The 51608-nt window shown below is 60.3% G+C and carries 42 protein-coding genes, 2 tRNA genes and 1 riboswitch (1 of these 45 only partly in view); of the genes, 17 read left to right on the plus strand and 27 right to left on the minus strand.

Annotation, left to right across the window (positions count from 1 at the left end):
• The 9 genes from AB5Y86_RS17360 to AB5Y86_RS17400 all read left to right on the plus strand — a co-directional run.
• On the plus strand, positions 1–645 hold the 3' portion of the coding sequence (locus tag AB5Y86_RS17360; protein WP_368193572.1) for a 4-phosphoerythronate dehydrogenase. It extends 477 nt beyond the left edge of the window; only the last 645 of its 1122 coding nucleotides appear in the window; its start codon lies off the left edge, out of view; it ends in the stop codon at positions 643–645.
• 194 nt (positions 646–839) lie between these two features.
• Positions 840–1856 carry an aspartate-semialdehyde dehydrogenase gene (locus tag AB5Y86_RS17365; RefSeq protein WP_005344937.1) on the plus strand — a complete coding sequence of 339 codons (1017 nt, stop codon included), beginning with the start codon at positions 840–842 and terminating at the stop codon, positions 1854–1856.
• A gap of 271 nt (positions 1857–2127) precedes the next feature.
• Positions 2128–4332, plus strand: a complete 2205-nt coding sequence (locus AB5Y86_RS17370) for a FimV/HubP family polar landmark protein (RefSeq protein ID WP_368193573.1) — start codon at positions 2128–2130, stop codon at positions 4330–4332.
• A gap of 200 nt (positions 4333–4532) precedes the next feature.
• Positions 4533–5342, plus strand: coding sequence for a tRNA pseudouridine(38-40) synthase TruA (gene truA / locus AB5Y86_RS17375; RefSeq protein ID WP_040066446.1), 810 nt, complete (start codon positions 4533–4535; stop codon positions 5340–5342).
• Between the two features lie 119 nt (positions 5343–5461).
• Positions 5462–6325 carry an acetyl-CoA carboxylase, carboxyltransferase subunit beta gene (gene accD / locus AB5Y86_RS17380; protein WP_042053089.1) on the plus strand — a complete coding sequence of 288 codons (864 nt, stop codon included), beginning with the start codon at positions 5462–5464 and terminating at the stop codon, positions 6323–6325.
• Positions 6326–6327: 2 nt separating this feature from the next.
• A complete protein-coding gene (gene folC, locus AB5Y86_RS17385; RefSeq protein ID WP_368193574.1) occupies positions 6328–7587 on the plus strand; it encodes a bifunctional tetrahydrofolate synthase/dihydrofolate synthase in 1260 nt (419 codons plus the stop codon).
• Between the two features lie 74 nt (positions 7588–7661).
• A complete protein-coding gene (dedD, locus tag AB5Y86_RS17390) occupies positions 7662–8456 on the plus strand; it encodes a cell division protein DedD (protein ID WP_368193576.1) in 795 nt (264 codons plus the stop codon).
• Positions 8457–8627: 171 nt separating this feature from the next.
• Complete coding sequence (locus AB5Y86_RS17395) at positions 8628–8945, plus strand: heavy metal-binding domain-containing protein (protein WP_005333757.1); 318 nt, start codon at positions 8628–8630, stop codon at positions 8943–8945.
• 252 nt (positions 8946–9197) lie between these two features.
• On the plus strand, positions 9198–9800 hold the full coding sequence (locus AB5Y86_RS17400; RefSeq protein ID WP_368193577.1) for a hypothetical protein: 603 nt from the start codon (positions 9198–9200) through the stop codon (positions 9798–9800).
• 100 nt (positions 9801–9900) lie between these two features.
• On the opposite strand, the gene cysG is transcribed toward AB5Y86_RS17400, so the two are convergent.
• The 5 genes from cysG to AB5Y86_RS17425 form a co-directional block, all read right to left on the minus strand.
• Entirely contained in the window at positions 9901–11292 is a 1392-nt protein-coding gene (gene cysG / locus AB5Y86_RS17405) for a siroheme synthase CysG (RefSeq protein ID WP_368193579.1), read from the minus strand.
• Positions 11293–11490: 198 nt separating this feature from the next.
• Positions 11491–12501, minus strand: a complete 1011-nt coding sequence (asrC, locus tag AB5Y86_RS17410) for a sulfite reductase subunit C (protein ID WP_040066440.1) — start codon at positions 12499–12501, stop codon at positions 11491–11493.
• Between the two features lie 11 nt (positions 12502–12512).
• Positions 12513–13352 (minus strand): anaerobic sulfite reductase subunit AsrB, encoded by an 840-nt coding sequence (gene asrB / locus AB5Y86_RS17415; RefSeq protein ID WP_019446166.1) that lies wholly within the window; start codon positions 13350–13352, stop codon positions 12513–12515.
• 1 nt (position 13353) lies between these two features.
• Positions 13354–14412 (minus strand): anaerobic sulfite reductase subunit AsrA, encoded by a 1059-nt coding sequence (gene asrA / locus AB5Y86_RS17420; RefSeq protein WP_043819574.1) that lies wholly within the window; start codon positions 14410–14412, stop codon positions 13354–13356.
• Between the two features lie 200 nt (positions 14413–14612).
• Positions 14613–15455 (minus strand): patatin family protein, encoded by an 843-nt coding sequence (locus AB5Y86_RS17425; protein WP_005333746.1) that lies wholly within the window; start codon positions 15453–15455, stop codon positions 14613–14615.
• 265 nt (positions 15456–15720) lie between these two features.
• Here AB5Y86_RS17425 and AB5Y86_RS17430 point away from each other — a divergent pair, with 265 nt between their 5' ends.
• Complete coding sequence (locus AB5Y86_RS17430; protein ID WP_368193581.1) at positions 15721–16737, plus strand: S66 peptidase family protein; 1017 nt, start codon at positions 15721–15723, stop codon at positions 16735–16737.
• A 64-nt stretch (positions 16738–16801) separates the two neighbouring features.
• Here the strand turns inward: AB5Y86_RS17430 and AB5Y86_RS17435 are convergent, their stop codons facing one another.
• A complete protein-coding gene (locus tag AB5Y86_RS17435; RefSeq protein ID WP_368193583.1) occupies positions 16802–19057 on the minus strand; it encodes an LTA synthase family protein in 2256 nt (751 codons plus the stop codon).
• Between the two features lie 255 nt (positions 19058–19312).
• Between AB5Y86_RS17435 and AB5Y86_RS17440 the strand changes: the two genes are divergently transcribed.
• Positions 19313–20398: a hypothetical protein gene (locus AB5Y86_RS17440; RefSeq protein WP_368193585.1), complete on the plus strand. Its 1086-nt coding sequence runs from the start codon at positions 19313–19315 to the stop codon at positions 20396–20398.
• An 82-nt stretch (positions 20399–20480) separates the two neighbouring features.
• Here the strand turns inward: AB5Y86_RS17440 and lysC are convergent, their stop codons facing one another.
• Together lysC and argA are read right to left on the minus strand one after the other, a co-directional pair.
• On the minus strand, positions 20481–21833 hold the full coding sequence (lysC, locus tag AB5Y86_RS17445) for a lysine-sensitive aspartokinase 3 (RefSeq protein ID WP_368193586.1): 1353 nt from the start codon (positions 21831–21833) through the stop codon (positions 20481–20483).
• Between the two features lie 90 nt (positions 21834–21923).
• A riboswitch (Lysine riboswitch) is annotated at positions 21924–22147 on the minus strand.
• A 107-nt stretch (positions 22148–22254) separates the two neighbouring features.
• Positions 22255–23583, minus strand: coding sequence for an amino-acid N-acetyltransferase (argA, locus tag AB5Y86_RS17450; RefSeq protein ID WP_005345063.1), 1329 nt, complete (start codon positions 23581–23583; stop codon positions 22255–22257).
• Positions 23584–23851: 268 nt separating this feature from the next.
• Between argA and msrA the strand changes: the two genes are divergently transcribed.
• Positions 23852–24484: a peptide-methionine (S)-S-oxide reductase MsrA gene (gene msrA, locus AB5Y86_RS17455; RefSeq protein ID WP_019446160.1), complete on the plus strand. Its 633-nt coding sequence runs from the start codon at positions 23852–23854 to the stop codon at positions 24482–24484.
• 261 nt (positions 24485–24745) lie between these two features.
• Here the strand turns inward: msrA and AB5Y86_RS17460 are convergent, their stop codons facing one another.
• Genes AB5Y86_RS17460 through AB5Y86_RS17470 form a run of 3 tightly spaced genes read right to left on the minus strand, consistent with a single transcriptional unit; the run spans position 24746 to position 26007 of the window.
• A complete protein-coding gene (locus tag AB5Y86_RS17460) occupies positions 24746–25081 on the minus strand; it encodes a DUF3802 family protein (RefSeq protein WP_005333735.1) in 336 nt (111 codons plus the stop codon).
• A 57-nt stretch (positions 25082–25138) separates the two neighbouring features.
• Entirely contained in the window at positions 25139–25627 is a 489-nt protein-coding gene (locus tag AB5Y86_RS17465) for a GNAT family N-acetyltransferase (protein WP_368193587.1), read from the minus strand.
• A complete protein-coding gene (locus tag AB5Y86_RS17470) occupies positions 25624–26007 on the minus strand; it encodes an MmcQ/YjbR family DNA-binding protein (protein WP_019446158.1) in 384 nt (127 codons plus the stop codon). The genes AB5Y86_RS17465 and AB5Y86_RS17470 overlap by 4 nt, the downstream gene beginning before the upstream one ends.
• Before the next feature lie 118 nt (positions 26008–26125).
• Here AB5Y86_RS17470 and AB5Y86_RS17475 point away from each other — a divergent pair, with 118 nt between their 5' ends.
• Entirely contained in the window at positions 26126–26917 is a 792-nt protein-coding gene (locus AB5Y86_RS17475; RefSeq protein WP_069527832.1) for an alpha/beta fold hydrolase, read from the plus strand.
• Positions 26918–27094: 177 nt separating this feature from the next.
• On the opposite strand, the gene AB5Y86_RS17480 is transcribed toward AB5Y86_RS17475, so the two are convergent.
• The 5 genes from AB5Y86_RS17480 to AB5Y86_RS17500 form a co-directional block, all read right to left on the minus strand.
• Complete coding sequence (locus AB5Y86_RS17480; RefSeq protein WP_120414474.1) at positions 27095–28066, minus strand: Kiwa anti-phage protein KwaB-like domain-containing protein; 972 nt, start codon at positions 28064–28066, stop codon at positions 27095–27097.
• Positions 28067–28687, minus strand: a complete 621-nt coding sequence (locus tag AB5Y86_RS17485) for a hypothetical protein (protein WP_368193589.1) — start codon at positions 28685–28687, stop codon at positions 28067–28069. It lies immediately after the preceding gene.
• A 510-nt stretch (positions 28688–29197) separates the two neighbouring features.
• Positions 29198–30250 carry a lipocalin-like domain-containing protein gene (locus AB5Y86_RS17490; protein WP_368193613.1) on the minus strand — a complete coding sequence of 351 codons (1053 nt, stop codon included), beginning with the start codon at positions 30248–30250 and terminating at the stop codon, positions 29198–29200.
• A gap of 185 nt (positions 30251–30435) precedes the next feature.
• The gene (locus AB5Y86_RS17495) at positions 30436–32865 is read right to left on the minus strand and encodes an FtsX-like permease family protein (protein ID WP_368193590.1); all 2430 of its coding nucleotides are present in this window, start codon (positions 32863–32865) and stop codon (positions 30436–30438) included.
• A 30-nt stretch (positions 32866–32895) separates the two neighbouring features.
• On the minus strand, positions 32896–33576 hold the full coding sequence (locus AB5Y86_RS17500; protein ID WP_368193592.1) for an ABC transporter ATP-binding protein: 681 nt from the start codon (positions 33574–33576) through the stop codon (positions 32896–32898).
• Between the two features lie 197 nt (positions 33577–33773).
• Here AB5Y86_RS17500 and AB5Y86_RS17505 point away from each other — a divergent pair, with 197 nt between their 5' ends.
• Together AB5Y86_RS17505 and nhaD are read left to right on the plus strand one after the other, a co-directional pair.
• Positions 33774–34241 (plus strand): DUF4357 domain-containing protein, encoded by a 468-nt coding sequence (locus AB5Y86_RS17505; RefSeq protein WP_005333716.1) that lies wholly within the window; start codon positions 33774–33776, stop codon positions 34239–34241.
• A 107-nt stretch (positions 34242–34348) separates the two neighbouring features.
• Positions 34349–35773 (plus strand): sodium:proton antiporter NhaD, encoded by a 1425-nt coding sequence (nhaD, locus tag AB5Y86_RS17510; RefSeq protein WP_368193594.1) that lies wholly within the window; start codon positions 34349–34351, stop codon positions 35771–35773.
• Positions 35774–35849: 76 nt separating this feature from the next.
• On the opposite strand, the gene AB5Y86_RS17515 is transcribed toward nhaD, so the two are convergent.
• From AB5Y86_RS17515 to AB5Y86_RS17555, 9 genes are all read right to left on the minus strand, one after another.
• Complete coding sequence (locus AB5Y86_RS17515) at positions 35850–37061, minus strand: Bcr/CflA family multidrug efflux MFS transporter (RefSeq protein ID WP_076491839.1); 1212 nt, start codon at positions 37059–37061, stop codon at positions 35850–35852.
• Between the two features lie 113 nt (positions 37062–37174).
• Positions 37175–38869: a hypothetical protein gene (locus AB5Y86_RS17520; RefSeq protein WP_368193596.1), complete on the minus strand. Its 1695-nt coding sequence runs from the start codon at positions 38867–38869 to the stop codon at positions 37175–37177.
• A gap of 58 nt (positions 38870–38927) precedes the next feature.
• On the minus strand, positions 38928–40256 hold the full coding sequence (locus AB5Y86_RS17525; RefSeq protein ID WP_368193615.1) for a hypothetical protein: 1329 nt from the start codon (positions 40254–40256) through the stop codon (positions 38928–38930).
• A gap of 200 nt (positions 40257–40456) precedes the next feature.
• Positions 40457–41017 carry a hypothetical protein gene (locus tag AB5Y86_RS17530; RefSeq protein WP_368193598.1) on the minus strand — a complete coding sequence of 187 codons (561 nt, stop codon included), beginning with the start codon at positions 41015–41017 and terminating at the stop codon, positions 40457–40459.
• A gap of 34 nt (positions 41018–41051) precedes the next feature.
• Positions 41052–42476: an NAD(P)/FAD-dependent oxidoreductase gene (locus AB5Y86_RS17535; protein WP_368193599.1), complete on the minus strand. Its 1425-nt coding sequence runs from the start codon at positions 42474–42476 to the stop codon at positions 41052–41054.
• Positions 42477–42578: 102 nt separating this feature from the next.
• Positions 42579–43418 carry an FTR1 family protein gene (locus tag AB5Y86_RS17540; protein ID WP_164536636.1) on the minus strand — a complete coding sequence of 280 codons (840 nt, stop codon included), beginning with the start codon at positions 43416–43418 and terminating at the stop codon, positions 42579–42581.
• Positions 43418–46408, minus strand: a complete 2991-nt coding sequence (locus AB5Y86_RS17545) for a YncE family protein (protein WP_368193601.1) — start codon at positions 46406–46408, stop codon at positions 43418–43420. Before AB5Y86_RS17545 ends, AB5Y86_RS17540 begins: the two co-directional genes overlap by 1 nt.
• Before the next feature lie 4 nt (positions 46409–46412).
• Positions 46413–46862: a hypothetical protein gene (locus AB5Y86_RS17550; protein WP_368193602.1), complete on the minus strand. Its 450-nt coding sequence runs from the start codon at positions 46860–46862 to the stop codon at positions 46413–46415.
• 127 nt (positions 46863–46989) lie between these two features.
• Positions 46990–47475 (minus strand): YqhA family protein, encoded by a 486-nt coding sequence (locus tag AB5Y86_RS17555; RefSeq protein ID WP_042657617.1) that lies wholly within the window; start codon positions 47473–47475, stop codon positions 46990–46992.
• A gap of 276 nt (positions 47476–47751) precedes the next feature.
• On the opposite strand from AB5Y86_RS17555, the gene AB5Y86_RS17560 reads away from it, so the two are divergent.
• Complete coding sequence (locus AB5Y86_RS17560; RefSeq protein ID WP_368193604.1) at positions 47752–48741, plus strand: DUF2860 family protein; 990 nt, start codon at positions 47752–47754, stop codon at positions 48739–48741.
• A 224-nt stretch (positions 48742–48965) separates the two neighbouring features.
• Here AB5Y86_RS17560 and AB5Y86_RS17565 read toward each other — a convergent pair.
• Positions 48966–49041: transfer RNA gene (locus AB5Y86_RS17565), tRNA-Asn, on the minus strand.
• A gap of 2 nt (positions 49042–49043) precedes the next feature.
• Positions 49044–49119 (minus strand) — tRNA-Asn (locus AB5Y86_RS17570).
• A gap of 487 nt (positions 49120–49606) precedes the next feature.
• Between AB5Y86_RS17570 and dauA the strand changes: the two genes are divergently transcribed.
• On the plus strand, positions 49607–51343 hold the full coding sequence (dauA, locus tag AB5Y86_RS17575) for a C4-dicarboxylic acid transporter DauA (protein WP_368193605.1): 1737 nt from the start codon (positions 49607–49609) through the stop codon (positions 51341–51343).
• The last annotated feature ends 265 nt before the right edge of the window (positions 51344–51608 follow it).

Genomic DNA, 51608 nt, shown 5'->3' on the forward strand with positions numbered 1-51608 from the left:
GTCGATTACCAGACCGCCCTTGGCGCCGATATCGTCAGTTTCCACGTGCCCATTACCCGTGAAGGAGTGGATGCCACCTACCATCTGCTCGATGCCGAACAGATTGCCGCCCGTCCTGCCGGGCAGATCCTCATTAACGCCTCACGCGGCGAGGTGTGGGATAACCGGGCCCTGCTGGCGCGCCAGTTGGGCGATGCGCCATTGCGACTGGTGATGGATGTGTGGGAGAACGAGCCCGAGCCACTGGCTGCGCTGGTGCCCCATACCGAGATTGCCACTCCCCATATCGCCGGTTACAGCCTGGAGGGGAAGGCCCGCGGTACCTGGATGCTCTATCAGGCGCTCTGCCAGCAGCTGGGACGCCAGCCTCGTCAGGATTTGAGTCGGCTGTTGCCCGCCCCCGATGTGCAGGCAGTGGTGCCGGGCCGCGCACCGGATCAGGCGCTGATCAAGCAGCTGGTGCATCTGGTCTATGACGTGCGCCGTGATGATGCCCGTTTCCGGGCCCGACTCGGCCTGCCCGGCAGCTTTGACGAGCAGCGCAAACACTATCCCGAACGCCGTGAACTATCCTCCCTGCAGGTGGAGGGGGCGTTTGCCGACCAGACGCTGGGCGAGCTGGGATTTGCGCTGTCACGCCCCTGAATCGGGGACCAAGAGTTGGAAGATAACAGAAAGGGGTGAGCCGTACTGGCTACCTCGCCCCCATTTTTTTACTGAGCTGGCGCAGATGCTACTGCGCCGGCTCAGCCATATCAGGCAGCGTTATCTCGCCGTGCGGGAGCCTGCCGACCATGGTGCCACCCGGCGCCATTGCAGCATTATCAGAGGAGAACAGAATGAGCCAGCAGTTTAACGTAGCGGTATTGGGTGCCAGCGGCGCCGTGGGTCAGGCGATGATCGAGATCCTGGAAGAGCGCGAATTTCCGGTAGCGACCCTCTATCCGCTGGCTTCCAGCCGCAGCGCCGGTGATACCGTGCGCTTTGGCGGCAAGAACCTCGAGATCCTCGATGTGGAGGAGTTTGACTGGAGCCAGGTGCAGATCGCACTCTTCTCCGCCGGTGCCGAGGTCTCTGCCAAGTGGGCGCCGATTGCTGCCGAACACGGCTGCATCGTCATCGACAACACCTCCTGCTTCCGTTACGACGAAGATATCCCGCTGGTGATCCCGGAAGTGAACCCGGATGCGCTGGCCGATTTTCGCAATCGCAACATCATCGCCAACCCCAACTGCTCCACTATCCAGATGCTGGTGGCTTTGAAGCCGCTGCACGACGAAGTGGGCATTGCCCGCATCAACGTGGCCACCTATCAATCCGTATCAGGCTCCGGCAAAGAGGGGGTCAGCGAGTTGGCGGGTCAGACCGCTCATCTGCTCAACGGTCGTCCGGTGGAACCGACCCTCTATCCGCAACAGATCGCCTTTAACCTGATCCCGCAGATCGACAGCTTCACTGACAACGGCTACACCCGTGAAGAGATGAAGATGGTATGGGAAACCCAGAAGATCCTAGGGGATGCCAGCATTGCCGTGAACCCCACCTGCGTGCGGGTGCCGGTCTTCTACGGCCACGCCGAGGCGGTACACGTCGAACTGCACCAGCCGCTCGATGCCGAACAGGTCAAGGACCTGCTGCGCAATGCGCCGGGTGTGACCCTGTTTGATGACGAAGGGGACTATCCGACCCCGGTGCGTGACGCAACCGGCAAGGATGAGGTGTTGGTGGGTCGGGTGCGCCAGGATATTTCTCATCCAAGTGGTATCAATATGTGGATCGTGGCCGATAACGTTCGTAAGGGCGCGGCAACCAACAGTGTACAGATTGCCGAGCTGCTGGTTCGCGACTATCTGTAAGGCTGGTCAGATGCCACAGATGCGCAGCAGGGAGTGCTGCGCATCCGGCCTGTGATCAAACCGGGGTGTGACCCATGCCGCACTCCGTCACTTCAAGATTCTGTTGCGATATCAACTGATTAAGTTTTTTCCTACACTCAGGGTCAAGTTGGGTGCTAAATGTGTCGGACTGCTGGCTTGCCAGGCGAGCCTGATTTATATTGAACCGACTGTTTTGGGGTAACTATCCAGATTTTTCAATGTGATAGGGCCGTCATACGAAGGAACGAATATGGGACATTCCCGCATAACATTGGCAACGCTACTCGCATTGGGTCTACTGGGCACCGTCCAGGCTGAAGACTCGGCGCGGGAGCCTTTTTTTGTCGAGCTAAAAGGCCCTGACGAACCCGCACCTCCCGCCGTCAATTCCCAGCCGCTGGCGCAGCCGGTCGCCAGACCCGCCGCGCAACCGGTGCGTACAACCGCCCAGCCGGTGGTGCGTCAGGTCACTGCCAATGCCGGTAGCTATGGCCCTGTTCGTCCGACCGATACCCTATGGAGCCTGGCGAGCAAATATCGCCCCTCCAATCGGGTCAGCGTCTACCAGACCATGGTGGCGATTTACGAGAAAAACCCCCGCAGTTTTGCCGATGGCAATATCAACCACATTCTGGTGGGTTCCCGCATTCTGCTGCCGACCGCGGCCGAGGCGAGCGTCATCACTGATGCTCAGGCCCGCGCCAAGTTCCGCAGCGACAACGCCAGCTGGAAGGGGTTAAGCCCCAAATATCTGGCTGACAAGCAGGCCCATACCGCCAAACCCGCTGCCGCCAAACCCGCGAAGGTGGAAGCCGCCAAGACCGAGTCGGTGAAGGCTGCGCCTGCGCCGCTACCAGTGGCGAAAGCCGCCCCCATTCCCGCTCCGGTGGTGGCACCGCAACCGGCTGCTGAAACCAAAGAAGTGGCCAAGGTGAGCGAGCCTGCGCCGAAAGAGGCGGTAGCACCTGCTCCGAGCGCTGCAGAAGGCACCACCCCGGCGCCTCTGCCTTCCGATCTGGATAAACCGGTGGGCAAACCGGCTACCGAGATGGCGCTGGCACTGGAAGATGCCAATGCCCAGCTCGGCCAGGTGACCGAGATGAACCACAGGCTCAAGCTGCGTCTGCAATCCCTGACCGAAGAGGTGGAGACCCTCAAGGCCCAGCTGCAGGATCAGACCGCGCTGCAAAAAGAGATTGCCGAGCTCAAGGCCCAACCGGTCCCGCCGGTGGCAGCCGAGCCTGAGCCTGAGAAAAACTGGTTGATGGATCTGCTCTCCTCACCGCTCAACCTCGCCATGATCATCCTGCTGCCTGTGCTGCTGGTATTGGCACTGGTGACCCTGTGGCTGCGTGCCCGTGCCCGCCGCGAACTGGAAGAGCAGGAGAAGAGCCTCTCCGAATCCACCGCCATGATGATGGATCAGGAGCAGAGCGAGTTTGATGATCTACTGAGCGTCGATGTGACCGACAACGAGCCGGTGCGCCCGGTGCCGGATCTCAACACCCCCGATGGCTTTATGCCGATGGAGCCTGACGAGCCGGCCGCCAAGCCGGATGTCGATCTGGTGTTCAGCGACGAGGGCGAGATGGAGCTGCAGGGCTTCGAGCCCGAGGGGATGGCGGCCCAGCCAGCCAGTCGTGACCCGGATCTGGTGCCGGATCTCGATCTCTCGCTGGATGAGCCCATTGCGCTGGCCAACGAGCCCGCCATGGATCTGGCCAGCGAGTTCAATCCCAAGCCCAAGGCCGCTGACGAGATCATGAGCGAAGAGGAGCTGCAGGCAGCCCTGTTTGCCGAGCTGGATGCGGATCTCTCAGCCGACCTCGAGCCCGATTTGAGCTCCATCGACGAAGTCGGTGCCGCTGACGACGATCTGGCTAGCTTCGATCTCGGCGATTTCGACAGTGCCCTCGACGAGCCTGCTGCTGGCAAAGATGATAACGCCATTGATCTCAGTGCCGCAGAGGACACCGACGAGAGTGCGGATGCCATGCTGGCCGAGCTCGGTCTTGAGCCTGTCAAGGCGAAGGAAGCTGAGCTGGATCTGGAGTGGGATCCCAACGAGCTGGCGCTCTCCGATTTCGAAGATGCGTTCGCCGAGGTGGAATCTCATCCGGCAGATCTCCAGCCCCGTGAGCAGGCGCAAGAGAGCGGCTACGTCGAGATCGACAAGCTGCTGGCCGAAGCGGATGCCACCGCGCCGGAGCAGGAGCCTTATCAGGGCTTCTCGCTGGATGTGGGGCTCGATGGCTTCCCCGAGGTGCTGCCGGAATCCACCGGATTTGACGTGGATGCCGATGACGGCGGTGTGGGTGCCAAGCTGGATCTGGCCCGTGCCTACCTCGAGATTGACGACAAGGATAGCGCCCGCGAGCTGCTGCAAGAGGCGGCGGAGCAGGGCAGCGATCACCAGCGTGCCGAAGCCGAGAAGTTGCTCAAGCGGTTGGGCTAAAGCATCTCCCATTACGGGATCAGCAAAACGGGGGCAGCCAGCAGGCTGCCCTCTTCTTTTGGCGATTTGCGATGGGGGGATCATGGCCGCGCAGGTTCGCAATCCAGGCCAATTGCGCGCGTGGTGGGACTTTTCGGGCTGAGCGCGTATAATCCGCCCCGTTTCTTTCACTGCGTTTTCACAACAAGACAAGTTTATCCATGCGAATTGCCCTAGGTATTGAATATGACGGCAGCCGGTATTTCGGCTGGCAGCGTCAGCGTGAAGTGATCAGCGTGCAGGCTGAACTGGAGACGGCGCTGAGCCGGATTGCCAACCATCCTGTCTCCATCCAGTGTGCCGGACGCACCGATGCCGGTGTCCATGCGACCGGTCAGGTGATCCACTTCGATACCGAGGCGAACCGTGCCGAAGGGGCCTGGACCCTGGGGCTCAATTCCAACCTGCCGCCGGATATCGCCGTGCGCTGGGTCAAGCAGGTGGACGAGAGCTTCCACGCCCGCTTCAGCGCTACCGCCCGTCGCTACCGCTATGTCATCTACAACCACAACTACCGGCCGGCGATCCTCGGCAGTGGCGTCAGCCACTACCACGAGACCATCGATGCGGAGTTGATGCACCAGGCGGGCCAGAGCCTGCTGGGGGAGCACGACTTCAGCACCTTCCGTGCCGTCGCCTGCCAATCCAACACCCCGTGGCGCAATGTGACCCATCTGTGTGTCAGCCGCTCCGGCCCCTACATCGTGCTCGACATCAAGGCCAACGCCTTCCTGCACCATATGGTGCGCAACATCACCGGCTCCCTGCTGCTGGTGGGGCAGGGGCTCAAACCGGTGGAGTGGATTGCCGAGGTGCTGGCTGCCAAGGATCGCAATCTGGCCGGGCCGACCGCCAAGGCCGGTGGCCTCTATTTGGTCGACGTGGATTACCCGGCCGAGTTTGCTCTGCCGCAGTTGCCGCTCGGCCCGCTGTGGCTGCCGGACTCGGCACCGGGTACGACCAGTTTTTAGTAACTGCGCCCGAAAAATTGTGGTTTAATGACCCGTCATTTGTTGCCATCGAGCTATTAAGTCATTGAACAATCTAGGCTCGATGCGTTTTGTCAGGCACAAAAGCATTAAGGAATTCCATGAGCTGGCTTGAGAAGATTCTTCCCAAGAGCAAGATCACTGCGCCCCGTCGTCACAACATTCCGGAAGGGGTGTGGACCAAGTGCAGTGCTTGTGAACAGGTGCTCTACCGGGCAGAGTTGGAGCGCAACCTCGAAGTGTGCCCCAAGTGTGATCATCATATGCGTATCAGCGCCCGCGCCCGTCTCGAGAGCTTCCTCGATGAGCAGGGTCGTACCGAGATCGGTGCCGAGCTGGAGCCGCAGGATGTACTGAAATTCAAGGATTCCAAGCGCTATAAGGATCGTTTGTCTGCTGCTCAGAAAGAGACGGCGGAGAAAGATGCGCTGGTGGTGATGAAAGGGACCCTCAAAGGGGTACCGGTTGTCGCCTGTTCGTTCGAATTCTCCTTCATGGGTGGCTCCATGGCCTCCGTGGTCGGTGCCCGATTTGTGCGCGCCGTTGAGGAGTGCATCAAGGAAGGCCGTGGCCTGGTTTGCTTCTCCGCCTCTGGTGGTGCTCGCATGCAGGAAGCGCTGTTCTCCCTGATGCAGATGGCCAAGACCAGTGCTGCTCTGGATCGTCTGTCCAAGGCGGGCCTGCCCTATATCTCCGTGCTGACCGACCCCACCATGGGTGGCGTCTCTGCCAGTCTGGCGATGCTGGGTGACATCAACGTGGGCGAGCCCAAGGCGCTGATCGGCTTTGCCGGCCCACGCGTTATCGAGCAGACCGTGCGCGAGAAACTGCCGGAAGGCTTCCAGCGCTCCGAGTTCCTGCTGGAAAAGGGTGCCATCGATATCATCATCGATCGCCGCGAAATGCGTAACCGTCTGGCCAGCCTGCTCGCCAAAATGCTGAATACTCACGTCATCGAAGAGTGAAGATGAGTTCAAACATGCAACAATCCCAAAGCCGGTCGCTTGTCGACTGGCTTTCTTATTTGGAGCAGATCCATCCGGTCAATATTGACATGGGGCTGGATCGGGTCGGTGCCGTTGCCCGGCGCATGGGTCTCACCCAGCTGCCGTTCAAGGTGATCACGGTGGCGGGTACCAACGGCAAGGGCTCCAGCTGTGCCATGGCGGCCAGCATTCTGATGGCCGCAGGCTACAAGGTCGGTGTCTACTCCTCACCCCATCTGCTGCGCTTTACCGAGCGGGTGCGGGTCAACGGGCAAGAGCTGCCCGACAGCGATCACTGCGCCGCCTTTGCCGAGGTGGAAGCTGCTCGCGGCGAGATTGCCCTTACCTTCTTCGAGTTCGCCACCCTGGCCGGCTTGTGGCTCTTCTGCCGCGCCGCCCCCGATGTGCTGCTGCTGGAAGTGGGGCTGGGTGGTCGGCTCGACGCCACCAACGTGGTGGAGTCCGATGTCGCCATGATCACCTCCATTGCCCTCGATCACTGCGACTGGCTGGGTGATACCCGCGAAGCAGTGGCGGTGGAGAAGGCGGGGGTCTATCGCGCTGGTAAGCCCGCCATCAGCGGTGAGCCTAATCCGCCCGCGACTATTGCCAGCGAAGCCCAACGTCTTGGCGCTAACCTGCGTCAGGTCGGTATCGATTTTCGTGGCGATGAGCACGAGAGCGGTTGGGATTATCATGGCCTCAACCAGTGGCGGGATCTGCCAAAACCGGCGTTGCCACTGATGAACGCGGTGACCGTGCTGGCGGCGCTGGAATCCCTTGGCTTGCCGCTGCCGGAGTCCGCCATTCATGACGGGCTTGCCAATGCCCGGCTGGCTGGCCGGATGCAGCAGTTGCAAAGTGCGCCGCTGGTGATCGTCGATGTAGCCCACAACCCCCATTCGGCGGCCTATCTGGCCGCGCAATTGCGCAAGATGCCCTGCTCGGGTGTACGCCGCGCCGTGGTCGGCATGCTCAAAGACAAGGACATGGCGGGCTCCCTTACCGAACTCGATGGCTTGATTGGCGAGTGGTATCTGGCCAGCCTCACCGGCCCGCGCGCCGCCACCTCTGCGCAACTGGCTGCGGCGTTGGGAGAGGGCAAGGGGCCTGCCAGGGAGTTTGATGATGTCAGCGCCGCTTATCAGGCAGCGTTGGCCGCATCGAGTCCGGACGATATGGTCATTGTGTTTGGTTCGTTTTACACTGTCGCCGACATTCTGGCGGGTGTCGCCGTCTAGGCCACACCCCGGCTCCCCAGCCCTTTGGCGGGGAGCCAAATCGCATATTGAGTTACGTAAAGGTAGGATTCAACTTGGCCTCGAAGTTTCAAAACCGTCTGGTGGGCACCGTCATCCTGGTGGCCCTGGTTGTTATTTTCCTGCCGGACTTGCTGGATGGTCACAAGCTGGCACAAAAGGAGGAGGCCTTTGCCAAGATCCCGCTGCGCCCCGAGCTGGAGCCTGCCAAGCCTGCGCTGCAGGTCTCGGCGGCCAGCAGCCTGCCAGCCGATCATCTGGCCAGCCAGCAACAGGCCTCTGCGGCCCAGCAGTGGCAAGTGGAAGAGGTGGCTGACCCCATGACCCTCGCCGGTCAGGGCAACGGTGCGCAGCCGGCGACAACCCCTGCCGCACCGGCACCGGTTCAGCCGCAACAGAATGCCCAACCCAAGCCACAGCCCAAGCCGGATGTGGTGGCCAAAAAGCCGGTCGAACCGCCCAAGCCAGCACCCAAGCCGACGCCAGCCAAACCGGTTGAAGTGGCCAAGGCGCCCGCACCGGCCAAGCCGCAGGCGGGTCAGATCAAGTCCCTCGACGATCTGATTGAAAGCAAGATGACCCAGCCGACCGCACCTGCTGCGGCACCGGCACAGGGTAGCTGGATCCTTCAGCTTGGCGCCTTCAAGAACGTCGACAGCGTCAACGCGCTGGTGAGCAAGCTGCGGGCGGCGGGCTACTCTGCCCACACCTCGCCGCGCACACCGGTGCAGGGTCAGCTCAACCGGGTCTTTATCGGACCGGATGTCTCCAAGGCCAAACTGCAGGGGATGCAGGGGCGGATCTCCCAGATGACCGGCCTCAGTGGCTCAGTGGTCTCTTACAATCCGTGACGGCTTGCCGTTGGCAATGGCCCTCTGAAACAAACACCGCGCCCCGTGCGCGGTGTTTTTTTATCTGGCCGTCGTGATTTTTAAGGACGGCGTCGTACAGGTCACCCCCCGGTTGGGATTTTCGGGCAGTTGGGGTAGTCTGAGCCCTTCTGCTACTCACAGGAGTTCAAGATGATCCTCTCGACGACCCCCACGCTGGAAGGCAAAACCATTCGTGAATACCGCGGCATAGTGGTAGGCGAAGCCATTCTCGGCGCCAACATTTTCAAGGATCTCTTTGCCGGGATCCGCGACATCATCGGCGGCCGCTCTGGCGCCTATGAAAAAGAGCTGGCCCGTGCCCGCGAGATCGCCTTCGATGAGCTGAAAGAGCGTGCCGCTGCCCTTGGCGCCAATGCGGTGGTCGGCATCGATATCGACTACGAAGTGGTGGGGCAAAATGGCAGCATGCTGATGGTCAGCATCAGTGGCACCGCCGTGGTGGTCTGATCGGGCACCCGCTTCTGCATGGGCAATGAGCCGATAACCGGGTTATCGGCTTTTTTATTGCCTGTCTGATACGTGGTGGCTGGCAGGGTTATCACTTAAATTATTGATTTTAAATATTTATATTTATTAATAATTCCACGGACCGGTTTTATTTTTTTTCACTGGGTGGCCCGAGAGGGTCAAGCTAGAGTGCCGCCATCAGGAACGACACCGCTCACGGACGATGTTCTCTTCTCTTGAAGGCGTATCACTATGAATCAAAAACCTGCTCTGCTGACCCTTGTCATGTTGGCCATGACCGCCCATGCCGGCAGTGCCCTCGCGGCGCGGCCCAATTTCAGCGCCACTTGTCCCACCGACATCCGGGTCAAGTCACAAGGGGGCAACGTCTTTATCAATGGCAAGAAGGCGACCCTGAAAACACTGGCGCCCGCCGCCTATTCGGCCACAAACGGCAAGGTAGTCATCGGGATCACCTTCGACCTGCCCGCGAGCGAACCCACCCTGGATTACGTCATCAAGCATGATCGCCGGGCCCACGGCTTTTGCACCGTGCACGCCTGGTCGGCGGGCAAGGCCGCCGCACTGCCGATGGCCAAGGGGGACTCGCCCTATCAGGGCAAGTGGATCGCCAAAAACCGCGAGACCGGCGCCACGGTGGCCAATATTCAGGTGGATGGCAAGGAGCAGGTGTGGGTCAACGGAGTCAAGGTGAAGGCGAAACGGGCCGATGGCGCGCTGCAGTTTCGTCAGGGCACCATCCTCTACACCTTGCAAGGGGATCCGCGTATTCGCGATGAGAGCGACTGGAATGACAGCGATGTTCAGAATACCGGCCCCATCCGGCTCGAGTAACAGACGTGCCGTGCCACGGCTTGGTCATTGATGCAAAAAGCAGAGAGCGGCATGGCCGCTCTCTGCTTTGTTGTCTCTATTGGTTGATAGCCGTGCGGGGTTAGATGCCGTGGATGGCGTTGGCTTCCCCATACCAGTCCAGCTTGTCGGCCAGAGTGACCACCGAGCCGATGATGATGAGGCTCGGGCTCTTCACCTGACGGGCCAGTTCGGCCAACTGCTGCAGCTCGCCGCGCACCACCCGCTGACTGAGCTGGGTGCCTTGTTCCACCAGCGCCACCGGGGTGTGACCGGGCATGCCGTGGGTTTGCAGCGCATCCTGAATGCGGGCGGCGTGGGCCAGCCCCATGTAGAAGACCAGGGTCTGGCGTGGGGCCGCCAGCGCCGGCCACTCCTGGGCGATATTGCCCTCCTTGTCATGCCCGGTGATGAACTGCACCCGTTGGGCGTGATCGCGGTGGGTGAGGGGAATGCCGCTGTAGGCAGCGCAGCCTGAGGCTGCCGTAATGCCCGGTACCACCGAGAAGGGGATGCCCGCCTCGGCCAGGGTTTCCAGCTCCTCGCCACCCCGGCCAAAGATAAAGGGATCGCCCCCCTTGAGCCGCACCACCTGTTTGCCGAGGCTGGCCTGCTCCAGCAACAGTTGGTTGATCGCCTGCTGGGACACACAGTGGCGGCCCGCCTCCTTGCCAACAAAGATCCGCTCGGCATCCCGGCGAACAAGCGCCAATACCTCCTGCGAGACCAGTCGGTCATAGACCACCACATCCGCCTGCTGCAACTGCCGTAGACCGCTTAGGGTAAGCAGTCCCGCATCGCCGGGGCCGGCGCCGACCAGAGTCACGCACCCCTTGCTCTGTGGTTGCTCATCGAGCAGCTCGGCGACGCTCTGCTCGGCAGCTTGCTGCTGGCCGCGGGCCAGTTGGCGGGCGAGGCGATCGTGGCTAAAGAGTCGCTCCCAGAAGCGGCGGCGGGCCAGCTTGTCCGGAATGAGTTTGACCCGCTCGCGCAGCTTGCCCGCCAGCGCCGCGAGCTGGCCGAGGTGTTGCGGCAGCATGGCTTCGAGTTTTTCCCGCAGCTGGCGGCTCAGTACCGGTGCCGCGCCTGCGCTGGAGATGGCCACCATCAGCGGCGAGCGGTCAATGATGGCGGGCATGATGGCGCTGCAGTGGGCCGGGGAGTCCACCACATTGCAGAAGATCTGGCGCAGGTTCGCCTCATGAAAGACCTGCTGGTTGACCTCTTGCTGGTTGGTGGCGGCGATCACCAGCCACTTGCCATCGAGCAGCTCTGGGTGAAAGTCGGCGGCGCAGACGGTCAGCAGTCCCTGCTCGGCCCAGCTCATCAGCTGGGGTTCCAGATGCGGGGCATTGATGGTGATCTTCGCCTTGGCATCGAGCAGCAGGCGCGCCTTGCGCACCGCCACCTCACCGCCGCCGACGATCAGGACCGGCTTGTTTTGCAGCTGACAGAAGAGAGGGAGAAAGTCCATAACAGGCTCCGGATGCTGGCCCGCTCGCAATGCCGCGCCGGGCGAGATAGCAGGGCGCGCCGTGACGCACCCCGGATGGTTGGGGGAAAGATCCCCCGACGGGAATAAAAAAAGGGGAAGGGTGATCTACGCCCGGGCCAACGACAGATCCCCACCGGTGTCGGCCACTTGATCACGCTTCCCCAAACGAGGTTTTTCCTATTGCACCGCTTTGACGTGCATGTTGGCGACGTACTGATCTTCGGCCCAGAAGATGCGGTCAGCGACCATGGCTTCCGGGTTGAGGGTGACGCCGCGCAGCACCCGCTCCTTGAACTTGTGATAACCGGCCCGGTCGATAAGGTGACCCATGTGCAGGTAGATGGGTTTGCCATCCAGCATCTCGGCCTCGAACTCGAACAGGTTCTTGATCACCGCATGCAGCACCTCTTCGGTCACCCAGTTGAGGAACAGCTTGCCGGTACGAGGGGTCTTCTTGCTGGTGCGTCCCCCCAGCTTGACCATGTAGAGCTGCTTGGGATCCCGTTGCCAGGCCAGGGTCGGGCAGGCCAGCACGCACTCGCCACAGCCGATGCACTTGCTCTCCTCCTTGACCGCCTTGCCATGCTTGATGGCGAGGCAATCCACTGCGTGGTGGCTGCATGCCTTGACACAGGCGCCGCAGCCGATGCAGCGCTCGGCATTGAAGTGGATTTTGGCGATGCCGAGGATGCCGAAGTCGGCCATGTTGGCCTTGGCGCAGTCGTTGGGACAGCCGGCGATCACCATCTTGAGGTGATATGGGTTGGGGTAGAGGTGTTTCTCCATCCGCTGGGCCAGCCCGGTGCAGTCGATATTGCCCTTCTGGCAGATGGTGTTGCCCTGACAAGCGACGATATTGCGCCCGCCGATGGTCTGGTAACCGGCTGTGGTGTCCTCTACCTCGATGCCGCAGGTCTCCACCTCGATCTCCTTGATAAAGGGTTCGAGGGCGGCGTTGACCTTGTCCATGTCCTGATACTTGATGCCGGGCATCGCCAGCTTCTGGCGGGTGGTGAGGTGGATCAGGCCGTTGCCATACTGTTCGGCGATCTGCTGGGCCACCGCCAGCAGGTGGGCGGGCATGATCCCGCCGGGAATGCGTACGCTGATCATCGCTTCGCCGCGCACCTTGGAGAGGCGGTATTCGTTCTTGGCGCGGGCCTTGATGATGTCGATATCGAGACTCATGGTGTTCTCCCTCAGTCGATCAGATGCTGGGCCTGGTCAAAACGAAAGACCGGTCCATCCACGCAGATATAGGTGTCGCCCATCCGGCAGTGGCCACACTTGCCTACGGCACAGGCCATGCGGCGTTCGTAGTCGACCCAGATGCGATCCTTGGGGATGCCCCGTTCGAGGAAGGCGAGCACCACGAAGCGGATCATGATGGGGGGGCCGACCACGATCACCTGGATATCCTCCTTGTCAGCGAGATCCAGCTGGTCGATATAGTCGGTGACCCGGCCGATGCGAAACTGCTCGCTCTCCTTGCCCTCGTCCAGGGTGACGATAAGGTTCTGCTGCTCGGCCCAGAGCGGCATCTCGTGGCGATAGAGCACCGCCTGCTCGTTCTTGAAGCCGAGGATCATGTCGAGGGATTTCACCTCTTCCGGATGTTTGCTGAAGCGGCGCAGCAGCCCCTTGACCGGCGCTACGCCGGTGCCGCCCGCCACCACGATGAGGTGCTGGTTGCGATAGGTCTCCAGCGGATAGCCGTTGCCGTGGACACCGCGCATCCACACCTTGTCGCCCACATCGAGGGCAAACAGCGCATCGGTCACCTTGCCGACCTTGCGGATCAACAGATCCACATAGCCATCGCCATAGTCGGAGACCGAGATGGGCGCCTCGCCAACGGTGGGCAGGGAGATCTCCACAAACTGGCCGTAGTGGACATCAAAGTCGCGGGAGACCCGAAAGTTCCACTCAAGCTCGGTGTGACGCTCGATGGCCAGAATGGTGTAGGCCTTGGGCAGCAGGCGGTTTTCGACTGCTTCCTGCTGTTGTTCTGCTGTTGCGGTTTGCTGGCACTGGCACATATCAGTTCGCCCCCTGCGCGTTGTCGGCTGCGATGGTCTGTTCGACCACATCGGTCATCTTGTTGATGATGTTGCTAAAGGAGATGTAGTGAGGGCAGCGATCGTCGCAGCGGCCACAGCCGACGCACATGTGCTCCTCTCCCTGACGGGCCTTGTAGTCGTTGACCTTGTGCAGGGCGCGATAACGCAGGCGCTCGCCATGCTTGGCGCGAAAACCGTGGCCACCGGCCATGTCGCTGAAGCCATCCACCATACAGCTGGCCCACTGGCGACGGCGCTCACCCTGCTTGGGGTTCTCGGCATAAGTGAGGTCGTGCACGCTGTAGCAGCTGCAGGTCGGGCAGGAGGTGGTACAGCGGCCGCAGCCGATGCAGCGGCTGTCGTACTCGGCCCAGACCGGATGGGCGGTGAGGATCTGGCGGATCCGCTGGGGGTCGTCACAGACGCTGTCCGGGGTGCGTACCTTGACCGGGTTGCTCTGGACAAATTCCGGGGTGAAGTCGTCGGATTCACCCAGCTCGGCAAAGTAACCGAGCAGCTCGGGATCCTTCACCTCGATACGGGCACCCTCATCGCTCAGACGAATGGCGGCGGCGTAGTCCTGGGTCTCGTTGCTGCCCATGGAGACGCAGAAGCAGTTCTCGAAGCTCTCGCGGCACTCCAGCAGTACCAGCTTGAGCTTGCTGCGCAGCCGGGCGTAGTAGACGTCGCTGTTCTGGCCATTTTTCAGGTAGACCTGATCCAGCCTGCGCAGGGCGTGGATATCGCAGCTGCGCAAGAACAGCAGGGTGGGTTTGGCCTCCACCTTTGATTCACGCAGCTCCAGATTGTCGAAGTGGAACAGGGTCTGGGTGATGGGGAGCACCACCTCTTTCGGGGAGAAGTGGGACTTCTCCTGCCACACCAGATCGGCCGGATGGCGGATGCTGTGGTAGGTGACGTTGTCGGTGTCGGAGAAGCGGCCGCCCCGATATTCGGCCGCGGGCGCCATGATCCGGTAATCGGGCAGCAGCCGCTCGAACAGCTGCGCCAGCGCGGGATGGGTGAGAAGAAACGACATAAATAAACACCTTGTATGAGGGTGGGATGCCCTGGCATAGGGATGAGGAGCGGGCCGGGCAGGGTCTCTGGCACCGGTTCTGGCCGCGCTTGCCTCGCCACGGTCTGTTTTTATGACTCATGTTGCTCAACTGACCCGATTGTTATTGTGTTGGCGGCGCGTGCGTCGCGGCAGGTCGGGTCATGCCTGTAAAACCCTTATCAATTGAGCAGGGCGGCCTGATAGCCTGCGCACTTGCCCATCACGTATCCCATCTCCAGCTTGTTTATATCGCGGGTGAAACGGGAAACGGGGAAGTAGTCGGCCGGGGCGATCACCTCGATCTGGCAGTCCTCCGGCGGATTGGCGATAAAATCGAGCGCCTCGTTGTAGCTGCGATCCCGCTGCTCCAGCGCCTGTGCCAGCGCGGGGCGGGTCTTGAGCAGGGTTCGGATCATCCAGGGGAAGGGCATCGGCTTGAGCCGATAGCCAAGGGGCTCGGAGAGGATCACCGTCAGGTGACGGGCACCGCGGCGGTAGGCCTCGATCACCGGGATGGAGTCGGCCACCCCGCCATCTGTCATCGGTACCCCGTGCACCTCCGGGTATTCGTGGGAGGCGAGGGGAATGGCGCAGCTGGCGGGCAGCACCTCGTTCATGTTCTCCGGCTTGACCCGGATGTACTCCGCCTTGCCGGTCAGGGTATTGGTCACCACCGCATAGAAGGGGATGCCGGTCTCCCGGTAGGCGTGAATGTCGAGGGGATACTTGCGGCAGCTGGTGTTCCACAGCCAGTGGATATCCACCAAATTGCCTCCTTTGGCAAAACGCAGGGGATCCATAAACTGCTGGCTGCACGCCAGTTTGGTCAGGATCTCGTGGCTGCGGCCATGCTGGCTGGCGAGATAAGCCAGCAAGTTGGTGGCCCCCGCCGAGACGCCGATGGCGAAGTCAAAGGGGCGATAGTCATGCTCGATAAACGCATCCAGTACGCCGCTGGCAAATATGCCGCGCATGGCGCCGCCTTCTACAACCAATGCGCTGGGGGATGCGTTTTTGTTCATGACAGGCACCTCATTGATAAGTCAGAGAGAAAAAGTGGGAAAGAGAACGTCCGGGCTGTCAGGCCGACCGTTCTGACAACCAACCGGGGTTGGCCATCGCAATGAGGTCATTCTAGGAAGGGGATGGTGTTTAGAATATCTGTTAATAATGAATTAAGTGTTTTGTATTTCTAAACGACCGTAATAAACCCGTTGTGATCAAAGGGGTTGTGTAGGAGTCTCAACGACTCGGTGATGGTTGGATATTGGCAAGGATGAGTGTGTCATGACGTTATTGGTTCCCCCGCTGCTCCAACGTGGCGATACCATCGCTTTTTTCTCCCCCTCCAGCGCGGCGACCGCCTGGGCACCCAACCGTTTTGCCCGCGCAAAAGCCTTTCTTGAGGGGCAGGGCTTTAGGCTCAAGGCGGGCAGCCTCACCGGCCAGCAGGATCACTGGCGATCCGGCTCCATCGCCGCGCGGGCCGAGGAGCTCAATGCCCTTATTCGCGACCCCGAAGTGCGCTGCATCATGTCGGTGATTGGCGGCAGTAACTCCAACTCCCTGCTGCCCTACCTCGATTTTGAGGCGCTCAAGCGCGATCCCAAGATCATCGTTGGCTACTCCGATGTGACGGCGTTGCTGCTCGGCATCCATGCCCAAACTGGCCTGGTTACCTTTTATGGCCCGGCGCTGGTGGCCTCCTTTGGCGAGTTGCCGCCGCTGGTGGATGAGACGCTGGCCAGTTTTTTACAGATTGCGTTGGCCGATGAAGCTGGCGTTCCCTGCACGCTGCCCACCCCGGTGCAATGGAGCGATGAACGGCTGGACTGGGAGAACCAGGCCCGGGCCAAGCAGTGCCAGCCCAATCGGCTGATCTCGGTGGGTTCTGGCCGGGTAGTGGGGCGACTGATCGGCGGCAACCTCAACACCATGGCGGGGATCTGGGGATCCCCCTATATGCCGCCCATCGAGCGCGGTGACATTTTGCTGCTGGAGGACAGCCTGAAATCTGCCGAGACGGTGGAGCGATCTTTTGCCCATCTCAAGCTGTGCGGGGTGTTTGAGCGGATCGGCGCGCTTATCCTCGGCAAGCACGAGCAGTTCAACGATCAGGGTAGCGGCAAGCGCCCACTCGATATCCTGCTGGAGGTGTTGGGGGAGCCGAACTTCCCCATTCTGGCGGAGTTTGACTGCGCCCATACCCACCCCATGCTGACGCTGCCGCTGGGTATCGAGGTGGCGCTCGATCTCGACCGCCAGCAGCTCACGCTACTTGAGCCCTGGTGGCGAGCAGAATGAGTGCTAAATGAATGTCCAACAACAAGGCCGCGGATGCGGCCTTGTCTGTTTTTGTGGGGAGGGATCAGGGCAGGGCATCGGGCCGGAAGCTGGCGCGGATCTGCGGCACCAGGCTTGATGGGTCGAACCCTTTCTCCTCCCCCAGCACCGGATGGAGCAGGGGTTTCTCTTCGATGGGGGTGATATCCCCCGCCAGCAGCTGGCGGGTGGCCTGACCCATCTGGTAGAGCTGGCGCACCGGCGCAAACTGGGTCGCCAGATTGAGGGGGTCATCGGCGCGGGTGAAGGCCATCATGGGGATCTGGTAGGTGGCATCGCGCGCCGGCTTGTCACCGTGAATCCCCTTGCCGGCGGACATCAAAAACGGCTGGTGATCGCCAAAGGCCACCACCAGATAGCGCTTGTCCGACTGGTCGAGGGTCTTGAGCAGCCGCTCCAGCGAGGCCATGGCATCCACCACCCCGGTGTAGTAGGTGTTGAGCAGCTGGGTGTCGCTCTCGCTCTGTTTCGGACAGGCGCCGCTGCGCTCCTGCCCCTGATAACGGGGGCCATCGAAGGGGCCGTGCCCCTGCATGGTGACTGCATAGGCAAACAGCGGTTTGTCATCCTGTTCGCTGCGCTTGAGCAGGTGGTCGATGAGCGCATCATCGGAGATATAGGGCCCCTTGTGCTCAAGGGTGGTGAAGCGGGTATCGAACCAGCGCTCCTCATAGCCGAGCGCCGGGATCGCCTTGGCGCGGCCCCAGAATTTTTCCACATAGGGGTGGGCGAACAGGGTCTGGTAGCCGCTCTGTCTGGCGCTCTGGGCCAGTCCTGGCACTTGCTCAGAGAGGTAGTAGTAGGGCACCACCCCCTGCTTGAGCAAGCCCACCGGCAGGCCGGTGTTCATCTCGAACTCCGCCAGCACTGTCATGCCGCCGGTGGTGGGGGAGTGGATGGTTTTTTGCCACTGCTGCACGCTGGCGGGCAGGGAGAGGGTGGGAGCCGGTGCGCAGATCCGCCCCTTCCAGTCGAGCCAGAGCGACTCATATTGCAGCACGATCACCAGATCCCAGCGCGGCGTGATGCCCTGGGGCGGATAGCTCAGCTGCGGGGCCAGCTCGTTGATCTGCAAGGGGTAGCGAAACACGCTGCCGCTTTGCAACATCTCGTCCACCAGATTGAACAGATAGAGGCCGGGGCCGGAGCGGATGATGTCCCTGTGGTAGTTGACCGCGCGATCCACGTAGCGAATGTTGGCCCCCAGCAGCTTGTTGCCGGTCTGGGTGGCAAAGACGCACAGGGCAAAGAAGGCGACGGTGGCAGCGGCTGTGCGCAACACCCAGCGTGACAGGGCAAAGCGCCAGCAGAGAAACAGTGCTAGCAACACGGTGAAGATGGGCAGGATGGGGTGCTGGTCGAGCAGGATCCGCAGCAGTGCCAGCAGGTTGCCAAAATCGTCCCCGCCGAGCGGCACGCCGTAGATGGCAATCTTCATAAAGTTGGCGAGCAGACCTATGCCAGAAAGCGCGGTAAAGACCAGCCCCATATAGAGGTTGAAGCCCGCCAGCGCGCAGAGGCTCCAGCCCAGCACCATGCTGCCCCAGGCGAGATAGTAGTGCTCCGGGCGAAAGCCTGACCAGAGCAGAAACTCCCCCAGCTTGAACACCACGAAGCCGTGCAGCAGCACGAAGGTGAGGTTGCCGAGCAGCAGGCTGCCGATGATCCGCCAGCGCAGGCTGCGGCGCAGCTTTGGCAGCACCGTTTTGAGCACGGCGGCGCTCAGGGCCAGCACCAGCGTCAGGCTCACCACCAGATAGGTGAGGTTGAAGCCCTGCTCGGGCAGGGTTTGCAGGATCTGGCTGAAATCGCCGCTATCGGGGCGATCCTTGAGCAGCAGACCGATGCGCAGCTGATAACGGCTGGCCAGTGCATCGTCTGGTGCGCGCAAGGTGCTGTTGAGATCCAGCGAGCAGCGGTTATTGCGGCACACCTGACGCTTATCCACCGCCTGACTGAGCTGGTCAATCCGCTCCCCCTTGTCGTTGAGCAGCTCCACTCGCACCTTGTCCCCCGCTTGCAGCGGCCCTCGCAACTGCCACTGACTGCGTACCACCAGATAGAGGCCGCGGCTGTCGCTTTTATAGAGCAGGGCGTGGCGGGTGAGGGTGGCCAGCGGGTTGTCGGCGGGGCCCAGCACCAGCGGTTGGGCGCGGCCCAGCCAGCTGCCGGGATTGATCAGCGGCAACAACAGGGTCAGCAGCAGCAATCCGCCCAGCAGGGCAAGCAGCAGAGAGGGCAGACTCAGAACACGGGGGCGGCCTGAGGAGGGGCGATTCATATAAGCTCATCCTTTGAGCGAGTGAGGGAGAGAACGTTCATCCGCATAGAGTTTGACCCGATGGTGCGGGCCTTGTTTCAGCTTGTCAATTTAATGACCACTTAATGAATATTTGGTTACAGCTCAACCTTGCAAATTGTGATCCCGATCGAGGGGTTGTTCGGAATATGTGATGAAAGCGTCATCATGGGGTTTTGCCGCTGGCTTGGGAGGGGTCTGCTGTTTAGTCTCTCGATAGCGACTGGAGGTACATGTATGAATCCCAAAGTGATGGCACGTCAGGCCAGATTGCTGCGCATGCTGGAGAGCAAGGAAGAGATCCGGGTCGGACGCGAGCGAGACTGCCCGCTGCCGCTGGCCCAACTGGTCAAGCTGAAGGATAGCCATCCGGCTGTGGTCAAAGTCTATCGCCACGGTCTCACCGCCGAGGTGTTTCACCTCAAGGTGGAGGGGCATCACTGGTGCCTCAAGCGGCGCCGTCAGGATTCGCTGGTGGCCAACCTCGATGGCAAGACTGCCTTTCTGACCGAGCTGGAGCGGCGGCGCGAAATCGAGGCGCTGCGGGAGCTGCATCCTACTGTCCTCTCCCACGTGGTCTGCACCAGCTTTGGCTCGGCGCGCGCCGGGGTGCTGGTCTCCCCCTGGTTGCGGGGTGTGCCGGTCCATCAGCTCAACGAGCGCAATCTGGCCCAGATGCTGGAGGTGCAGGGTGAGCTGGCCCGCTGGGGCTGGTTTGACTGGGACCCGAGCCCGGGCAACCTGCTCGATGACGGCGAGCAGATCTGCGTGTTCGACTTTGGCTATATGTGGACCTTCGATCCCCGCTTTGAATACAACTCCAACGGTCTGGTCGACCCGCAGTTCCATGTACCGGAGCGGTTGGAGACACGCACCCTCTCCGGACTCTGGCTCGATGAGGCCGATCCTCTGCCGCAATTTCGCTACTGGCGCGAGCTTTGCCTGAAATGGGTGAAACGGGAGATCCACCACCTGATCCGCGAAGGGGCCAGCGCGCCCGTGCTGGCCCGCCTGCACGCCCTGCAAGGGGAGTGGAGCGCCGCGCTGGCGAGCGACGAGGCGCTGGTCGCCAACTGGTGGCGGGACATGTATCGCAGCCACCGGCTCGATGTGGCCGATGATCTGAGCGGCCAGAGCTGCGGCCCGCTCACCCTGCGTCGGCTCGACTGGTTGATGCAGGCGGTGACGGATCACTATCCGCTGCTGGTGGACAATCTCTCGCCTCAGGAGACGGAGTTGGGCCAGACCGGGCTGCTGGCCCGCTTGCAGCAGCTGCGCCGGGAAGCCATGGCCTGCCAGTTGCCTGCTACCAGCCTTGCCTGAGCCGATACCTTTGCGGAATACAAATAAACAGGGCGCCTTGCGGGCGCCCTGTTGCATGGTCTGGTTTACCTCGCGGTGAGGGTCAGTCCAGCAGCTCCTGATGGAGGCGGTTGACGATATTGCCCGCCTCGCTCTCCTTGACCAGGAAGCAGAGGTTGTGGGCGCTGGCGCCGTAGCAGATCATCCGGATGTTGTGCTCGCGCAGGGCGTCAAAGACCTGACTGCCCACCCCGTTCACTTCGCTCATCCGGTTGCCGATGAGCGCCACCAGTGCCAGACCGGTTTCCACCTCCACCTTGCAAAGCTGGCCCAGCTCGGCCAGTACCTTGTCGCTCAGGATCGGTTCGCCGTTGCTCTGGCTGCCGGTGTGATCCAGCGTCAGTGACACGCTCACCTCCGACGTGGTGATGAGGTCGACCGAGATGCGGTGACGGGCCAGAATGCCGAACACTTCGGCCAGAAAGCCGTAGGCGTGGAACATGTTGAGGCTGTGCAGGGTCACCAGCACCTGCTGGCGGCGCAGGGCGACGGCGCGAAACAGCGGGCTTGAATCTGTGCTGGCGCGGATCCAGGTACCACCGGCGGCAGGATCCTTGGCGGAGCCGACAAACACCGGAATATTCTGGCGCACCGCCGGTTGCAATGTGGCGGGGTGCAGCACCTTGGCGCCGAAGGTGGCCATCTCGGCCGCTTCGACAAAGCTGATTTCGGGGATCGGGCGGGCGCGGGTGACGAGGCGCGGATCCGTGGTGTAGATGCCGGGCACATCGGTCCAGATCTCGATACTGGCGGCATCGAGCGCTTCGGCCAAGAGGGCTGCGCTGTAGTCAGAGCCGCCGCGCCCCAGCGTGGTGGTGCGGCCATCGCCATCGGCACCGATAAAGCCCTGGGTGATGATAAGGCTGTCGCCAAGCTGCGGGCCCAGCGTCTGCTGGCAGAGGGTACGGGTGGTGGCCAGATCGACGGTGGCCTTGCCAAAGCGGCTGTCGGTGCGTATCAGCTGGCGCACATCCTGCCAGTGGGCCTTGACGCCGCGCTGGCGCAACAGCTCGGTAAAGAGACGGGTAGACATCAGCTCGCCGCAGGCGATGAGGCGGTCGGCCAGCTCCGCATCGGTATGCTGGTGGGCTTGCTGGGCCATGAGGCGAATTTCGTCCAGCTGGCCATGAATGAGGGCGCTCACATCAACGGGGTTGCCGAGATCGGCCAGAATGGCCTGCTGGATCCCGGCCAGTTTGGCCAGCTGCTCGTCGCGGCCCGCTTCGTCCAGCTCACCTTGTGCCAGGGCGACCAGCAGGTTGGTGACACCGGCGCTGGCACTCAGTACCACCACCCGGGTGGCGGGATTGGCCAGCACGATGTCGGCGCAGTGATTCATGGCCGGGAAGTTGGCGACACTGGTTCCGCCAAACTTGGCGACATTGATCGGGCTCATTGCTTACTCCTGTCTTATTTTAAGATTCCGGTTCCATCGGGCAAAAAAGAGAGGAGGAGGCTGAAAATGGCAGGAATGAACGAAGCTATCCCGGCCAGAAGCACTCCACCTGCAGAGCCCATCCCGTACCGCCCCTGACAGGGCGCGGTGTGGGATGATCACTACCGATGACAACCCGGGGGATTCAGCCCCCGCAGCCGACGTTGAGGTTACCAGTCTCCTCACTCGTCTCGGCGCTGCTCCCCCTGACCCAAGTTCACCGGACGCTGGCGTCCTCCCTTGGGCTGCCTGGGCAGCGCTCCTCTTCTGGCTCCACCAGGGTGGTGGAGTGCATTTAGAAATACCCTGCGTTGGATTGCACTGTCAATCGAGTTTGTGAAAAAGTTCAAATTGTCAGCTAACTCAACGCAGGATCAATGACTTAGGCAATGGTCTTTGACAAAACCTTGGAACGGCGCTGCCAGTTGTAGAGACGCTGGCGCGCCACCGGCAGATCTTCCACTTCCAGCGGATCGAAGCCACGCTCCCGGAACCAGTGGATGGAGCGGGTGGTGAGCACGAACAGGCGACGGATCCCGAGCCGTTTGGCCCGCTCGGCCACCTTGGCCACCAGCTGATCCCCCCGGTTGGAGTTGCGATAGTCGGGGTGGATGGCGACGCAGGCCATCTCCGCCATCGCCTCTTCCATAAAGCAGTAGAGGGCCGCGCAGCCGATGATGAGGCCATCGCGCTCGATGATGGTGAACTTGTCGATCTCCATCTCCAGCTGCTCGCGGGAGCGGCGCACAAGAATGCCTTCCTCCTCCAGCGGGCGAATAAGGTCCAGAATGCCGCCGATATCCTCGATGGTGGCGGCGCGGGCCTGCTCGGCGCTTTCCCGCACGATCTGGGTGCCGAGGCCGTCGCGGCTGAACAGCTCCTGCAACATGGCGCCATCATCCTGATAGCTCACCAGATGGGAGCGGGGCACGCCGCCGCGGCAGGAGGCAATGGCTGCGCGCAAGTAGCGGGCGGTGCCGGACATCTCTTCGCCCGCTTGTTCCAGCTCCACCAGCAGCTCTTCGGCCTGCTCGGGGAAGAGCTCGGAGATGGCTTCGCCGCGCCTGTCCATCACCCCCTGGGTGCTGCTAAAGCAGATAAGCTTGTCCGCCTTGAGGTCGACCGCCACCCGGCGGGCCACCTCTTCTGAGCTCAGGTTAAAGCTCTCGCCGGTGACCGAGCAGCCGATGGGGGAGATAAGCACCAGACTCTTCTGATCGAGCTGGCGGGTGATCCCCTCCACGTCGATGCGGCGCACCCGGCCGCTATGGCAAAAGTCGATGCCATCATCCACCCCGAGCGGCTGGGCAGTGACGAAGTTACCGCTCACCACGCTGATCCTCGCTCCCTGCATGGGGGTGTTGGCGAGTCCCATGGAGAGCTGGGCGGTGATGTCGTATTGCAGGCCGCCACACACCTGTTTGATGATGGTGAAACTCTCGTCATCGGTGACCCGGATCCGCTTGTGATACTGGGCCTCGATACCGGCGCGGGCCAGCGCTTCATCGTTTTGCGGACGTGAACCAAACACCAGCACCAGGCGTATGCCCAGTGTCTGCAGCAGGGCGATATCGCTGACGATATTGGCGAAGTTGGGGTGGCAGATGGCTTCTCCCCCCATCATCAGCACAAAGGTGGCACCCCGATGCACATTGACATAGGGGGTGGATTGCCGGAAGGCATTGACCAGACTGGGTTCGCGTTCACGCACTTGATATTTCTTCCATAAAAAAACAGCGATTGGCTCAATATATGAAAATTAATTCACAAATCAAGACTAAATATTGATTTTTGCCGTTTCTGGTCTACGAGGGGCGGCTTGACCGTGCGGATCGGGAAAGAGTGACGGACGGTGCAGATAGCCGTTGGAGCGAGCGGGGAGGGGCCCGCCGGTTGATCCGGCGCGATAAACTGCTATCTTCGATGCTCCTTTTCGTCAGCTGTGTGATTTCACAGGGTTTTATACAAGGACAGAATTCATGGAACAGATTATTTCACCGGCAGATGCCCTGCCGGGACGACGCGAAGCGATGGTGATTGGTCAGCAGCATGCGGTGAATGGCAACCCGACCCAGGGCCCCTGGCCGGAAGGGATGGCGGTGGCCTGGTTTGGCATGGGTTGCTTCTGGGGTGTGGAGCGCCTGTTCTGGCAGCAACCTGGCGTCTACTCCACCGCGGCCGGTTATCAGGGCGGCGTCACCCAGAATCCCACCTACAAAGAGGTGTGCAGCGGGCTGACCGGCCATGCCGAGACGGTGCAGGTGGTGTTTGATCCGGCGGTGATCAGCTACGGCGATCTGCTCAGACTGTTCTGGGAACAGCACGATCCGGCGCAGGGGATGCGTCAGGGCGGGGACATTGGCACCCAGTATCGCTCGGTGATCTTCTATGGTGACGAGAGCCAGCAGATCATTGCCCAGCAGAGCATGGCGGCCTATCAGCAGGCGATGGCGGCAAGCGGCGACAGTCGTGCCATCACCACCCGCATTCTGCCGCTGGCGCCCTTCTACTATGCCGAAGATTACCATCAGCAATATCTGGAGAAAAATCCGGATGGCTACTGCGGATTGGGTGGCATTGGAGTCTGTTTGCCGCCCAGCCTGAACCGCTGAACAGGTTTGTAGTCGATTTCTTAATAAAAGTGAAAATAAATGGTCGGAGGAGGGAACTTATTGCGACCAGTCGGGACTAACTAGGTAGCGTCCAGGGATCGGATGCAAAGTCCAGACACATTTCTTGCCTTGATAACCGCCTGATGAATGAACGCACTGGCGGGTTGAAAATGATAGCAAGCAGGGCTGCCCACCAAGGCGGCCCTTTTCCTTATCTGCTGCTTTGAAATCTTGCGTTGGGCGGGAGAGCCGGACGGCAGATCAGCCGATGGCGCTGTCGAACAGGTTCTTGATGAGATCGATAAACTCGATGAGGAAGGTTTTCTGTTCCGGGGTCGGGGCGCGCAGCCATACGGCGGAGAGCACCTCCTCCAGATCGGCGACCACGGCGTCGGCCTCCTGCATGATGGCGAAACGCACCTTGGGATCGAGCTGGGGGTTTTGCTCGCAAATGGCCATCAGGTTGCTGGCAACACGGCCACTGACCAGATCTTCGATGGTCTCTTCACCATCGTTCTGCTGTTGGGATTCAAACAATCCCAAACTCTCCACCAGATACTCGATCAGCGAGATATAGCCTTCACTTTCTACCACCATGGTTGCTGCCTCAATACAGTAACAATACGAAAATTAAGCGTATTTTAGTGGCTTGCCCTAGCTTGGCAAGCAGCAGTGCAGGCGATGGCGAGTAAAACTGACTCCGCCCCGCTCCACGCACTCCAGCCCGGTCAACGTAAAGCCATGTCGTAAAAATAGCTCATAACTGAAGGCGCTGGCCTCGGTGGTGATGAGGGTCATACCGAGCCCTCTGGCCCCCGCGAGCGCCGTGGTGAGCAGCAGATTGCCCAGTCCCTGGCGCTGATGGTCGGCGCTCACATAGAGCAGGCTGAGGTGGCCATCGGGGCTCAGGGTGACAAACCCGAGGGGCACATTTGCCAGCTCTGCCACCCAGCCGTGGTGCTCGCGCAGCTGGCTGACAAAGCCCGGATGTTGTGAACCGAGGGCCCACTGCTCCACCTGCTCGGCGCTGTAGTGTTCGGGGCCGCAGCGTCGCACCGCCTGCTCAAACAGGGTTACGAGAGCGGGGATATGTGCCTCGCCAAGGGGGACAATGCAAAGTGCTGGACTAAGTGCTGGCGTCATAAGGTCGGGCCGTCAGTAGGGGGGAGGGGGCGCGGCGCCTGTGGTCGTTTGGCTTTGGGCAGACCCGCGACAACCCGCTCATAGGAGTGGTGCACCCAGCCTTGCCACAGATCATCTGGCAAGGTGCTGTTCAGGGTCACTGTGTTCCAGTGTTGCTTGTTCATATGCCAGCCCGGTTTGACCTCGGGGTGGATCTCGCGCAGCAGCAACGCCAGCTCGGGCTCGCATTTGAGGTTGATGGTGAGCGGCTCGGCCTGCCAATCCACCAGCGCGAACATCTTGCCCGCGATGCGGTAGACCAGGATCTCCGGGCCAAACGGGGTATCTTCGGTGGCGCCCGGCAGGGTCAGCAGAAAGTGGCGCAAACGGGTCAAATCCATGGTGGGTTCTCGCGCAAGGGGTGATCCGGGTCATGTCAGGCGCATATCTATCGGCGGGCCTGTTCTGTTAATATGCGCGCAGCCGAGTATACCCCCCATCACCAAGGGAGCCTATTGGATGTTGTATCACAAGACTTTCGAACTGGGTCCCGAGCGGGATTGGGTGGTGTTTGTCCACGGCGCCGGTGGCAGCTCCTCCATCTGGTTCAAGCAGCTGCGCGCCTATCGCGAACACTTCAACGTGCTGCTGCTGGACTTGCGCGGCCACGGCCAGTCCCACCAGCTGCAACAGGTGGTCAAGGGCCACTACAGCTTTCGGGAAGTGACCGAAGATATCGTTCGGCTGCTCGATCATCTCGATATCCGCCGCGCCCACTTTGTCGGCATCTCCCTTGGCACCATCCTGATTCGCCATCTGGCCGAGCTCTGCCCGGAGCGGGTGAAAAGCATGGTACTGGGGGGCGCCATTCTGCGGCTCGATATCCGCTCGCGGGTGCTGGTGCAGCTGGGCCGACTCGGCCAGCACTTCCTGCCCTATATGTGGCTCTACCGGCTGTTTGCCTTCATCATCATGCCGCGCCAGCACCATCAGGAGTCGCGCAACCTCTTTGTGCGCGAAGCCCGCAAGCTCTGCCAGAAAGAGTTCAAACGCTGGTTCCGCCTCGCCACCGAGGTTAACCCGCTGATGCGTTATTTTCGCGAACGCTCCCTGCCCATTCCCACCCTCTATGTGATGGGGGAGGAGGATCATATGTTTCTGGCACCGGTGCGCGAACAGGTGGCCCGCGATGCCAGCTCTTCACTGGCGGTAATCGAGCAGTGCGGCCATGTCTGCAATGTGGAGCAGCCGGAGCAGTTTAATCGCCGTACCCTGGCATTTATTCAATCGCTGGGGGGCGGGGGGAAATAATCTGTTTCCTATCCGTTATTAAGGGTCTGTTTGTGTTAGATTGGATATATCAATTGATTATTGCCCTCTATATAGATGATAAATAAGTAGCTAAGTGTTCCTGATATAACTGGGTATAGGTATATAGGGACTAGAATAATGTATCCATAGTCCCTTTCTGATCATATTATTAAGATGTTAGTCTGCGTTATTCGCAGGCTGTACAATTTCAACTCTATCAGCATCAACCATTTGCTTTTTGATTAAAGATATGAATCTTTTGTCATTTATTAACTTTAAAAATAAATCAATGTTATTTTCATCGATGACAAACTTACCATCGTTATCTACATTTATTTCCCATTGATGCTCAACTATTATTGCTTTCATATCTTCAATAAACTGTTGATCTTCGAAGTAACGAGTTTCTTCTGCTGAGACCAAACGTCTTAACAACGTCTTATTATTACCTATTGCAATTTTTAAATCGTCAACTGAAGTGATTATCCCGTGTTCAGCAAGAGCATCTACTAAAACATCACGCTTTGCCTCAAGGCCTTCTCTAATATTAAGGCCTAACTCATAATTGGCTTTATCTCGAATAAAAACATTTTCACCGTACGCAATAAAATCAAAATAATTTCTAAATGAAAAAGTATTGCATACATCTATTTTTTTAAAGTCGCCATCTGAAAACGTCCAGCTAGATATGGTCGATACTCTTTTGAGGTTCCAGCCACCTTTAACTTTAGAGAATGCATAAAAACAGTGCTCATTGAATTTGAACTCAACAACTAATGCCCATGCATTGTGAAATTCTTTGATATCTGTTACTGGTTCATTATCTGCACCAAGATTAATTTTATCAATAATTGCTGCAAAATCTGTAGCATCAACAGTATGTACTAGAGCTCGATCTTCATCTGTATCTACTGTAAGTGCGGAGTAAGCTGACAACTCTCTAATTGGCTCTACTTGTTGTTCCACACCAAAGAAAAACTTGCGCAATGTTGCTATTAAGTCTGCATCTAAGCCATCAATTGATGCGCTCAGAGCCCGGTAAGAATGCTGGCCTGCGTTTGTGCTTTTTTTGATTACCCACAAACGAACATCAAAGGCATTGAAATCTATAGTTTTAATGTTATCTAGAATTAGCAACTTATCTTGCATTTAAACACCTTTATTAGAGATTATTCCCATATAGTTATTGAGTTTGACGTATCTTTCATTATTTCCAGATAATAAGTCATGTTTAGATAACATGATGCATTCTTTTTCATTCCCAGATTCATTGTATCTACAATCATATAAGCCATAACCAAGCGCAGCTAAAATAGGATTGATGAATACACTTTGACTACGAATGGATAATAAACACAAGACTGATAAAAATAGGCATAATGAAAATATGTCTTGCCATTCACTAAGCTCAAAAGCAACAAATGAAATCATGTATGGAATTGTATAATTAACTACTTCACTAGAACGACTTCTCGCTGTTATTACATATATGCTATAAGGTTTGTTAGTTATGTTTTTAAGTATGTAACATAGCAATGTCAGGCTTAATATTGACAAAAGCAGTAATGAATAAACTATTTCTACATTTTTAAACTCAAGCCAATATGGTACCGTTAATTTTATAGAATTAAAAAATGGTGCGTTAGTGTTGAGATCAAACCATAAAATATCCTTTACATCTTTTATGATCATAATTAAAAATAATGGTGTGTAACCGCTAATAAAAATGGCGATTGAGGATAATAGTCTAGTTTTGCTCTTACGATTCATTACTCCCCCCCCCAACTCACCTAGTATAATATTATTGTAAATGTCTTAGTCATCGTCAGAATTTATAAAGTTCAGATCGTACTGCGAGTTAAAGTTTTAACTATAGAGACAGTAGACATACTGACCGGAGTTCTCACTTTCAGTTACACAGGACTATATCTCCAGCGCACTGTTCCAACCAGATTGAAGCAAGGTAAGTCATTACCACTTCTCGGTGGTCCATTGGGCTATAAGTGTCGGATGAGAATCCTATCAAACAGCGACCAATTTAAGTGAGTAAAAAGTTAGTTACCGCTCGAATTTTGAGGTTTTTTTTGACAAGGATCAGACTTGAGCCAAGTTGGCTGCGGGTTGGGTGGGTGAGGGTGTTCGATAAATAAACAGATAAGGCATCCTTGGCTACTGGCGCCAAGTGACAGAAGTGGCTGGGCAATATCACGGTTATGCCCTGTTATAAGGGGGATTTGTTTTTAGGTCATCGAGCAGACCGGCCACGTTTGTCTAGGGTGTTCAGTAGCCGGTCATCTCCAGATAGCCGACCCCCTTGGCATCCCCCGAAACAGAGACTGCACCCTCCCAGTAGTCAAAGCGACCGGTCATGGCCTGATTGGGCTGACGGGCTTTGATGGTGAGGCTCATTCCGGCGGCGTTGAGCTGCCACTCAACGGGGTAATCCTGCCCCTTGGGGCCGCGCCAGGTTTTGCCCGGGGTGAGGCGAATGGCGTCGGGGGCGAGCACCCGGCTGCTGCCATCCCGCTCAATCAAAATACCGTAGCGGTTTTCTGGCTGGTTTTCGGGATTAGCACGGCCCGATTTGGTGCGCAGGCGAAACAGCATCAGCTCGCGGCCATCGGCCAGTTGCAGGGAAAACCAGTCCCAACCCGATTGCCACTCGGCCAATACCGAGCTGCTCCACTCGTGATCAAACCAGCCTTGTCCGGTGACGGTGCGGGTCTCGCCATCACGAGTCAGGGTGCCGCGAAGAGTGAGGCGCGGGTAGGAGTAGTAAAAGGAGGCGTTGCCCGGGCTCTTCTCGCTGTAACCGGCCTTGCCTTGTAGCACCAGCGGCTTGGCGGCGGTGACGGTGAGGTTCATCTCGCCAATCTTGCTCTGTACCTTGAGGGTGGCGGGGAACAGCGCCGCCCCTTGCGAGGCAAGCCGCCACTCCCTGAGCCAATATTGGCCGCCGCTGGCCCCCGCCAGTCCCGGCCCCTGCCGACTGGCCCGTTCATCTTGCTGGTGGCTGCCACGGTCGAGATCCGTGATGGCAAACTGGGCCAGCCAGAGCTGGGGGGTAAGCCAGGGGTTGCTGGTGCGAAGTTCTTGTTCGATACCCTGCCTAAACAGGGTCCACTGCATGCCATATTCGCGCCCCTGCTCATCCTTGAGATTGCCGGTGAGATACCACCACTCGGAGCGGTAATCGGGGTGGGCGGCGTGATCCTCCGGCAGCTGGATAGTTTGCCCCGGCAGCACCTTTTTAAAGCTGTCGTTGCCACCGCCGAGCAGGGCGCCCAGATCGCTGGCCTGCGCGCTGCCGCTTATGGCAATCAGCGGGATCAAGAGGGTGGCGAGCCACAGGAACCGTAAAGAGGACAAGCTTCCCCTCACCCTGGCCCTCTCCCAAAGGGAGAGGGGATGGTTCAATGCCGCACTGTGCTCTTCTTTGCGCTGAAGAAGGGGCGGAGAGAGGGAAGTGGTCGATGGGAGCTTCAAGCCATGGCTGAGCCAGTGAGCTAACCGATATTTCATACCACTCTCCGTGCCGCATACCAGGAGGCCAGTGCGCCACAGACCGGCGCCAGCAACAGGGCGGTGACCGCATGAAGGGGGGCGGCCTCGAAGGCGAGGCGCCAGCCAAAGGCGCGTGGGTTGACCACCTCGATCAGCACCCAGGCAAGGCCATAGCCCACCGGCAGGGCCAGCAGGGCGGTAAGCAGCCCCAATCCCGCTCCTTGCCACACCAGCAGCTGGCGGCAGTGGCGGGGGCTCAAGCCCAGACTCTGCAAGGTCTGCAGCTCGCCACGGCGTGCCAGCCCCAGCACCATAAAGGCCGAGCCAATGCCGACAAAGGCGATGCCGAGGATCAGCAGTTTCAATAGCTCGGTCACCACAAAGGTCTGGTCAAACACCTTGAGCGCCGCGCTGTGAATGGCGGGGGCGGAGAGCAGATTGAGCTGCCCGCCAAAGCGCTCGCGCAGGCGGTCGGCCAGCTGTTCGGGGTCGTTGCTAAAGAGGGCGAGGGATTGCACTGCTCCCGCCTCGAAGGCGTGCAGGATCTGCCCCTTGTCGCTGCCGTAGTCCTGATAGACGCCGGTGACGGTGAACTGCCGTGGCCCCTGCTCGCCGCTGATCGCCAATGTCTGGCCTACCTTGACCCCGAGGCGCACAGTCAGCGGTTCGCTCGCCAGTACCTCGTCAGGGCGGGTCGGCCAGCGTCCGGCCAGCAGCGGATAGGCCGCTTTAAGCTGGGGGATAAAGTCCATCTGCGCCCACTCGATGGGCTGCCCCTGCCAGCGGGCGGGGAGCACCGAGCGGCGCGAGGCGGCGCTCACCAGCGGATTGGCGAGCAGGGTCTTAAGGGTTGTATCGCTCAAGGTGCCCTTGTTGCCCGCCACCCCCTTGGGGGCGGTGACATAGAGATCGGCGGCCAGACGCTGGCCGAGCCAGATCTCCACGCTGGAGCGAAAACTCGACACCATGACCCCGATGCCGATGGCCGCCGCGATGGCCAGCTGCAACGCCATCACCGCGATGGCGGTGCGGTCGAGGTGATAGAGGGTCTCTGCTACCCCGAGTCGGGCGGTGAGGGGGCCGCCCGCGCGCCGTCGCAACCAGCCAAGCAGGCCGCGCAGGGCATCGGGCAGCCAGAGCGCCATGGCCAGCAGCCAGCCGCCGGCTATAAAGAGGGCACCGGTCAGACCCGTTTGCGGCAGCCACAGGCACAGAGCGCACAGCAGCAGGATGGCGATGGCCAGCACGCGCCGTCGCCACGGGTGAGCGGGGGGGCGGCTGCTTCCGGCACGCAGTTCGAGGGGGGATTGGCGCAGCAGTTGCCACCAGCCGGGCAGGTTGGCGGCCAGCGTGCCGAGCAGCCCGATCAACAGCGCCTTGAGCAGGCTCACAGGGGAGAGGCGAAGCAGATCGATGGGGTTGGGCCCATAGAGATCGGCCAGCGCCTGGGTGAGCTGCCCCATCAGCGCCAGTGCCAACAGGGTGCCGAGCAGCACCCCGAGCAGGGTGCCTAGGGTGGCGAGAATAAGGAGCTCCAGGATGAGCCAGCGCAGCACCCGACTCGGCCCCATTCCCAGAATGATCAACTGGGCCAGCTGGGGGCGGCGCACGCTCTGCACAAATCGCTGGGCGTTGAACACCAGAAACAATCCCACCGCCATGGCGAGCAATGAGAGCGCCGTCAGGTTAAGGGCCAGTGCATCGCCAAGCTGGCTGGCATCGAGCGCCGGACTGATGGGCTCAAGCCACAAGGGCTGGTTCGGGTAACGGGTGTGCAGAGTGGCCTGCAGGGTACGAGCCTCAGCGTCACTTAGCTTGAAGACGATGCGATCGAGCCGACCCGCTTTATCCAGCAGCGGTTGGGCGAGGCCGATGTCGGTTATCAGCAGCCGCTCCATGGGCACGGCGCCCGGTTCGAAGGTGCCCGCTAGGGTCAGGGTCAGGGTTCGGGCGCTGGCGCCATCGCTGCCGCCCAGCACAAAGCGTCGGCTCTGGCCCGCTTGCCAGCCAAGGCGCTCCGCTTCGGGGGCCGACAGCCAGACGCTGTCGGCGCGGTTGAGGGAAAAGTCGGGCTCGCTTGCGGGTTGGGCGCCAAACAGCTGGCGCAGGGGGCCGGTGTTGAAGAGATCCATTCCCAGCAGTTGAAAGCTGCGCCCCTGCTCATCTTTGAGCCTGCCATGGAGCTGGGGCATGGCATCGAGGGCGGGCTGGCTGGTCACCAGCTGCACGTAAAGCTGCTCATCCAGCCCGCCAGCAGGGGCCAGCCGGTAGTTGGCTTCTCCTGCCAGCTGGCTGCGGGCGGCGACGAAGTTGGTGCGGGCACTGTGGTTGAGCAGCTCGATGGCCACCACCAGTGACACCCCCAATACCAGCCCGGCCAGACTCATCAACAGCAGCCAGGGGTGGCTGCGATAGAGGCGCAGCAGCGCTTTGAGTGGCAGCATCAGCGTGTCTCCGGCTGGCGCAGTTGCCGCTTAGTCATGATGGGGTCTCTTGAGCTCGATAAGTTGCCCCCCTTCAAGGCGCAGCACTCTGTCGGCCAGGGCGGCATAGGCGGGGTTGTGGCTCACCAGCAGCAAGCCAGCGCCGGTATCGCGCACCGCCGCCACCATCAGCGCCATCACCTGTTCGGCATTGTGCTCATCGAGGCTGCCGGTGGGCTCGTCGGCGAGCAGCCACTGGGGCTGATGGATAAGGGCGCGGGCCAGCGCCACCCGCTGTCGCTGGCCGCCGGAGAGCTGCTCCGGCCAGGCATGGCGCTTGTGGCTCATATCGAGCCGGTGCAGCAACTGGTCAATCCTTGTCTCATCCGGTGGCATACCGTTGATGGCGAGCGGCAGGGCCAGATTTTCGGCCACCGTCAGGGTTGGCAGCAGGTTGAAATCCTGATAGACGATACCGAAATGGCGACCCCGCAGGCGCGCCCGCTCGTCGGGGGAGCGGGTGTCGATCCGGGTCTCCCCCAGCCAGATCTCCCCTTCATCCGGTGCAATCAGCCCGGCGATGAGATTCAGCAGGGTGGACTTACCGCAGCCGCTTTGGCCCAGCAGCAGGGTGATCTCGCCAGCGGGGAGGGCGAGATCGAGATGGTGGAACAGCGGCAGTCGTTCACTGCCGTTATCGAAGCTCTTGCAGAGGTTGCGCAGGGTCAGCATGGGATAACCGTTTGATGGTCAATGGCTTTCATCATGCTTGGTACGCTAGCACGGCCAGCATTGATCAACACCCCTTACGGTTGATCAAGAGTGCCAGTTAGTGATCAAGGCGGCAAAAGAGCAGTGGATCCTCGCTGGATCCCGCTTGCCCGAGGTGGTTAGAATAGGGGCTTCCATGGGTCACAGGATGAGCAAGGATGTTACACAAGCAAGTCAGTTTTATCATCGATAGCAAGGGCAACAAGCAGGCTGCCGTCGTCCCCATCGAGATCTACAACGAGCTGATGACCCTGCAAAAGGCACTCTCCGACAACCGGCCGGGGGAGCGCGAGCTCTACCACTTCAACGGCAAGGGGGCCGAGGCCCACGGTTATCCGGTGGGCAAGCGGCAAAATCCGGGCTTTATGGTGCTGGCCGGTTCTACCGCCAATGGCGAGGATGCCGCCTCTTTGCGTGAAGCAGTGATCGAGCTGCGTCACGAACTGCTGGAGAAGGGGGTTATAGTGCCCCGCAGTCAGGGTGGCTTTGTCTTTACCGCCGATCAGCTGTTCAACAGCCCGAGTCTGGCCGCCAGTCTGGTGGCGGGCAATAACCGCAGCGGTCTGGATGCCTGGCAAAACAGCGCAGGCTATACCCTCAAGCAGTCGGGTTTCGGCAAGAAATAATCCCGCGTTTCGACAGCAAACTAATTAAGTGTTAATTGACCTGGATGAATTTTTCTTTTCATCCAGGTGCTAGCATCGTTGCCAGACGGTTCTAAAAGGAAGAGACCATGTCTGCGCTTACCCCTGTTATTTTGCTGCTTTCCCTGTTTATCCCTCCCGCCCATGCCAGTAGTGGCCCTGTTCTGTTGACATCCTCCGCCCTCGGACTTTTTTGTGTCGGATTGTTTGTGTTGGCCTACGCCCTGGTGATGGCTGAAGAGTATCTGCAACTGCGCAAGTCCAAACCCGTGCTGGTGGCCGCCGGGGTGATCTGGATCCTGATCGGTATCGCCTATGCACAGCAGGGGATGAGTCCGGCGGCCGAGCAGGCATTTCGCCATACCCTGCTGGAATATGCCGAGTTGATGCTGTTCCTGCTGGTGGCGATGACCTATATCAACGCCATGGAGGATCGGCGGCTGTTCGATGCCCTGCGCGCATGGCTGGTGCGATCCGGCTTTCACTTGCGCACCCTGTTCTGGTTGACCGGTGGGCTTGCCTTCTGTATCTCTCCGGTGGCTGACAACCTGACCACAGCGCTATTGATGTGCGCCGTGGTGTTGAAGGTGGCCAACGGTGATCGGCGTTTTGTCAATCTTGCCTGCATCAACATAGTGATCGCAGCCAACGCCGGAGGGGCGTTCAGTCCCTTTGGCGATATCACCACCCTGATGGTGTGGCAGGCGGGCAAGGTGCAATTTGGCCAGTTCTTCACCCTGCTTATTCCCTCTCTGCTCAATTTTCTGGTGCCGGCCATCCTGATGAGCATGATGGTGCCGCGTCATGTGCCGGAGGCTGATAACGAGGTAGTCGATCTCAAGCGGGGTGCCCGCCGCATCGTCGCGCTGTTCTTGCTGACCATCATCACGGCGGTGCTATGCCACAGTTTCCTCCATCTGCCGCCTGTGCTCGGCATGATGCTGGGACTCGGTTATCTGCAGTTTTTCGGGTTTTATCTGCGCAAGTCGTTACCGCGCTCGCTGGCACGCAAACGGGCGCTCTATGAACGCAATGGTGATGAGGTGCGGTTGCGCAGTCTAGGTTCTGTGGTGCCATTTGACGTGTTCAACAAGGTGGCCAAGGCGGAGTGGGATACCCTGCTCTTCTTCTACGGGGTGGTGATGTGTGTCGGTGGGCTGGGCTTTATGGGGTATCTGGAGCTGGTGTCACATTGGCTGTATGACGCAGGGGATCCCACCATGGCCAACATCTTCATTGGGGTCTTGTCCTCCGTCATCGACAACATTCCCGTGATGTTTGCCGTGCTGTCGATGAACCCGGATATGGCGCTGGGACAGTGGTTGCTGGTGACCCTGACCGCCGGAGTGGGCGGCAGCCTGCTCTCCATCGGCTCTGCGGCCGGGGTGGCCCTGATGGGACAGGCCCACGGCATGTATACCTTTTTTGGCCACCTGAAGTGGCTGCCTGCCATCTTGCTCGGTTATCTGGTGAGCATAGGGGCGCACCTCTGGCTCAACAGTGCCCAGTTCTGAACGTCTGGCCGCCAGTACGAAAAGAGGCTTCCGTTGATGGAAGCCTCTTTCGTTTTCCTGACAGGGGGGAGGGGGATCAATCGCCTCGCTTGCCGGTCAGCAGCCAGTAACTCAGAGTCGAACCCACCCCGCAGCAGGCGATGGCGATGGCCATCGGCAGCGGCGAGTGGGGCGGATTGAGGTTGACCAGAATGCCGACCAGGGCGCCGATGCCAAAGCGCAGGGTGCCCGCCAGTGCCGAGGCGGTGCCCGCAGATTGCGGGAAGTGGCCCATCAGGCCGGTCATGGCGTTGGCGCCCACCAGACTGATATGGCCGACAAACAGTACCACCGGAATGACGATGCCCCACAGACCGCCGGTCTGGCTCCAGGCGTTGTAGACCAGCAGGGCGCCCGCGCAGGGCAGCACCAGCAGACCGTATTGCAGCATCCGCTCGGCGCCCACCCCTTTCACCAGTCGGCTGTTGACGAAGGTGACCACCATCATCAGCAGGATATTGAGGCCAAACAGCCAGCCGTAGTGCTCGGTCGGCACCTTGAAGTACTCGATATAGACGTAAGGGGAGCCGCTTAAGAAAGCGAACATGCCGGAGCTGGAGAGGGAGCCACACAGCACATAGCCCATGGCGCCGCGATGGGAGAGCACCCCCCAGTAGTTCTTGAGGATCTGGCCGATCTTGAGCGGCTGACGGTGCTCGGGTTTCAGGGTCTCCTGAATTTTCCACTGCATCACCAGACAGATCAGCAGGCTGATCCCCACCAGCAGCCAGAAGATCACCCGCCAGTCGGCGTGGGCACTGATATAGCCGCCCACCACAGGGGCCACCAGCGGCGCCAGGGTCATCACCAGAATGACGAACGACATGGCGCGAGAAAACGCATCCTTCTCGAACAGATCGCGCAGCAGGGCATTGACCACCACAGAACCCGCCGCGCCGCCCGCCGCCTGCAACATCCGATAGGCCAGCAATTCAGGCAGGGAGTCCGCCATGGCACAGCCCACCGAGGCGATGGCAAACATCACCAACCCCGCCAGGATCACCGGCTTGCGGCCATAGCTGTCGGCCAGCGGGCCGTAGAAGAGCTGACCGATGGCAAAGCCGCCCAGAAAGGCGCTGATGGTGAGCTGGGCACCGTCGATGCTGGTGGCCAGATCCCGGGCGATGGCCGGAATGGCCGGCAGATACATATCCACAGCCAGCGGGGTCAGACCCGCGAGAGCACCGAGCAGGATAAACAGGAAACGGGGGGAGAGGGCGGCAGCCTGAGCTGTTGGCGATTGGGGCATAGGGTATCCGCTGGTGAACCTTGGTTGAAAAAGGGAGAAGGGCGAGTCTATCAGGTTTGCCCCCGCTCGGCATGACGTTCCTGCCCCCTCAAAAGGGGGAGGTGCCCGGCGGCTCAGCCACCTTGGGGAGCTCGCTTGCGGTCATGCGGGCGCGCTGCGCGGATCACTCCCCCCAGCCAGAGCAGCCAGGCCAGCGACGAGATGGCGTACCCGAGCCGCTCCGGCCAGCGGGCGGTAAGGGTAAAGGTGAGGCTGTGTTGTCCGGCGGGCACCCAGACCTGCACCAGCCCGTTGCGGGTACTGCTGACGCTCAGCGGCAGGCGCTGGTCGAGCCTTGCCTGCCAGCCCGGGTAATCAAACTGGTGCAGGACCAGCTTGGCGGGTGCCGGGGCATCCACCGTCAATTCGATATGACGCGGCTGCCAGCGCTGGATCTGCCAGTTCACCCCCTGATGGTCGCTGGTGATGGCGGGCTGGAATTCCTCTTTCCAGGCCAGCAGGGTGGGGGCAAACATGCCGCGCGGCACCTGCTTTGGTCGGTATTCGCGGGCGCTGCGCTTGCTGTCGAACTCCCCGTCGAGCTGACTCTTTACGGGAGCCTGGGTGAGCGGCGCCTCGCGTACATAGAGTCCCTGCGAGAGCAGGGTGAGGGCAAGCAGTAGCCACCAGACCCACTGCCACGGGCGATAGGTGGGGGTACCCAGCGCCACTACGGCGACGGTAGCGATGACCAGCAGCAGATTGAGACGCCAGGGAAATTGCACCAGTTGCAACGGAGTGAGCAGGTGCCACAGGGGCTCGCTTGGTGGCAGCATCATCAGAAAGCTCAGGGTGCCAATGACCCCCCAGAGCAGCAACTCGGGATGGCGCGGCTCGCGGGCAGCCGCCCAAGCTACCAGTAGCAGAGCCAGGGTGAGCAGCGTCAGCCAAGCGAGATGGCCGCGAAAGCGCCAGTCATCACGGCTTTGGGGCAAACGATCGAGAAAGTTGCGCTGAAATTCGAACATGCCGGTGCGCATCTGCTCCATGGAGATCCCCCCCTGATCCAGCAGAGCGGGCAGCAGCAACAGGCTGGCCATCGCCAACCCCCAGAGCTGGCCCAGCAGGGTGCCGATAAGCGGGGAGGCGGTGACAGGGACACTGACAAGCGTTGTGCTCCCCTTGTAGCGCCAGACCAGCAGCAGGCTGCGCAGGGTGAGCAAGCCCAGAATGAGCAGGGTGCTTGGTAGATGGGAAAGCGTCAGCATGGAGACGGCCAGTGCGAGCAGCAGTAGCGCAAAGGGGGCGCGGCGGCAGAGGCGATCCTGCGCCAGCAGTGCCAGCGGCGCCCAGACGAAGGCCCAGCTCTCCGCCAAGGCAAAGCGGGCGTAGATATCGATAGCCAGATGATAGGGCAGCGCCATATAGAGCAGACTGGCCGACAGCGCCCGCCCGTGGCCGGCAAAGGGGCGCAACCAGAGATATGCAAACAGGCCGGAGAGCCAGAGTGCCACGCTGCTGCTCCAGAGCAGCGGCGTCATCGCCTCGTGGGCCAGTGGGGTAGGGCCGGCGAAAAGTGCGCTCACATAGTAGGGCAAGGGGGGATAGAAGAAAAAGACCGGGCTGCCAAAGGCGCCGTTCATCTCCATCAACCAGCGCGGATAGAGCTCACCTTGCCACAGTTGCACGGCAAAGATGTGACCGGAGAGCAGGTGGTGAAACAGATCATGGCCCTGACTGCCGCCACGCAGCCAGAATGGCAGCAACAGGAGGGCACAGGCCCCGGTCAGCACCGACAAAACCCACAGCCACTCTCTGGTTAAACGCATAAGGAGACTCGTCTGTTATGGATGCGCAGTGAGTGTACCCGAGTTGTTCCCCTCTTTTTTAGTTGCCTTGGTTGGTTTTTGTGCTTTTTCTGTGTTTCTTGTCACTTCCCCCATGGGTTGTCTGCAGTGAGGGAATGGCGAGCCAGAGTCCGGGCTCGGCGGCAAAGCGTGGGGCAAACCAGTGCTGGCGCACCGCAGTGGGCATTTCGCTCGCGGCGATGGGGCGGCGGCTGAGGCGGCAGGCTCCCCGAGAGAACGCCAGCGCCGCATCCCCCTTGTACCAGCCGTCCGTTACCGGCAGTGCCGTGGTCTCCCGCAGCAATCTTACCCCCCACTGGGTCACCAGCGCCGGGCAGCTTTTCTCTGCCAGCCTTGCCGCCTGCACCATGGCGGGCGGACGGGGCAGGGTAAAGGTCGCGCCGAGCAGCAGCAATCCGGCCACCGCGACCAGCCACTCGCCATGACGTGGCAGCCAGCCTGTCAGCAGCACGATACCGAGCAGGGTGATGGGGGCCAGATGGCGGGGATTGTCAGGGTTCTGGCCAAACAGGGTCCAGAGCAGCAGGGCGAGCCAGTAGATCGTCCAGAGCGGCGAGAGGGCGGCAGTGTGGTTTTTTGATCTTTGCCAAAGCGGCAGTACCAGCAGCGCCCCAACAGCCAAGGGCCAAAGCGGGGTGAGCTGATCGTTGAAGGTGCTCGCCCAGCTCAGCAGCCGATCGCCGTGGGCCGCTGCCGTGTTGCCCCACAGGGTAAAGTGGCCGTCGGTAAAGCGCCGCCCCTCGCTGAAATAAGCCCAGCCATCGGCTTGCCAGACAAACAGCAGGCAGGCTAGCCCAACCAGCGCGATGGGAAGCACAAACCTGACGCGGGTGCCCTGCTGCGCCATCCCCAGCCACAGGGGCAGCAGCGCCAGCACAAAATAGGAGGGTCGCAGCGCCAGCAATAGACCCAGCAGCAGACCCGCCAGTGCAATTCTGCGCTGCTGCAAGGCCAGCAGCGCCCCAAGCCAGGCCGCGAGCGCTGGTCCATCCGAAAGGCCTGAGAGGGCGAGCGTCGGGGTGAGCGGCAGGGCCAGCACCAGCAGCCAGACTGGGGCGAGCAGGCTTGGCCGTTGCCACAGTTTTACCGTCAGCAATGCGGCGAGCGGCGCCAGCAAACTGCTACCGAGCAAACTTGCCCACTGCACCGCGCGGGCCGGATCGTCCACCAGCAGATTGAGCAGCCGTGCCAGCCAGATAAAGGCGGGGTAGCCCGGAAAGTGGGGGGAGAACTCCAGCACGCTAAAGCGCGTCACCCCGTGGGCAAAATTGAGGGCATCGTCGGAATCGAGCGCCACCGGGAAGGCCAGCAGCCAGCCAAGCCAGGCCAGTTGCAGCAGAATAAGCAGCCAAATGGTGGTGGAGCAGGTGGAAGGCCAACGCCGGGCCGTTACCTTACCCCTCATCCCCAGCCCTTCTCCCGCAAGGGGAGAAGGGGGCAAACCGGCGTCCGGGTGCATCTATCGGTAGGCCGTGCGTAGGGTGGGTAGAGCGCAGCGAAACCCACCGTTTGTCACAGCGAGATGGCGCAATGATTGGCGGGTAGCCATCAAAGCGGCGCCAGCACGGCCATCAGCGCTTTTTCTGCATCGCTAAAGGCGGCGGCATCGGCGGGCTTGGCGCCCACCCCGAATACCCCCGGGTTGCCGATGGCATCCAGCACCTTGGCCAGCGCCAGTTCGGCCGCCTTGCGATCCCCTTCACTGAGGGAGGGGAGGATCAGATCGAGGAAGCGCTTGCTCTTGACCACCAGCACCTTGGCGGTCTGGTAGTCGCCAAGATTCTGGCTGGCCCCTTCGAGGCGGCGCTCGATCTCCGCCTTGTAGGCCCGGTTGAGCAGGGCAGCGGTGGCTGCGGCATCTTTGGCCTTGATGGCCGCGGCCAGCGGCGCTTGCAGTTCCACCTTGTGGTGCTGCTCCAGATAGGTCAGTTCGTCGGCAATCTCGCTCAAGGTGGCGCTGGCATCCTTGCCGCCAGTGGCGGCGCCCAGCAGCGCTTCGCGGGCGTCGATCAGTGGCTCCTTGCCGGCGGCGGCGTAGGAGTAAGCCTGCGCCTGCCCGCTCAGGGTCAGCAGCAGGGTGAGGGCGAGTAAACCCGGGCGGATGGTCATCCTGTTCTCCTTACTTATGCCAATGGCGCGGCACTCAGGCCACGCTCTGGGTTTCGATCACGGTGTTTTCGTTGCGATGGTTAAAGATGGCGTGACGTCTGTCCACTCCGTCGATCACCATGTCGGCGGCCATCATCCCCATCTCCATGGCGGTGTCGGTGAAGATGTAGCGGAATGTCCCCTGACGGCCGGTCATGATGAGGTTGGTGATCGGCATCAGCGCCTTGATGGCTTCTTTGCGGCGCGCCTGATAGCCAAGGTCCATCAGCGGATAGGCGTATTCGCTGCGGGCCTCGAAGGTCTCATCGCCAAGTTTCTGGGTATCGACGCCAAGGCTCTCCAGATCGGCGGTAACCCGACCGCGCAGATCAGAGAGCGGCGCCTGCCAGGTGGCATCCCCCGGATTGCAGGGGATCTCCAGCATCACCGAGGTCTGGCCCTGTGGCGCCATAAAGGGGCTGCGGCGGCGCGGCTCCTGCAAACGAGTGGCCAGAATATGGGGATCGGAGAGGTACTGCCAGGTGTTGTCCGACAGGTTTTCCTGTTTGAGGGGCATATTGACGAAGCGAAGCGACCGGTATTGGAGATCGCACGGCAAGCCCAGATGCTGGCAGGTGAGCGGCAGCGGCAGGGTGGAGATCACCTGATCAAAGCGTTCGCTCTGCTCAATGTCATCTTGTTTCCAATACACCCGTTCGATGCGGCCATCGGCCTGCTCAAGGCGGGTGATGGTAGCGCCAGTTTTCAGCTCAACGCCCTCGGCAACCAGCCGCTCCCCCAGAGTGGTGAAGATCTGGCCGAAGCCATATTTGGGGTAGCGGTATTTGCGGGCATAGGTGCGCACCGAGATACTGCCGTTGCGTCTTGGCAGCAGACGGCGCGCCACGTCTTTCAAATCGATGAGGCTGATACGTTGACCGGCCCAGTCGGCGGAGAGCTTGTCCGGGTTGATGCCCCACAGCTTGCCGGTGTAGCCCTCGAAGAACTGGCGGTAGAGGGTGCGGCCGAAGTGACTCTGGATCCACTCGGCAAAGCTCGCCTTGGCAAAATCATTCGGCTTCTTGCTAAAGGGCAACAGCAGCAAGTCTTTTACCGCACCGGCCATAAGGGCCAGCGGCGCCGTCTTGAGCAGGTTGGGCAGGTTCAATGGGTAGTCATAGGTGCGCCCGCCAAAGCGGATCACGCTCTTGCGCTCGGCGTGTAGCAGATCGTCCCCCATCAGCTCGTCGATAAAGGCGAGCAGTTCGGGGTTCTTGGTGATAAAGCGGTGGCCGCCGTAGTCAAAGCGATACTCCCCATCGCGCCCCTTGAAGGTCTGGGTAGCGCACATGCCGCCGACCACAGGCTCCTGCTCGAACAGGGTGACTGCAAAACCGGCGCGGCGCAGGCGCCAGGCGGCCATCAAACCGGCGGGGCCGGCGCCCAGCACCGCAATGTGCTTCTTGTTGTTATCGCTCATGACCTATTCCGAAACTGCTTGATAGATAAGGGAACCGCGCCAAGGCGCGGCTCCCGAATGGTGTTGTTACCCCGTGCCCTTGTTGCCACAGGGCGTGCGGGCTCAGCCCTTGCTGGATGCGGCGCTCACCTGCGGGCGATAGCTGCGCTGCCAGAGGGTCACGAAGATCGCCAGATAGAGGGCCCAGGTCAGCAGCTGCAAGCCAGCGGGTGAGGCATTGTAGCCAAACAGGGCGCGCAGGAAGGTACCAAATACCCCCTGATCGTCGAGAATGTGGCTGATGTCGAACACCGGCGTGGTCCAGAAGGTGATGATGTCTGCCGCTTGCAACATGTTGACGGCAGATGAGAGCAAGCCTGCGGCGATGATGATGATAAGCAGCCCAGTCCAGCGGAAGAAAGGCGCCAGCGCCACCTTGCGGGTGGAGCGCAGCAGTCCCCACACCAGCGCGATGGAGACCAGCAACCCCGCCAGCGCGCCCATCAGGCCGGATTGCAGATCGACCCCTTGGCCCGAATAGAGCAGGGCGGAGAAGAAGAGCACGGTTTCAAACCCTTCGCGCATCACCGCCAGAAAGGCGAGCAGCACCAGACCAAACAGGTTGCCGCCATCGATGGCCGCATCGATGCGTGCCGTCATGGCCCCCACCTGGGATTTGGCCTGCTTTTGCATCCAGATCGCCATATAGGTGAGCACCAAGGTGGCAAAGATGAGGATCCCCGCCATCAAGAGGTGGTTGTAGCGCTCGCTCTCGAACTGGCTCACCACCACCTGGAACAGGAAGGCGACGACAAGGGAGGCGACAAGGCCAAGCCCCACCCCCAGATAGATGAACTTGTTGTAGCGGCTCGCCCCCAGCTTGGCGAGGTAGGAGAGGCAGATGCCGACCAGCAGGAAGGCTTCCAGCCCCTCGCGCAGGGTAATGAGAAAACTTGCAAACATCAGGATTGAGGCTCCGTAGCGGGCGTGACGGGGAGAGGCTGCAAGGCAAGTTGCAACCGATTTAGCTGCACTATGGGTGGCTCCGGCAAGCTCGGCTCGGCGGCGCGCACCGCATCATTGACCCACTTGGGGTAGGTGCGGAAATTGAGTTTGATATCGGCCTTGAAGGGCCCTTGGGCATCTGCTGGCAGCGGCCAGGCTTCATCGCGCCAGCCATCGGCCGGAATGCGGGTATCTTCCAAGAGCTTGGCGTAGCGCCAGAACTTGAGCCCCACCGGCTTGCCCTCGGCATCGCCGAACACTTTGCGAAACAGTCGTGCATCCTCGGGCACAGCACCATCCACCGGCTGGCCGCTGGCAAGCACCACCTTGCCGGTGGCGTCGGTGACGGTCAGCTCCAGCCAGAGTTCACGAAAATCAGCCACCCCGGTGGGCAGGGCATGGCCTGCGCCGGTATTGGCGACCCGCACCACCAGCTGCTGACTATCGGCAGCCTGTTCGATACGGGCGGAGAGGGTAGCGCTGGAGCGCAAGAGCGCCAGACTCTCCTGTTCAAGGTCGGGATTGCGCAGCCCCACCAGCTGGTGCTGGGCACCGGTAAAGTTGTGGCGATAGAACCGCGCCTTCATGGTGCCGTTTTCGGTGGACTGGCCCGATACCGGCGCACCGCCATTGCCCGGCTCCGGGTTCATATGGCAGTCGATGCAGGTGCGCCGTTTGGCGGGATCCTCGGCCTTGGCGAAGCTGGATTTTTCCCACTCGTCCCAGGTGTTGACGATGTTGGCGCCGGTGCCCGGGGCAAACTCGTTGTGGCACGACTTGCACAGAGCCGCGTCGCGGTAGAAATCCTTTTGATAGGAGGCTTTGTGGGCCGCCGGACGGGCGTTGATCTGCCGCTCAGCCAGCCAGTGCTGGAGGCTGCCGCCCGGGGCATCCTCGAACACATAGCTCTCACGGTCTTTCAAATTCACCGTAAAGGCGCTGTTGCCGCCCGCATCTTCTACCTTGGTGATGCGATGGCAGAGCACGCAGCCGGTCCCTTCCTCAACCACAGGTTCGCCCGCCTTGTGGGCGGCAATCAGCGAGGCGCCGCCCTGCTCGAACATGTGGGAGCCCTTGGGCAGATCCAGCTGGCCTGTCATCACCTGCTGGGGCATATGGCAGCCTTGGCACCACTGACCGAACGCTTCCCCTTCGGTTTCTCGGGCCAGCGCCTGCACCACCTTGTAGTAGGGATGGGAGTTGCCCATCAGCCGGTGGTTGCTCTCGCTCCAATCTTTGAAGGCCTGTTGGTGGCAGTTCTGGCAGGAGGCAGAGTTGAGCCACTCCTTCGGGTGAGTGGTTGGCGCCTTGGCGGGATCCGTGCGCGGGGCATCGAGCCGCAGCCAGTTGGCAAGATAGGGGAGGTTGCCATCGGCGGTGACGAAGGCGTGTAAGTCCTCCATCATCGCTTTCACTTCCGGCTGGGGCCTCGTGGGGTCAACTATTTCGGCGCCATCGCGGGTGTCATGGCCCATGCCGCCCTGGGTCTGCTGGGTCATGCGCAGGTATTCGCCGACAAAATCCCCCGCCACCATGTTGGTGAGGTTGGCGTGGCCGTTGATGGCGTTGTCGCCGCTCTTCTGGCGATGGGCCGCCATCAGATAGCGGTTGGTGAAGTTGAACCCGTCCAGATGGCAGGAGTTGCAGCTCATCCAGTTGTCCCCCGCCATGGGGAAGCGTGAGTTGGACGCTGTGTTACCGAGGTTAAACAGCCGCTCGCCGCGCTGAAGCGGCTCGGGGCGCGGATCCGTCTCTACCAGCCTAGCGAAGTGAGGCACATCGACGGTGACCCGGGCAAACGGGCTGCTGCCGCCGCTATTGAGGCGGGTGAGATCCTGCCCCATGGCGTTGTGCACCAGAATATGGTCACCGTCGATCAGCAGATCCCGTGGATTCTGGCCCGGCAGGTGGCGCAAGAGCTGGGTTGCCTTGGCGCCCCCCTGAAACTTCTTGCGGCGGTGGCGGTTGTTGTTGGACTTGCCGCTGCGGGAGAGATCAAACACCAGCAGATCTTCCGAGCCCGCCAGGGTCAGATAGACCCGCTTGCCATCGGCGGCAAATCGGGCTGCAAACGGGTTGGAGACGATCTGGCTGCGGTTGCCGACGCTTGGCAGGTTGATCTGCAAAAAGAGCTGCTTTCTTTCATCGACCCGCTCTTTCTCCTCATCGAGATCGATGATGGAGACGGCCGGAAAGACGGTGCTCTGAAACTGGAAGGGGTGGCTGAAGCTCCACAGCACATGGGGCAGCCAGGCCTCGCTGCCATCGGGGGAGAGGGCGATGCCATCGAGTAGGCGCGGCAATCCCTGCGAGTCGCTTGGCGTATCGCTATGGGTCTCGGTCAGGGTAATGAGCTTGGGCTTGGGAAGCGAAGATCCCTTGGCGCCGTGGCCAAGCTTGGCGAGATCATAGATGGCGATCTGGCCGGTCATGGCGTGGGTGAGCAGCAGGCGATCGTCGTCGGTCAGGGCTAGTCCACGGGGAGTCTCGGCGGTTTCTGCATCCAGCTGGAGGTTGCCGGCGCTGTCGTAAGCCTGCAGGCGAGCGGATTCGAACAACGTGACCCAGAACCACTGCCGCTTGGCATCGAAGATGATCCCATAGGGGCGATGACCGGTGGGGATCGCCTTTTCCAGATCGAGATCATCATCCAGCAGCAGCAGGCGATCGCCGCTGTAGTCGGTGACCAGCAGGGTGCCGTCATCGGCGCGGGCCAGCTGGCGCAGAGCGCCCCCCAGCTGCACCTCTTTCAGCCGCTTGCCGCTATCGCGCTCCAGCAGGGTGACCGAGCCTGCGTTCAGGTTGGCGGTGACGAGGCGCGGGCTTTGCCCCTCCTCATAGGCAAGCATCCCTGTGCCCATCTGTTGGGCCAACGCGAAGGGGCTGGCCAGCAGCAGAAGGAGGGCCAGCAGGGGTGACAAATATGCAGAAAACGATGACTTCAACATGGGATCAGGAGCGCCATTTCAAGATGGTCCAGCGCCAGGCGTGGCGCAGCACCAGAGGAGTTAACGCCAACGCGCTCAGCCAGTGGGCCCAGCTGGCGAGGCTGCCCATGGCATCGCCCGGAGTGCCGTGCAGCACCAGCAGTAGGCCGCTGGCCAGACAGACCAGCAGCAGGACTTCGATAATCCGCCCCGTGGTGCGCAAAAAGGGTTTGTTGCTGCGGCTTAACAGGTTGCGATGGGAGAGCCAGAAGGCGCCAAACAGCAGCGGAAACAGGGTGAGCGAGAGCATCACATGGAAAAACAGATTCCAGCGAGCCAGCGACCAGATCGGGGTCAGCGGTTCCCACAGCAGCAGGCCGGAGAAGAACATCAGATAGAGGGTGCCCTCGGCGGCCTGATGGTGGTAGGCCAGCCACTGCCAGAATTGTCGGGGTGAGAGAGAAAGGCTTGTCATAACGGCTCCAGCACCCGGGCGGGGCAGCCCGGGGGAGCAAGTTTATAACGCAGTAAGAGTAATGAAAAGTGTTATCAATTGTATTGCTGGTGAATCAAGGCTGAACAAGCACAGTGATCAGGCCCGACTATTTATGATCCGCCATCCGCTCGGTCACCGCATAGATGAGCGCGGCCAGCGAGAAGGCGAGAAACACCACCACGGACCACTTCATCTCCACCTCATTGGTGATGCCATCCTCGAGAAATGCCTTGAGCACCTCGACCCCGGCGATGGTGACCAGCGAGTTGATGACGATGAGCTTGAGGGAGGCAAAGTTGATCTTGCTGAGCCAGTTGTCGCCGATGGCCTCGCGCTGCTCCTGGGTCTGGATAAATTGCACATAGCCGCAGACCGCCACCAGGATCAGCATCTGGGCCACCAGCACGAAGTCCACCAGGGTCAGCACGCCGGTGATGAGGTCCATGTAGGGGATCTCGATGATGTTGATGCAGAGCAGATAGAGCTGCATGGCAAACTTCACCATCAGCAGGGCCACGCACACCAGAATGCAGACGTAGAAGGGGAACATCATCAATCGGCTGCCATTGAGCATGAAATTGAATCGACGCATGAAAACTCCGATGTTGGGAACAGGGGTAAATAGAGTGAGTATGACGCGAGCAGCCCACAGCGTTGCACGACTGTGGGGACTCATTATGCCGGGTCGCCCCCTGCTTGCGCCTATAAAAAATAAAAAGCCATCATAAAAAATAAAACCGCATCCCGCCGTCTTATTTGTGATTTTTCCCTGCCGTAACATGCCGCTTCTCGATTCCGGGAGGCGACTGCCTCCCTTCTATTTATCAGGCTCGGCCACCGTTAGTGGCCGCTTGCCAGGAGTGTTGCGATGCGTATTGGTCTGCTGTTGGGTATGGGGGTGCTGGTTGCAAGCGGGGTTCAGGCGCAAGATCTGGGGGCAATTCCCGGGGAATCTGGTTTTTCCGGCAGTATGCTGGCAGGGGCCAGCGTTGTCGAGACCAGGTCCAATTTTGCCACGGGAAGTGCAGGTAGCGAGCGGATAGATGCTCTGGGTGCTGCGGCAAAGCAACACAATGTTGCACCGGCGATCAACGGGGATCTGCGCTACACCTTTGCCTCCACCGGTAGCCAGCTGTTCCTGGGCAACCTCATTCAGGATGCCATTCGCGGCGACGGCACCCAGCAGTTCGGGCTGCGCCAGCAGCTGGGGGACAAGGGGATCGTGGCCGGTTCGCTGGTGTTCAATGCCACTCCGGTCAAGGTGTGGCGCGATCCCTTTGCGGTGGGGGTGGCACGTCAGGAGAGCGAGGTGCGCTCCCACGGTGCCCGTCTGGCATGGGACAACATCTGGGGCAGTTCGCTCAGTGGCAGCGTCACCAGCCGTGACGTCAAGGTGGATGAGGAGTCCAGTGGCGAGCAATCTGGCCGCGAGACGATGGGGATGCTGGATCGCAATGGTCGGGTCAACTCCGCCGAGCTCTCCTACCAGTTCCGGCTGGCAGACGATCAGTTCCTCGAGCCAGCATTGCGCTACCAGAAGGCGGGTCTGGCGGGCAGTGCCGAGTCTTATGTGAGCAAGGGGTTGCAGCTCACCTACGCCAAAACCTCGCCCCGCTGGTCATTTGTCAGCAACCTCTATCTGGGCAAACGCGACTATGACGAAGCCAACCCGCTGTTTGGCCAGCGTGCCGACAGCCGCGACATGGCCATTGATGCCACCCTCTTCTGGCACCAGCTGTTTGGCATCGCGCCGCTCTCTGCACTCCTCAGCGCCAGCTACGCCAATGCAGACTCCGGGATCGACTTTTACGACATTCGTTCCACCAGCATGACCACGGGTCTGCTCTACCGCTTCTGACTCCGGTAACTGACAGCAAGATGAGGTGCACACACTGGGGCTGGTCAATCCAGCCCCTTGTTGATGGGATGGCGTGCAATTGGCATGTCAAACAGTGTACTGGTTGGTCATCACATGCAGGCAAGAGATGTTATGACAAAGGGCGTTTGAGAGCAGAGCGAGGCGGGGACGTAAGCGAACAGCAGATACGAAAAGGCCCAGCCAAAAGGCTGGGCTTTAGAATGTGGCTCCCTCGACAGGACTTGAACCTGTGACATACGGATTAACAGTCCGCCGTTCTACCGACTGAACTACGAGGGAATTGGCTCCTCCTACTGGACTTGAACCAGTGACATACGGATTAACAGTCCGCCGTTCTACCGACTGAACTAAGGAGGAATTGCCTGTCTCGTTAAGACGGGGCGAATATTAATGACCAGGGCGGCGGGTGTCAACCCGCGAATTCCCCGAAAACCGGATTTTTGGACTGTTTGCCCAAAAGTTGCGCTTTGCGGTTTATTTTCAGCACAATCAGTCCCTTGCCATCACCTTGGTCGATCGGTGAAGAGTGGATTTGTTCGGTTCGCATCAACCTGATGATGCCAGCATGATGTCGCGAACGTGCTGGCAATCAATGGAGGCTCAAATGGTAATCTTTGCGGCTAAAAGAGGGAGAGCAGGAGTCAAGATCGGCGATTTGGCGGCAAATAGGCCAAATAACGGGTGAGCGCGCGTTTCATTGATCCTGCCCATCGAAAAAATGGCCCGTCTGGAGTAAGGTTACGCAGGATACCATCGCCGCGTCGACAGCCCTGCCGGCCCTTGATGATGATCGGGCGCCGGATCTCTCCGGCCTTTATCTCCCTCTTCTGGTATTACGATATACATGCACAAGCAAGCCTCTTTAAATAGCGTGAAGCTCGCCATAGCCTTACGCCAGTCCTGTATTGATGAACCCTACAGCATGGCCCGCTTCGGCCGTGATCTTATCGCCGGTGTGACGGTGGGCATCATCGCCATCCCGCTCGCCATGGCGCTGGCCATCGCCAGCGGTGTACCACCGCAACACGGTCTCTATACCGCCATCATCGCAGGTATCGTGATCGCCGTGACCGGTGGCTCCCGTTACTCCATCTCCGGCCCGACCGCTGCCTTTGTGGTGATCCTCTATCCTGTCGCCCAGCAGTTCGGGGTCGGTGGTCTGTTGATGGCGACGCTCATCTCCGGCCTTTTTCTGGTGGCGATGGGGATGGCCCGTCTTGGCCGCCTTATCGAGTACATTCCCCCGTCAGTGACGCTGGGCTTTACCGGTGGTATCGCCATCGTGATCGCCACCTTGCAGATCAAGGACTTCTTTGGACTGAGCGTGCCCGAGATGCCGGAAACCTATCTGGGCAAGGTCGAAGCGCTGGCCGCCGCCCTGCCAAGCTGGCAGTGGGGCGATACCCTGGTGGGGGTCGCAACGCTGGCCGTGCTGCTGCTCTGGCCGCGCCTGCGTCTGCCGGTGCCTGGCCACCTGCCCGCAGTGCTGGTCGGGGTAGGTCTGGGTTTTGGCCTCCATTACTTTGGGGTGGATGTGGCCACCATCGGCAGCAAGTTCAGCTATACCCTGGCCGACGGCACCCAAGGGATGGGGATCCCGCCCATCGCGCCGACCCTGGTGATGCCCTGGGCCTTGCCCGGACCTGATGGCTTGCCGGTTGAATGGAACCTGGCGGCTATTGAGCGGCTGCTGCCTGCCGCCTTCTCCATGGCAATGCTGGGGGCGATCGAATCGCTGCTCTGCGCCGTGGTGCTGGATGGCATGACAGGTCGCAAACACAGCTCCAACGCCGAGCTGGTGGGGCAGGGGCTTGGCAACATCTTCGCTCCCTTCTTTGGCGGCATTACCGCTACCGCCGCCATCGCCCGCTCTGCCGCCAACGTGCGTGCCGGCGCTACGTCCCCTATCTCGGGGATTGTTCATGCGCTGGTGGTGTTGGCCGCCATTCTGGTGCTGGCCCCCTGGCTCTCCTGGTTGCCGCTCTCGGCCATGGCTGCCTTGCTGCTCATCGTGGCCTGGAACATGAGTGAAGCGCACAAGGTGGTGGAGCTGATCCGCCGCGCCCCCAAATCCGATGTGCTGGTACTGCTGGTCTGCCTGTCGCTCACCGTCATTTTCGACATGGTCATCGCCATCACTTTCGGGGTGATCCTGGCTTCCCTGCTCTTTATGCGCGAAATCGCCAAGATGACCAAACTGCACGATTTGGCCGAGCACAAGCGCTATGCCCATGAGGTGCCGAACAATGGCCTGCTCTACAAGATCAACGGCCCGCTCTTCTTCGCAGCGGCCGAACGGGTCTTTGCCGAGCTGGAATCACAAGTGAAAGGGCACAAGGTACTGGTGTTGCAGATGGAGGCGGTTTCCATCCTCGATGCGGGCGGCCTGTCTGCCTTCCTCCACTTTGGCAAGCAGATGGCTAAAGCCGGTGTCGAGTTGCGGGTGGCCGAGTTGCAGTTCCAACCGCTCAAGACCCTGGCCCGTGCCAAGGTGCGGCCGCAGCCCGGCAAGCTGGAGTTTTACGGCTCGCTGGAAGAGGCGCTCAAAGGTGAACATTTGCACGAAGCGGCAGTAAATTGATTGAAAGGGATACGAAACGGCATATTTTTGGTCACTTGGTTCGGATATTGAGCAAACGAACGCAAAAAGTAAAAAATTGCATTGACCAAAAGCCATCGTATCCCTTACATTACGCCCCGTTCCAGCGCAACAGCGCAGCGAATACCGTGTTGGCTGGACACGTTAAACCACAGACCAAAATTTGGTGAGGTGTCCGAGTGGCTGAAGGAGCACGCCTGGAAAGTGTGTATACGGCAACGTATCGAGGGTTCGAATCCCTCCCTCA

Source organism: Aeromonas sp. s8 (assembly GCF_040907785.1).
Taxonomy (GTDB): domain Bacteria; phylum Pseudomonadota; class Gammaproteobacteria; order Enterobacterales; family Aeromonadaceae; genus Aeromonas; species Aeromonas veronii.

Excerpts from the sequence above, each read along its gene's own strand:
- dauA (WP_368193605.1), top strand. The coding sequence starts at position 49,607 with ATGCACAAGCAAGCCTCTTTAAATAGCGTGAAGCTCGCCATAGCCTTA.
- AB5Y86_RS17440 (WP_368193585.1), top strand. The coding sequence starts at position 19,313 with ATGAATCCCAAAGTGATGGCACGTCAGGCCAGATTGCTGCGCATGCTG.
- AB5Y86_RS17470 (WP_019446158.1), bottom strand. The coding sequence starts at position 26,007 with ATGGATTTGACCCGTTTGCGCCACTTTCTGCTGACCCTGCCGGGCGCC.
- AB5Y86_RS17540 (WP_164536636.1), bottom strand. The coding sequence starts at position 43,418 with ATGTTTGCAAGTTTTCTCATTACCCTGCGCGAGGGGCTGGAAGCCTTC.
- asrB (WP_019446166.1), bottom strand. The coding sequence starts at position 13,352 with ATGTGCCAGTGCCAGCAAACCGCAACAGCAGAACAACAGCAGGAAGCA.
- AB5Y86_RS17495 (WP_368193590.1), bottom strand. The coding sequence starts at position 32,865 with ATGCTGCCACTCAAAGCGCTGCTGCGCCTCTATCGCAGCCACCCCTGG.
- truA (WP_040066446.1), top strand. The coding sequence starts at position 4,533 with ATGCGAATTGCCCTAGGTATTGAATATGACGGCAGCCGGTATTTCGGC.
- asrC (WP_040066440.1), bottom strand. The coding sequence starts at position 12,501 with ATGAGTCTCGATATCGACATCATCAAGGCCCGCGCCAAGAACGAATAC.
- AB5Y86_RS17425 (WP_005333746.1), bottom strand. The coding sequence starts at position 15,455 with ATGAACAAAAACGCATCCCCCAGCGCATTGGTTGTAGAAGGCGGCGCC.
- asrA (WP_043819574.1), bottom strand. The coding sequence starts at position 14,412 with ATGTCGTTTCTTCTCACCCATCCCGCGCTGGCGCAGCTGTTCGAGCGG.
- cysG (WP_368193579.1), bottom strand. The coding sequence starts at position 11,292 with ATGGACTTTCTCCCTCTCTTCTGTCAGCTGCAAAACAAGCCGGTCCTG.
- folC (WP_368193574.1), top strand. The coding sequence starts at position 6,328 with ATGAGTTCAAACATGCAACAATCCCAAAGCCGGTCGCTTGTCGACTGG.
- AB5Y86_RS17430 (WP_368193581.1), top strand. The coding sequence starts at position 15,721 with ATGACGTTATTGGTTCCCCCGCTGCTCCAACGTGGCGATACCATCGCT.
- AB5Y86_RS17370 (WP_368193573.1), top strand. The coding sequence starts at position 2,128 with ATGGGACATTCCCGCATAACATTGGCAACGCTACTCGCATTGGGTCTA.
- AB5Y86_RS17555 (WP_042657617.1), bottom strand. The coding sequence starts at position 47,475 with ATGCGTCGATTCAATTTCATGCTCAATGGCAGCCGATTGATGATGTTC.
- AB5Y86_RS17460 (WP_005333735.1), bottom strand. The coding sequence starts at position 25,081 with ATGGTGGTAGAAAGTGAAGGCTATATCTCGCTGATCGAGTATCTGGTG.
- AB5Y86_RS17530 (WP_368193598.1), bottom strand. The coding sequence starts at position 41,017 with ATGACCATCCGCCCGGGTTTACTCGCCCTCACCCTGCTGCTGACCCTG.
- AB5Y86_RS17475 (WP_069527832.1), top strand. The coding sequence starts at position 26,126 with ATGTTGTATCACAAGACTTTCGAACTGGGTCCCGAGCGGGATTGGGTG.
- AB5Y86_RS17400 (WP_368193577.1), top strand. The coding sequence starts at position 9,198 with ATGAATCAAAAACCTGCTCTGCTGACCCTTGTCATGTTGGCCATGACC.
- AB5Y86_RS17535 (WP_368193599.1), bottom strand. The coding sequence starts at position 42,476 with ATGAGCGATAACAACAAGAAGCACATTGCGGTGCTGGGCGCCGGCCCC.
- AB5Y86_RS17550 (WP_368193602.1), bottom strand. The coding sequence starts at position 46,862 with ATGACAAGCCTTTCTCTCTCACCCCGACAATTCTGGCAGTGGCTGGCC.
- nhaD (WP_368193594.1), top strand. The coding sequence starts at position 34,349 with ATGTCTGCGCTTACCCCTGTTATTTTGCTGCTTTCCCTGTTTATCCCT.
- lysC (WP_368193586.1), bottom strand. The coding sequence starts at position 21,833 with ATGAGCCCGATCAATGTCGCCAAGTTTGGCGGAACCAGTGTCGCCAAC.
- AB5Y86_RS17505 (WP_005333716.1), top strand. The coding sequence starts at position 33,774 with ATGTTACACAAGCAAGTCAGTTTTATCATCGATAGCAAGGGCAACAAG.
- AB5Y86_RS17435 (WP_368193583.1), bottom strand. The coding sequence starts at position 19,057 with ATGAATCGCCCCTCCTCAGGCCGCCCCCGTGTTCTGAGTCTGCCCTCT.
- AB5Y86_RS17560 (WP_368193604.1), top strand. The coding sequence starts at position 47,752 with ATGCGTATTGGTCTGCTGTTGGGTATGGGGGTGCTGGTTGCAAGCGGG.
- AB5Y86_RS17395 (WP_005333757.1), top strand. The coding sequence starts at position 8,628 with ATGATCCTCTCGACGACCCCCACGCTGGAAGGCAAAACCATTCGTGAA.
- AB5Y86_RS17465 (WP_368193587.1), bottom strand. The coding sequence starts at position 25,627 with ATGACGCCAGCACTTAGTCCAGCACTTTGCATTGTCCCCCTTGGCGAG.
- AB5Y86_RS17480 (WP_120414474.1), bottom strand. The coding sequence starts at position 28,066 with ATGCAAGATAAGTTGCTAATTCTAGATAACATTAAAACTATAGATTTC.
- AB5Y86_RS17545 (WP_368193601.1), bottom strand. The coding sequence starts at position 46,408 with ATGTTGAAGTCATCGTTTTCTGCATATTTGTCACCCCTGCTGGCCCTC.
- AB5Y86_RS17485 (WP_368193589.1), bottom strand. The coding sequence starts at position 28,687 with ATGAATCGTAAGAGCAAAACTAGACTATTATCCTCAATCGCCATTTTT.
- AB5Y86_RS17500 (WP_368193592.1), bottom strand. The coding sequence starts at position 33,576 with ATGCTGACCCTGCGCAACCTCTGCAAGAGCTTCGATAACGGCAGTGAA.
- AB5Y86_RS17515 (WP_076491839.1), bottom strand. The coding sequence starts at position 37,061 with ATGCCCCAATCGCCAACAGCTCAGGCTGCCGCCCTCTCCCCCCGTTTC.
- msrA (WP_019446160.1), top strand. The coding sequence starts at position 23,852 with ATGGAACAGATTATTTCACCGGCAGATGCCCTGCCGGGACGACGCGAA.
- accD (WP_042053089.1), top strand. The coding sequence starts at position 5,462 with ATGAGCTGGCTTGAGAAGATTCTTCCCAAGAGCAAGATCACTGCGCCC.
- AB5Y86_RS17520 (WP_368193596.1), bottom strand. The coding sequence starts at position 38,869 with ATGCGTTTAACCAGAGAGTGGCTGTGGGTTTTGTCGGTGCTGACCGGG.
- AB5Y86_RS17365 (WP_005344937.1), top strand. The coding sequence starts at position 840 with ATGAGCCAGCAGTTTAACGTAGCGGTATTGGGTGCCAGCGGCGCCGTG.